The sequence below is a fragment of the Kitasatospora sp. NPDC094016 genome, assembly GCF_040304045.1.
In the GTDB taxonomy this organism is placed as follows: domain Bacteria; phylum Actinomycetota; class Actinomycetes; order Streptomycetales; family Streptomycetaceae; genus Kitasatospora.
Genome location: NZ_JBEOUK010000064.1, coordinates 1 through 41,021, shown reverse-complemented (window position 1 = coordinate 41,021; position 41,021 = coordinate 1). Strand labels below are relative to the sequence as shown.

The 41,021-nt window shown below is 73.4% G+C and carries 30 protein-coding genes and 1 pseudogene; 12 read left to right on the top strand and 19 right to left on the bottom strand.

All coding sequences use genetic code 11. From position 1 onward, the window contains the following. The 4 genes from ABT015_RS35410 to ABT015_RS35395 form a co-directional block, all read left to right on the top strand. The coding region (locus ABT015_RS35410; protein ID WP_350886698.1) for a thioesterase domain-containing protein at nucleotides 1–975 on the top strand (975 nt) is incomplete at its 5' end. A 6-nt stretch (nucleotides 976–981) separates the two neighbouring features. Beyond that, entirely contained in the window at nucleotides 982–2,304 is a 1,323-nt protein-coding gene (locus ABT015_RS35405; protein WP_350886695.1) for an MFS transporter, read from the top strand. Between the two features lie 63 nt (nucleotides 2,305–2,367). Beyond that, nucleotides 2,368–3,180 carry a dimethylargininase gene (gene ddaH, locus ABT015_RS35400; RefSeq protein WP_350886692.1) on the top strand — a complete coding sequence of 271 codons (813 nt, stop codon included), beginning with the start codon at nucleotides 2,368–2,370 and terminating at the stop codon, nucleotides 3,178–3,180. A 134-nt stretch (nucleotides 3,181–3,314) separates the two neighbouring features. Further along, complete coding sequence (locus ABT015_RS35395; RefSeq protein WP_350886689.1) at nucleotides 3,315–3,551, top strand: hypothetical protein; 237 nt, start codon at nucleotides 3,315–3,317, stop codon at nucleotides 3,549–3,551. 68 nt (nucleotides 3,552–3,619) lie between these two features. Here ABT015_RS35395 and ABT015_RS35390 read toward each other — a convergent pair whose 3' ends face one another. Beyond that, complete coding sequence (locus ABT015_RS35390; RefSeq protein WP_350886687.1) at nucleotides 3,620–6,787, bottom strand: AfsR/SARP family transcriptional regulator; 3,168 nt, start codon at nucleotides 6,785–6,787, stop codon at nucleotides 3,620–3,622. Nucleotides 6,788–7,044: 257 nt separating this feature from the next. Between ABT015_RS35390 and ABT015_RS35385 the strand changes: the two genes are divergently transcribed. Next, the gene (locus ABT015_RS35385) at nucleotides 7,045–8,118 is read left to right on the top strand and encodes a hypothetical protein (RefSeq protein ID WP_350886684.1); all 1,074 of its coding nucleotides are present in this window, start codon (nucleotides 7,045–7,047) and stop codon (nucleotides 8,116–8,118) included. 38 nt (nucleotides 8,119–8,156) lie between these two features. Here ABT015_RS35385 and ABT015_RS35380 read toward each other — a convergent pair whose 3' ends face one another. Next, a complete protein-coding gene (locus ABT015_RS35380) occupies nucleotides 8,157–9,152 on the bottom strand; it encodes a 2-hydroxyacid dehydrogenase (RefSeq protein ID WP_350886681.1) in 996 nt (331 codons plus the stop codon). 1,071 nt (nucleotides 9,153–10,223) lie between these two features. On the opposite strand from ABT015_RS35380, the gene ABT015_RS35375 reads away from it, so the two are divergent. Together ABT015_RS35375 and ABT015_RS35370 are read left to right on the top strand one after the other, a co-directional pair. After that, a complete protein-coding gene (locus ABT015_RS35375; protein ID WP_350886678.1) occupies nucleotides 10,224–15,776 on the top strand; it encodes a DUF6531 domain-containing protein in 5,553 nt (1,850 codons plus the stop codon). Nucleotides 15,777–15,778: 2 nt separating this feature from the next. Next, entirely contained in the window at nucleotides 15,779–16,195 is a 417-nt protein-coding gene (locus ABT015_RS35370; RefSeq protein WP_350886675.1) for a hypothetical protein, read from the top strand. A 188-nt stretch (nucleotides 16,196–16,383) separates the two neighbouring features. Here the strand turns inward: ABT015_RS35370 and ABT015_RS35365 are convergent, their stop codons facing one another. From ABT015_RS35365 to ABT015_RS35340, 6 genes and pseudogenes are all read right to left on the bottom strand, one after another. Further along, nucleotides 16,384–16,698, bottom strand: a complete 315-nt coding sequence (locus ABT015_RS35365; RefSeq protein ID WP_350886701.1) for an MmyB family transcriptional regulator — start codon at nucleotides 16,696–16,698, stop codon at nucleotides 16,384–16,386. A gap of 111 nt (nucleotides 16,699–16,809) precedes the next feature. After that, nucleotides 16,810–17,124: pseudogene (locus ABT015_RS35360) on the bottom strand (2-hydroxyacid dehydrogenase); the annotation flags it as partial. Between the two features lie 124 nt (nucleotides 17,125–17,248). Beyond that, on the bottom strand, nucleotides 17,249–18,274 hold the full coding sequence (locus ABT015_RS35355) for a 6-phosphofructokinase (RefSeq protein WP_350886672.1): 1,026 nt from the start codon (nucleotides 18,272–18,274) through the stop codon (nucleotides 17,249–17,251). A gap of 354 nt (nucleotides 18,275–18,628) precedes the next feature. Continuing rightward, nucleotides 18,629–19,357: a type 1 glutamine amidotransferase gene (locus tag ABT015_RS35350; protein WP_350886669.1), complete on the bottom strand. Its 729-nt coding sequence runs from the start codon at nucleotides 19,355–19,357 to the stop codon at nucleotides 18,629–18,631. A 46-nt stretch (nucleotides 19,358–19,403) separates the two neighbouring features. Next, on the bottom strand, nucleotides 19,404–20,666 hold the full coding sequence (locus ABT015_RS35345) for a MurT ligase domain-containing protein (RefSeq protein WP_350886666.1): 1,263 nt from the start codon (nucleotides 20,664–20,666) through the stop codon (nucleotides 19,404–19,406). A 262-nt stretch (nucleotides 20,667–20,928) separates the two neighbouring features. Further along, complete coding sequence (locus tag ABT015_RS35340) at nucleotides 20,929–21,633, bottom strand: GNAT family N-acetyltransferase (RefSeq protein WP_402451855.1); 705 nt, start codon at nucleotides 21,631–21,633, stop codon at nucleotides 20,929–20,931. A gap of 272 nt (nucleotides 21,634–21,905) precedes the next feature. Between ABT015_RS35340 and ABT015_RS35335 the strand changes: the two genes are divergently transcribed. Next, entirely contained in the window at nucleotides 21,906–22,148 is a 243-nt protein-coding gene (locus tag ABT015_RS35335) for a hypothetical protein (RefSeq protein WP_350886664.1), read from the top strand. 131 nt (nucleotides 22,149–22,279) lie between these two features. Here ABT015_RS35335 and ABT015_RS35330 read toward each other — a convergent pair whose 3' ends face one another. The 5 genes from ABT015_RS35330 to ABT015_RS35310 form a co-directional block, all read right to left on the bottom strand. Further along, the gene (locus ABT015_RS35330) at nucleotides 22,280–23,497 is read right to left on the bottom strand and encodes a sensor histidine kinase (protein WP_350886661.1); all 1,218 of its coding nucleotides are present in this window, start codon (nucleotides 23,495–23,497) and stop codon (nucleotides 22,280–22,282) included. Beyond that, nucleotides 23,494–24,285: a response regulator gene (locus ABT015_RS35325; protein WP_350886658.1), complete on the bottom strand. Its 792-nt coding sequence runs from the start codon at nucleotides 24,283–24,285 to the stop codon at nucleotides 23,494–23,496. The genes ABT015_RS35330 and ABT015_RS35325 overlap by 4 nt, the downstream gene beginning before the upstream one ends. After that, nucleotides 24,282–25,169 carry a hypothetical protein gene (locus ABT015_RS35320; RefSeq protein ID WP_350886655.1) on the bottom strand — a complete coding sequence of 296 codons (888 nt, stop codon included), beginning with the start codon at nucleotides 25,167–25,169 and terminating at the stop codon, nucleotides 24,282–24,284. The genes ABT015_RS35325 and ABT015_RS35320 overlap by 4 nt, the downstream gene beginning before the upstream one ends. Nucleotides 25,170–25,343: 174 nt before the next feature. Then, nucleotides 25,344–26,153 carry a class F sortase gene (locus ABT015_RS35315; RefSeq protein ID WP_350886652.1) on the bottom strand — a complete coding sequence of 270 codons (810 nt, stop codon included), beginning with the start codon at nucleotides 26,151–26,153 and terminating at the stop codon, nucleotides 25,344–25,346. 79 nt (nucleotides 26,154–26,232) lie between these two features. Beyond that, a complete protein-coding gene (locus ABT015_RS35310; protein WP_350886649.1) occupies nucleotides 26,233–26,682 on the bottom strand; it encodes a sortase-dependent protein in 450 nt (149 codons plus the stop codon). A 404-nt stretch (nucleotides 26,683–27,086) separates the two neighbouring features. On the opposite strand from ABT015_RS35310, the gene ABT015_RS35305 reads away from it, so the two are divergent. After that, on the top strand, nucleotides 27,087–27,827 hold the full coding sequence (locus ABT015_RS35305; RefSeq protein WP_350886646.1) for a DUF2306 domain-containing protein: 741 nt from the start codon (nucleotides 27,087–27,089) through the stop codon (nucleotides 27,825–27,827). A gap of 99 nt (nucleotides 27,828–27,926) precedes the next feature. Here ABT015_RS35305 and ABT015_RS35300 read toward each other — a convergent pair whose 3' ends face one another. From ABT015_RS35300 to asnB, 4 genes are all read right to left on the bottom strand, one after another. After that, on the bottom strand, nucleotides 27,927–28,448 hold the full coding sequence (locus tag ABT015_RS35300; protein WP_350886643.1) for a hypothetical protein: 522 nt from the start codon (nucleotides 28,446–28,448) through the stop codon (nucleotides 27,927–27,929). A gap of 76 nt (nucleotides 28,449–28,524) precedes the next feature. Further along, the gene (locus tag ABT015_RS35295; protein ID WP_350886640.1) at nucleotides 28,525–29,949 is read right to left on the bottom strand and encodes a pyridoxal phosphate-dependent decarboxylase family protein; all 1,425 of its coding nucleotides are present in this window, start codon (nucleotides 29,947–29,949) and stop codon (nucleotides 28,525–28,527) included. A 161-nt stretch (nucleotides 29,950–30,110) separates the two neighbouring features. Continuing rightward, on the bottom strand, nucleotides 30,111–31,229 hold the full coding sequence (locus ABT015_RS35290) for a hypothetical protein (RefSeq protein ID WP_350886638.1): 1,119 nt from the start codon (nucleotides 31,227–31,229) through the stop codon (nucleotides 30,111–30,113). A 238-nt stretch (nucleotides 31,230–31,467) separates the two neighbouring features. Continuing rightward, nucleotides 31,468–33,318, bottom strand: coding sequence for an asparagine synthase (glutamine-hydrolyzing) (gene asnB / locus ABT015_RS35285; protein WP_350886636.1), 1,851 nt, complete (start codon nucleotides 33,316–33,318; stop codon nucleotides 31,468–31,470). A 227-nt stretch (nucleotides 33,319–33,545) separates the two neighbouring features. On the opposite strand from asnB, the gene ABT015_RS35280 reads away from it, so the two are divergent. After that, the gene (locus ABT015_RS35280) at nucleotides 33,546–33,821 is read left to right on the top strand and encodes a hypothetical protein (protein ID WP_063350341.1); all 276 of its coding nucleotides are present in this window, start codon (nucleotides 33,546–33,548) and stop codon (nucleotides 33,819–33,821) included. A 91-nt stretch (nucleotides 33,822–33,912) separates the two neighbouring features. Then, entirely contained in the window at nucleotides 33,913–35,739 is a 1,827-nt protein-coding gene (gene glmS / locus ABT015_RS35275) for a glutamine--fructose-6-phosphate transaminase (isomerizing) (protein ID WP_350886632.1), read from the top strand. A gap of 83 nt (nucleotides 35,740–35,822) precedes the next feature. On the opposite strand, the gene ABT015_RS35270 is transcribed toward glmS, so the two are convergent. Together ABT015_RS35270 and ABT015_RS35265 are read right to left on the bottom strand one after the other, a co-directional pair. Beyond that, nucleotides 35,823–37,148 (bottom strand): lanthionine synthetase LanC family protein, encoded by a 1,326-nt coding sequence (locus tag ABT015_RS35270; protein WP_350886629.1) that lies wholly within the window; start codon nucleotides 37,146–37,148, stop codon nucleotides 35,823–35,825. Continuing rightward, entirely contained in the window at nucleotides 37,145–40,537 is a 3,393-nt protein-coding gene (locus tag ABT015_RS35265; RefSeq protein ID WP_350886626.1) for a lantibiotic dehydratase, read from the bottom strand. The genes ABT015_RS35270 and ABT015_RS35265 overlap by 4 nt, the downstream gene beginning before the upstream one ends. Nucleotides 40,538–40,798: 261 nt before the next feature. Here ABT015_RS35265 and ABT015_RS35260 point away from each other — a divergent pair, with 261 nt between their 5' ends. Continuing rightward, a complete protein-coding gene (locus tag ABT015_RS35260; RefSeq protein ID WP_350886623.1) occupies nucleotides 40,799–40,930 on the top strand; it encodes a hypothetical protein in 132 nt (43 codons plus the stop codon). The last annotated feature ends 91 nt before the right edge of the window (nucleotides 40,931–41,021 follow it).

Genomic DNA, 41,021 nt, shown 5'->3' with positions numbered 1-41,021 from the left:
ACGGCGGCGGAGGAGATCCTCTGCGGGCTGTTCGCCGAGGTCCTGGGGATCGCCGGGGTCGGCATCGACGACGACTTCTTCGCGCTCGGCGGTCACTCCCTGCTCGCGATGAAGCTGCTCGCCCGGATCCGCGCCGCCCTCGGCGCCGACCTCGGGATGCGCGCGCTGTTCGAGGCCCCGACCGTCGCCGGACTGGCCGCCCGGCTCGGTGCCGGGCCGGCCGCCGACGCCCTGGACGTGCTGCTGCCGCTGCGCACCGGTGGCGGCCTGGCCCCGCTGTTCTGCGTCCACCCGGCCGCCGGCATCAGCTGGGTCTACTCCGGCCTGCTGCCGCACCTCGGCGCCGACCGGCCGGTCTACGGTCTGCAGGCCCGCGGTCTGCGCGGGGAGGCACCGGCGAGCGTCGCCGAGATCGCCGAGGACTACGTGCGGCAGATCCGGGCGGTGTGGCCGTCCGGCCCGTACCACCTGCTCGGCTGGTCCTTCGGGGCGGTGGTCGCGCAGGAGATGGCCGTCCGGCTCCAGGCCGAGGGCGCACAGGTCGGTGTGCTCGCCCTGCTCGACGGCGCACCGGTCACCGACCACGGTCCGGCGGCCGCCGACGGGCCGGAGGAGGACGAACCCGTCGACACCCTGGCCGAGTTGCTGCTGTCACTGGGCTACGACCCGGAGGCCGGGCACGGCCAGGCCGAGCTGGCCACCGTCCTGGGGGAGGCCGCCGCCGAGCTGCCCGGAGTGTTCGAGCGGCACCGCAAACTCATGGCCGAGCACGTGCCCGGCCGCTACCGGGGCGACGCCGTCTTCTTCGGCGCGACCCTCGACAAGCCTGCCGACTGGCCCTACGAGCGGTCCTGGCGGCCGTACCTGGACGGCCGGATCGAGCCCCACCGCCTCGCCTGCGCGCACGGCGAGCTGACCCGTCCGGAACCCCTCGCACGGATCGCCTCCGTGCTCGCCGAGAAGCTTGGAGAGTGACCCGCGATGTCCGTCACCACCCCCGCCGTGGCTCCGCCGGAGCCGTCCCGCAGCCGCTGGGGGCTGTGGGCCCAGGCCGACTTCCGTCGGCTCTGGATCGGTGAGACCACCAGCGGTCTCGGTACGGCGGTCGGCAACGTGGCGCTGGCCCTGGTGGCCGTCGTCACCCTGCACGCCAGCCCGCTCGCGGTCGGCCTGCTGACCGCCTCGGCCTGGCTGCCCTGGCTCTTCCTCGGGCTGCCGGCCGGTGCCTGGGTGGACCGTTGGCGCAAGCTGCGGGTGATGCTGGTCTGCGACCTGCTGCTGCTCGTCCTGTTCGTCAGCGTGCCGGTGGCCGGCTGGCTCGGCGTGCTGACCATGGCCCAACTGGTGCTGGTGGCCCTGCTGACCGGCGGGGTGAAGGTGTTCTTCTCCACCGCGTACGGGGCGGTGCTCCCGTCGCTGGTGGCCAAGGAGGACGTGCTGGAGGCGAACGTCAAGCTGCGCTCCGGGGAGTCGGCGGTGGAGATCGCCGGGCCCGGTGCGGCCGGCCTGCTGTCGCAGGTCTTCGGTGCGACCAGCGGCCTGCTCGCCGACGCGGTGAGCTACCTCGTCTCGGCGGTCTGCGTGGCCCGGATCACCGTGGTGGAGCAGCCTCCGCCGCCGTCGCAGCGGCGGGGCATCCTGAAGGAGATCGGCGAGGGCGTGGGCTTCCTGGCCCGCGACCCGTACCTGCGGACGCTGGCCTGCTTCGGGGCGGTCGGCAACCTCGGGCTGAACGGCATCCAGGCCGTCCAGACGGTCTTCCTGGTGCGCAGCGTCGGCATCGGATCCGGCGAGGTGGGCCTGGTGTTCGCGGTGGTGAGCATCGGCGGGCTGGCCGGCGCGGCGGTGGCCGGGCGGCTGGCCGGGCGGCTGGGCAGCGCCCGCGGGCTGCTGCTGTGCGAGTTGGTGGTCGCGCCCTTCATCTTCCTGCTGCCGATGGCCGGCGACCAACTGCCGCTCGCGGTCAGCGCGCTCGCGTGGTCGGTGGCCGTCTGCGGCGTCGTGGCCGGGAACGTGCTGGCCGGCAGCTTCTACCAGTCCTACTGCCCGCCCGCGATGATCGGGCGGATCAGGGCCAGCGCCTCGACCGTCAACTACAGCGCGATCCCCCTCGGCGCCCTGCTCGGCGGCTGGCTCGGTGAGGTGCTGGGCCCGCGCACCACGATCTGGATCATGGCGGGCGTGCTGCTGTCCGCGGGCGCCGTGCTGCTGGCGAGCCCGTTGCGCGGAATGCGCGACTTCCCGTCGCGCCCCGAGCACGACGACCACCGCGCCCAGGACGCGCGGCCCGAGCCCGCCGCCTGATCCCGCCGCCTGACCCCGCACACCCCGCCCCGACCGCCCGAACCCTCACCCCGGAGCCCCCTGATGACCCGCACCGCCCGCCCGCGCCACTACCTGATGTGCCGTCCGACCCATTTCGAGGTCACCTATGCGATCAACCCGTGGATGGACCCGGCGAAGCCGGTCGACACCGGGCTCGCCGTGGCGCAGTGGGAGCGGCTGTACGCGCTCTACCAGGAGCTCGGCCACCGGGTCGACCTGATCGACCCGATCCAGGGCCTGCCCGACATGGTCTACGCCGCCAACGGCGCCACCGTGGTCGACGGCAAGGTGCTCGGCGCCCGCTTCCGCAACGCCGAACGGGCCGCCGAGGGCCCCGCCTACCTGGAGTGGTTCCGCGCCCGGGGCTTCGAGACGCGCGATCCGGAGCACGTCAACGAGGGCGAGGGGGACCTGCTGCTGACCGCGAGCTCCGTACTGGCCGGGCGGGGCTTCCGCAGCGTGGCCGACGGGCACGCGGAGGCTCAGGAGTTCTTCGGGCGCCCGGTGATCGGCCTGGAGCTGATCGACCCGCGCTACTACCACCTGGACACCGCGCTGGCCGTGCTGGACGGCGACGAGATCATGTACAACCCCGAGGCCTTCTCGGCCGGCAGCCGTGCCGTCCTGCGCCGGCTGTTCCCCGACGCCCTGCTGGTGGACGGCGCCGACGCGGCGGCGTTCGGCCTCAACGCGGTGAGCGACGGCCTGCACGTGGTGCTGCCGGAGGCGGCCGTCGGCCTGGCCGCGCGGCTGCGGGAGCGCGGCTTCCAGCCGATCGGGATGGACCTCAGCGAGCTGCTCAAGGGCGGTGGCAGCATCAAGTGCTGCACCCTGGAGATCCGCGCGGCGGCCTGAACGGCGGCCTCGACGGGTGGCAGTGATCACCGGTGCTCGGTTGTAGATCCGCCGTTGAACGCCCCCGGCCAGACTGGTGGCACACCACGACGGAAGCCCTTCCCCCGGGGAAGCGAGCCAAGGGAGCACCAGAGATGACGCAGCGTCCGGCCACCGCCCCTGTCCGCCTCCGCCTGTTCACGGTCGGTCTCGGGGTGGCCGTCGCCCTGGGTGCCGGTCTCTCCGCCACGACCGCCGTGGCGGAGACGGCCGGCACCGGGACGGCGACGGTGGTGAGCGGCGGCGCGACGCCGACGCCCACCCCCGCCCAGCCCAGCCCCACCGGCACCGTCCACGGCAGCACCGGCGACTGGAACAGCACCGGCTCCTGACCGCACGGGCTCCTGACCGCGACAAAAAAGCGGCAGGATCGATTCTTCAGCAGCTGGTCATCAGCTCGTCAGCGGCCCGGCCCGCAGCTCGTCACCGGAGCGCCCGATGCCCCCCGGCCACCGCCCCGACGCCCATCCGGGACGGACGCAGCCGTAGCAGCCGCAGCCGTCGAAGCAGCCGTAGCGGCCGAAGGGTTCGAACCCTCCCCCCGGGGCAGCAGCCCCGCCACCTCCTCCGCCTCCGGCAGCCCCAGCCGCACGAAGATCCGGTGCGCCTCCCGCAGCCGGCCCCACGCCTCGGCCTCCCGCCCGAGGTCCGCCAGCGTCCGGCCCAGCACCACCAGCGCCTGGCCCTGGTCCCGCTCGGCCCCCAGCTCCTCGCACAGCGTCAGCGCCTGCCCGGCGTGCTCCAGCGCCTCGTCCGTCCGGCCCAGCGAGCGCAGACTGTCCGCCATCCGGTAGCGGGCGTGCGCCGCCCGGGCCCGCAGCCCGGCCGCCGAGGCCACCGCCAGGCACTCGCCGAACCAGGTGACGGCCTCCTCGTGCCGCCCCAGCCCGTGCAGTGCCAGCCCCAGCACGTACAGCGTGTACGCCCGGCCGGGATCGTCGTGCCTGGTCCGCAGCTCGGCCAGCGCCTCGTGGCAGATCGGCACGGCCTCGGCGGCCCGCCCGCTGCGCACCCGGGCCAGCGCGGCGTTCACCGTCGTCACCAGCGCCCCGGAGCGGTGGCCGAGTTCGCGCGCCAGCAGCAGCGCCTCGTCGTAGTGCCCGACGGCCTCGTCGTAGCGGCTGAGGAACTGGCAGACCAGGCCCAGGTCGTTCAGCGCCTGGCGCAGGATCACCGTGTCGCCCGCCGAGCGGGAGGCGGCCACCGCCAGCCGGGAGGCCGCCTCGGCCTCCTCCAGCCGGGTGGCGGCCAGGGCGACGTTGCCGCGGAGGAAGTGCGCCCGACCAGCTGCCCGGTGGTCGGTGTGGTGGTCCGCGGCGGCGGCCAGGGCCTCCGCCGTACTGGCGAGCTGGCGGCTGGGCGGGGCGAGGACGAACGGCGTGAGCGCGATCAGCAGGTCGATCGCGGCGCGCAGCGGGTCCGGTGCCGCGCCGTCGGCCGGGGCCGGCGCGGTGTCGTCCGCGACGGTCCAGCCCGCCACCTGGGCGGCGAGCGCGATCGCCCCGGAACCCTCCGCCTCGGCCCAGGCCCGGGCGCCGTCCGGGCCGCCGAGGTCCACGCCCGCGCTGCGGGCCGGCCCGAGCGCACCGGCGGCCGGATCTCCCGGGACGGCGTGCTGGAAGGCCGCGCACGCGGTGGCCAACAGGTGGTCCAGCAGTCGGTCACGGGCCTCCACGGCCGCGCCCGGGTGGTCCGGGCGCCGCCGGGCGAAGGCGCGCAGCAGGTCGTGGTAGCGGTAGCGGCCGGGGAACGGCGACTCCATCATCGCCACGTCCACCAGGGACTCCAGCAGGTCCTCGGCGTCGTACTCGTCCAGGTCCAGCAGGGCGGCCGCGGCGGGCAGCCCGATGTCCGGGCCGTCCACCGAGGCGGCCAACCGGAACGCCCGGGCCTGGGCGGGCGTCAACTGGCGGTAGCTCAGTTCGAAGGCGGCCTCCACCGCCAGGTCGCCGATGCGCAGCTCGTCGATCCGCCGCCGTTCGACCGCCAGCCGGCGGCCCAGCGTCTGGACCGTCCAGCTCGGGCGGGCCGCCAGCCGGGCCGCCACGATCCGCACCGCGAGCGGCAGGTGGCCGCAGACGAGCAGCAGCTCCCGGGCCGCCTCCGGCTCGGCGGCCAGCCGCTCGGCGCCGATCGTGCGGCCCAGCAGTTCGAGCGCCTCCGCCGGCTCGAACACGCCGAGGTCGGCCTGGACGGACGCGGGCAGGCCCGAGAGCCGGGTACGGCTGGTGGTGAGCACGGCGCAGCCGACCGCGCCCGGCAGCAAGGGCCTGATCTGCGCGGTGTCGTGGACGTTGTCGAGCACCAGCAGCAGCCGCCGGCCGTCGACCACCGAGCGGAACAGCGCCGAGCGGGCGTCCAGCCCGTCGGGCACCCCGTCGGCCGGCACGCCGAGCGCCACCAGGAAGCTGCTGAGCACCGCCTCCGGGTCGGCCGGGGTGGTGTCGGCGCCCCGCAGGTCGACGTAGAGCTGCCCGTCGGGGTAGGCATCGCGGGCCCGGTGGGCGACGTGCAGGGCCAGCGCGGTCTTGCCGACCCCTCCCATGCCGACCACGGTCGCGATCACCAGCGCCTGCTGGTCCGGGGCGCCGAGGGCCGCGCCCAGCCGCTCGACCAGGACGGTTCGGCCGGTGAAGTCCGCCGCGTCGGGCGGCAGCTGGGCAGGTCGGGGCGACGCCGTGCCGGTGCCGGTGGGCGCGGCGGGCGCACCGGCCGCCGCGGGGCCGTCCGGCGGATCCTGCGCCTCGGGCCCGGGCCCGGCCGGCTTCACCGGGCCGGAGAGCGGCGCCGCGGCCGGCGCCGGGGCGGCGAGCGACAGGTCGCCCTCCAGGATCCGCCGGTGCAGCTGGTCCAGGTCGGCCCCGGGCTCCACCCCCAGCTCGTCCAGGAACAACTGACGCGCGTTCCGGTACACCGCCAGCGCGTCCGCCTGCCGCCCGGCCTGGTACAGCGCGCGCATCAGCAGCCCGTACGCCCGCTCGTGCAGCGGGTGCTCGGTGGTCAGCGCGGTCAGCTCCGGGATGCACCGGGAGAAGCGGCCCAGCGTCAGATCCAGGGCGATCCGTTCCTCCAACAGGGTCAGCCGGAGCTCCTGCAACCGCTGGCGCTGCCGCTGCGCGAACGGGCCGGGGATGCCGGCCAGCGGCTCGCCCTGCCACAGCTCCAGCGCCTGGTTCAGCAGGTCACGGGCCTGTTGCGGCTGTCCGGAGGCCGCCGTGCGCTCGGCCTGCGCCGCCAGTTCCTCGACCTGCGCCGCGTCCACCGAGTGCTTGGGCAGCACCAGTCGGTAGCCGTCCCCGACCGAGGTCAGCACGGTCGGCGCGTCCGGCTCGTCGCCGTGCAGGATCTTGCGCCACCGCCAGGCGTACGTCCGCACCGTCGTCACCGCGGTGCTCGGCGGCTCCTCACCCCACAGGGCGTCGATCAGGTCCGTGGCGCTCGCGCCGTGCCCCGGCCGGAGCAGCAGCACCGCCAGCATCGCCTGCTGCTGGGGACTGCCGACCTTCAGCACGGTCGTGCCGCGCTGCGCTCTCATCAACCCCAGCACCGAGAACCGGAAATCACTCATTCGTGCACCTGCCCGCTTCATGTGCCCGCCCCCGCCCACGCACGCGTCTGCCCCCCGATTGATGAGTCCCTATCAACCCACGCCAGCCGGTGGGCTGTCGAGAGATCATCGACCCCGTAGTGATCCGGTGTTGATCGCCCACCGTCACAATCACTGGTGTGGCCCCAGCCGTCGGCCCGGTACGACCCGCCGGGCCCGCCACACCCCCCGGGTGCCGCCGCCCGGGCGACCACCACGTTTCTCGGAGGCCGACGCCAGTGAACACCGACCTGCTCTACCGGTTGCTCGACGTCGACCCGGTCGCCGGACCGGTCGAACTGCTCCACCGCGCCCGCGGCGCCCGCGACCTCCCCTACCTGGTGCTCGCCGCGCTCGTCCGGGAGGACGTCCGGATGGGCGAGCACGCCCGCGCCGAACTCCAGCGCGCCCGCGACCGGGCCGACTGTTACGCCCGGCTCGCCCGCGACCTCGCCGACGCCACCGGGGTGCGCCCGATCCGCGACCTCCCGCTGGCCGGCTACTACCCGTCCGACCTGCCCCGGCCGCTGGGCGAGCTCACCCTCGTCAGCCCCACCGAGGCCGCGCTCTGGCAGGCCGTCAGCAGACTCGTCACCCAACACCCGGTGGAGTCCGTGGAGGTCACCCTGCTCGGCGAGCGTCCCCGGCACACCTCCGTCACCCTGCGCTGGCCGGCCGAGGACCCGCTGCTCGACCCGTGGTACCAGGTCCGGCTCGGAACCGCCGCGCTCACCGGCGACCTCGCCACCGTCCCGGTCCGGCCCTACCTGGCGGCCGACGACCACGTCGAGTGCCTGATCGCCCTCGCGGAGGAGGGGCTCGGCCGCCCCTTCCGGGTGGGTGACGTGATCGACGTGGCCCGCCTGGCCCGGCAGTCCTACGAACCCGTCGAGACCGCCGCCGTGGTCGCCGCCTACCGGCTCGCCCCGGAGGCCGTCGCACTGCTCGACCTCGCCGCCGAACACGTGCCGCTGGGCTCCCTGGAGGGCGTGCGCACCGTCCTGGAAGCCGAGGTCGCCCCCGAACTCCGCCGCCGCGAAGCCCTCGCCCGCCCGCTCCACCCGCGGCACGGCACCCTGCTGCGCCGCACCGTCATCCGGCACCAGTGGGACGAGGCCCGCCTCCTCCCGGCCGGACCCGCCACCCTGCTGCTCACCCCGGTCGCCGACTTCCTCCTCGCCCCGGAGGGCGTCCGCCCGACGGCCCCCGCCCGCGCCGCCGCCCTCACCGCCCTGCGAGCCTGGGACACCACCGCCCCCGACACCCCGGACGGCACCCCCCGCGCCCGCCTCCCGGAGTCCAGACACGGCTGAACACGACCGGTCCCCGGGCCGCCCCCTTCGACGACGGGTCAGCTTCTCGGGACGAGGGTGTTCTCGCTGCGCCGGCCGGCGGCGTAGTCGTCGATGTTGCGGGTGGTGGCGTCGATGATCTGGCCGACGGCGGTGTGGGTGAAGTAGGCCTGGTGGCTGGTGACGAGGACCTGGGGGAAGGTGACGAGGCGGGCGAGGACGTCGTCGGTGATGCCCTCGATCGAGCGGTCGGTGAAGAAGACGCCGGTTTCCTCCTCGTAGACGTCGAGGCCGACGCCGGAGAGGCGGCCGGCGCGGAGGGTCTCGACGAGGGCGGCGCTGTCGATGAGGCCGCCGCGGCTGGAGTTGACGAGGATGGCGTCGTCCTTCATGCGGGCCAGGGCGCCGCCGTTGATCAGGTGGTGGGTGGCGGGGAGCAGGGGGACGTGCAGGCTGACGAGGTCGGCGCGGGAGAGGAGTTCGGGCAGTTCGGTGTAGTGCATGCCGAGGTCGAGGCAGGCCGGGTTCTGGGCGATGTCCCAGCCGAGGAGTTCGGTGCCGAAGCCGGCGGCGATGCGGGTGAAGCATTCGCCGATCTTGCCGGTGCCGATGACGCCGATGGTCATGCCGTGGATGTCGCGGCCGAGGAGGCCGTCGAGGCGGAAGTCGAACTCGCGGGAGCGGCTGGCGGCGCGGGTGAGGCGGCGGTTGACGGCCAGGGCCAGGGCCCAAGCGTGTTCGGCTACCGAGTATGGGCTGTAGGAGGAGACCCGGGCGACGGTGAGGCCGAGGTCGGCGGCGGCGTCGAGGTCGATGTTGTTGAAGCCGGTGGAGCGTTGGGCGATGAGTTCGGTGCCGCCGGCGGCGAGGACGGTGAGGGTCTCGGCGTCGAGGACGGCGTTGACGCTGCTGCTGACGGCCGGGTAGCCGGCGGCGAGCGGGGCGGTGTCGCGGTTGAGGAACACGTCCAGGGTGCGGAGTCCGTGTCGGCCTGCGAAAGCCCGTTCCAGGAGCGGTTGTTCGTCTGCTTGGACGCCGTAGGCGAGGATCTCCATGCCGTCACGCTACCCAGAGGACTGCCGGGAAGCTGGGTATGGCTCGCGGAGGATGGTGCTGCTTAGACTACAGATGAACGATCTACGCGACGGCGCGTATCGCGGTGTCGCGTAGTCGCCGCTGGCCGAGGCTGCGGCGGTCGGTGCCGTGCTGAGGCCTGGCGTGCAGCAGGGCAAGCCGGTCAGGGCCGCTCCGGGCGTGAGGCGCGACTGCTTCTGCCTGTACGGGTTGCCTTTCGGGTGAAAACAGCGGGAATTGCGGCAGCAGGATCCGACCCGGCGCAACGCGCAGCCGTATTTCCTCGCCAGGAAACGGCGGACGTATGGAATATGCTTGTTTCTCCAGATAGGTGTCGCTAAGTCGAGTCCGGTGTGCTTCAGCGGCCTGATGAGAAGTTCCGGAAAAGTTATGTAATTCCGAAGCGCCTCTCCTTCGTCTCGAATCTCACCGCACGGACGGTCCGCCCGGCAGTGCGGGCTCCGAGGCGAGCGGGCCGGTCTGCGGGGGGGGGGGGGGGGGGTACGGGCTGGCCTGCGGTGCCCGTGCCGCCTACGGAACCCGCCTCCGCCCCGGGGCGTCGCAGGCGTGCTTCCTGGTGCGGGTCCGGTCCTGTGACCTCCGGTGCGGTCACGGCGATGCCAGGGGTGCGTGTGACTCGAATTCGCCGTCACACGGAGCGCTGTCGGTTCGTCGGGTCGCACCGGTGGCATCTGGCGTCCCACCGAAACCTCCGGTCACTTCCATTCCATGCCGACGTAGCATCGCCAGCCGCCTGGCGGCGCATCGGGGGTCGATTCGGCCATAGATTCGAAAGATTTGAGATTCTGCCGTGTGCAGGTCGCATCGCCGAGTAGAAATGGGCGCACACGCTCAAGGTGAGATTGGAATTGATCGTTCCATATTCTCTGGGGGATTCGATGTGGCGCGTCCACAAATCCGCGATCGTGACGATCGTGCTGTCTTTACTGTTAAGTCTGTTCGGGGCCGCTCCGAATTGGGCATCTGCCGCAAGTCATCCAAAACCAGCTGCTGAGGCAGGGACGCGGAAGCCGCCAGCACCACCGACGCCGATGAGTGGCGCGGAACGGGATGCTCTCACCAAGCAGGCCACGGAGGAGAACACCCACGATCAGGTGGCCGACGAGGGCGGCACCGTCGCCATCAGGTCGACCGCCGCGCCCACGCCGTCCTCGCCCCACGCTGCTGCGCCGGACGGCATCACGGGCCAGGGGGACGGGGTGTGGCCGCCATCCGGGTGGGTGGACGGCCGAGCGGGCTGGGGGTACTTCTACATGCCCTCTTACCAGACCGCCATCTGGACCATCCAGTCGCAGGACTACTACTGGCAAATCCCCTCCGTCCACTACACGGTGTACCGCGCCTCGGACAACGCCAAGATCGCGGAGAACTGCTTCGCTGCCGACCCCAGTCTCGGGGGTTCCACGAAGTTCTGGATCGAGCAGGTCAACCGCCAAGGCGGCAACGCTCTCCAGCCCGGTGTGGGCTACTACGCCAAGTTCGCGTACTCGACCAACTTCACGGCCGGCAAGGACATTCGGACGGAGGACTGGTCGTGCGCCTCGGGCTGGTCGTCCGAGGCGCAGACGCCGACCCTGCCGGCATTCAGCAACGGGCGCACTGTCCCAGCCGCCGAGACCACGGGCTGCGGTTGCGGGGACTCCTCGGGCCGCGACCAGTTCCAGGGGCACCGCGGCGACCCGGTGAACACGCTCACCCGGTCCGAGAACGAGCAGGCGACCGACGCCACCCTCGCGGCACCGGGCGTTCCGTTCGCGCTGACCCGCACCTACTCCAGTGACGCCGCCGCCCCCGCGAACTCCCCACTCGGAGCGCACTGGTCGTTCCCGTACTCAGCGTCCGTCCAGGACCAGGGCGGCTCCACCGTCCAGGTCACCCTGGAGACAGGGGCACAGGTCACGTTCAACCGCGACTCCTCGGGAAATCTCACTCCGACCAACGGGGTCCGCTCCGTCCTGACCGGGAGCCCGACCACCGGCTACCGGCTCACCACCCTGGACAAACGCACGCTGGGGTTCGACCCCTCCGGTCGCCTGACCAGCTGGGTCGACCTCAACGGAGCCGGTCTGACCCTCGCCTACAGTGGAATCCAGACCACGCCGTCGACGATCACGGACTCCGCCGGCCACGTCGTCACCCTGACCTACGCCGCGTCATCCCCACTGCTCACTACGGTGGCCCTGCCGGACGGCCGATCAGTGGGCTACGGATACACCAACAGACTGCTGACCTCGGTCACCGACCTGACCGGCGGCACCACCACCTACGCCTACGACACCGCAGGCCGGCTCACCGGCATCACCGACCCGGCCGGCCACCAGATCATGAGCACCAGCTACGACGCCAACGGACTGGTGGTCTCCCAGAAGGACGCCAACGGCCACACCACGGCATTCACCGGGAACGCGGCCGCCAACGGCTACTCCACCTACACCGATGCCAACGGCGGACAGTGGAGCGACTACTACACCGGTAGCCAGCTCTACCGGTCGGTCGACCCGTACGGCAAGAAGACCGCCTACGCCTATGACGGCAACCAGCGCCTGTCGCAGGTGCTAGACCCCGACGGGCACCTGACCCAGTTCAACTACGACGCGGCAGGCCACCTGACCACCCGTACGCTGGCGGACGGGTCGACCGAGTCCTGGACCTACGACAACGCAGGCAACCAGACCTCGCACACCACCCCCGGCGGCGCCAAGACAACAGCAACCTACGACTCCGCGAACCACCTGACCAGCCAGACCGACCCCGGCGGCGGGAAGACCGCCTACACCTACACCGCGAAGGGACAGCTCGCCTCGAAGACCACCCCGGCCGACCGCACCACCACCTACGCGTACGACACCGCCGGTAACCTCCTCTCGGTGACCGACCCGGCCGGGAACAGGACCAGCTACACCTACGACTCCGCGGGCCGACGCATGAGCGTCACGGATCCGCGCGGCAACACGGCTGGCGCCAACCCGGCCGGCTACACGACGTCCTACGCCTACGACAACGCCGACAGGGTGCTCTCGATCACCGACGCGAGCGGTGGAAAGACCCTCCACGGCTACGACTCCGTCGGCAACCGCACCTCCGTCACCGACCCCCTCGGCAACAAGACGGCCTACACCTACGACAACGCCCACCACCTACTGACCAGCACCGACGCCGCCGGAAACCAGACCAGCTACACGTACGACGCCAACGGGAACCCGCTCACCCGCACCGACCCCACCGGGGCGAAGAGCGGTTACACCTACGACTCCGCCAACCGGCAGCTCACCACCACCACGCCGCGAGGCAACGCCGCCGGCGCGACCCCCGCGACCTTCACCACCACGTTCGGGTACGACGCGAAGGGAAACTGGACCAGCACCACGGACCCCACCGGAGCCGTCACCAGAACCGCCTACGACGCGCTCGACCGCCCGGTCACCGCGACCGACCCACTCGGCAACACCACCACCACGGGCTACGACGCGGACGGCCGCATCACCTCCACCACCGACCCGACCGGAGCCAAGACCACCAGCACCTATGACCCCCGCGGCCTGCTCGCCTCGGTGACCGACGCACTGGGCAACACCCAGGCCTACGGCTACGACGCGGACGGACTCCGCACCTCGGCCGTCACCCCGACCGGCGACCGGACGACCTACGCCTACGGGCCCAACGGCGAGGTGTCCGCCTCCACCGACCCCCGAGGGAACGTTCAGGGCGCCGACCCCGCAGGCTTCACAACGAGCTACAGCTACGACGCCGCAGGCAACCTGACGGCCGCCAAGAATCCCCTGGGGAACACCTTCTCGACCGCCTACGACGCGCTCAACCGGATCACGGCCCTGACCGACCCCCTCGGCGGCAGCACGGCACGCGGCTACGACCAAGCCGGCCACCTCACCACCGTCACCGACCCGACCGGGGCGACCACCAGCTACACCTTCGACGCGGCCGACAACCGGACCTCGCGCAGCGACGGCAACGGCCACACCACCCGCTACGCCTACGACGCCGCCAAGCGGGTGCTCTCCGTCACGGACCCACTCAACCGCAAGACCACCTACGGCTACGACGCGGACGGGAACCGCACAACCGTCACGGGTGCCCGCGGCATCACCGCCACGACCGGCTACGACACCCGCGGGCTCGCAACCGGGACCACCTACTCCGACAACACCCCGGCACTCGCCTACACCTACGACGCCGCCGGACGGCGCACGGGCATCAAGGACGCGACAGGATCGCGCACCCTCACCTACGACGCCGTCGGCAGACTCCTCACCACCTCCTCACCGACCACACCGTCCGGGTTCACGTACACCTACGACGCCGCCGGCCACGTGACCAGCCGCCAGTACCCCAGCGGCTGGAAAACGACCTCCACCTACGACGCCGCCGGCCGGCCCGCCTCCCTCACCGCAGGAGGAGCCACCACCACCTTCGGCTACGACCAGGCCGGACACCTCACGACCACCGCGCTGCCCAGCAACAACGGCTACACCGAGACCCGGGCGTACGACCAGGCCGGCCAGCTCTCCGCCATCGCCAGCACCAAGGGCGGTGCCACCCTGTCCTCGTGGGGCCTCACCCGCAACCCCGCAGGACTGCCAGTCAAGGTCGACACCGCCAGGTCCGGACTGCCCAACGGCGCCCTGGCCTACAGCTATGACCCGGCCGGACGCCTGCTCAGCGGCTGCTCCGCCCCCTCCACCGGCGCCGGATGCCTGCCAGGCTCCGAACTCGCCTACACCTACGACAAGGTCGGCAACCGGCTGACACAGACCAGCGGACAGGCCGTCACGACGTACGCCTACGATGACGCCGATCAGCTCACCCAGGCCGCCACCGGAACGACCACGACGGCCTACGGCTACGACCCCGACGGCGACACGACCTCGTCGAAGACCTTCCCCAGCAGCACGGTCCTGCCCAGTGGCGGCACGATCGCCTCGGGGGCCTCGCTCTCGTCGGCGAGTGTGCGGCTGACGATGCAGGCCGACGGCAACCTCGTCCTGTTCTCGATCCTGTCGGGCCAGGTGTTGTGGTCCTCGCAGACCGGCGGCCACCTTGGCGCGACGGCCGCGCTGCAGAACGACGGGAACCTCACCGTCCGCGACACGGCAGGCGCGGTGCTCTGGAGCACCCAGACCAGTTCGGGCCCCGGCACGTACGTCAAGGTCCAGGCCGACGCGAATGTCGTGGTCTACGACGCCAACGGCAAGGTGCAGTGGTCCACCAACACCTGGAACGCCGTGAACGCGGCCGGGGCCAGCACCTACACCTACGATGCTGCCGGCCGCCTCTCCGGGGAGACCATAGGCGCGAACACCTTCACGTACACCTACGACAACGCTGGGAACCGCACCGCCACCCGCCAGAACGGTGCAGCCGCCCGCACTACCCAGTGGGACGTCAACACCCCCCTGCCGCGCATCGCCACCGAGACGAGCGGTGACGGGTCGCTCCTCGGGGACTACAGCTACGGACCGCAGGGCCAGCTGCTCTCACAGCACAACGGCACGGACACCTACTACAGCCACCACGACTGGCTCGGGTCCGTCACCGACGTCACGGACAGCCATGGCGTCCAACAGACCCGCTACGGCTATGACACCTTCGGCGCACGCAGCGCCACCAACACGGCGCCCAACCCCCCGGTCAACTCCTTCGGCTTCACCGGAGAGCACACCGACCCGGCCGACAACCTGCTGAACCTGCGCGCCCGCCGCTACGACAGCAGCACCGGTCGCCTCACCACCCGCGACCCCATCCAACTGCGCCCCGACCGTCCCTACACCGCCGACTACGTCTACACCCACAACGGGCCGTCCTACCGGACCGACCCCAGCGGGTTGTGCGACGGCTTCCTCGACTGCCTCAGCGACGTCGGCGGCGCCCTCACCCACATCGACGTGACCGTCGGAGTCGCCGAGACCCTGTTCGGGGCAGCCGTCACCGAACTGGGCGCCGATCTCACCGGACTCGGGATGGTCAGCTGCCCGTTCACCCTCGGCCTCGGCTGCGCGGTTGCCGGAGTAGGTGTGGCCGTTGCCTCGACCGGCCTTGCCATCACCGTGGACGGCATCGATCGGTTCGCCAACTCCTTCAACCAAGCATTCCGAGAGGAAGACCAGAAGAGCCAGGGGGCGACTGGCGGCCGGAACGACGGTTCGGGCAACGGAGGTTCACGGACGAACGCGGAGGACACGAGCGGAGGTTTCGAAGACCCCACCTGCCCGAACACAGGGAGCGGGCCCATTGTGGACCCGAACGCCGAGTTGCCGCCTCAACGCCAGGCGTACATCTCCGAGGTGGAGGCTCTGAAGGGCAAAGTCGGGCAGATGCGGGCGGCCGGTAAGTCGGACGAGGAGATCGCGCGCACCCTGCACCAGGCGCGCCGCGACCTCGGGGTGAAGTACAAGGACGCGACCGAGGAGGGGAAGCGCGAGGCGATCTATGCCCGCAACCTGACAGTATATGGCGACAAGCTGGGACCGAGTATCGACTGGCTGCGAGCTCGCGGCAAGTCGTGGCAGGACATCATCGACAGCGCGGCACGGACCGGTGGCAAGGACCTCGGTCTGGGAAAGAGGTAGTGGTGCTTCTCGCCTCCTTCGATCTCTTCGGGCGGGTCGCCGACTTCGAGCCGGCGACCGGGGAGCTGAGCCCTGAGCGCGCGATCGAACCCGGACAGGAAACCCACGGTCACTACGGTGCACTTGCCGGAACCGTCGTGGTGTTCTACCGGGACAGCGACGGACTCCACCTGCGGGTGGGAGTCGGTGAGTGCCGGATCGAGTCCTCGGCACAGGTTCGGCACCGGATCCAAGAGCCCGAATGTGTCCTGGACATCGACCAGGTCGCTGAACTGCGCTATCCGGTGCCATCGGAATGGTACGGATTGGAGAACGACCTGACCCCGTTCGTCGAAGCCGAAGACTTCGACTTCGGCCTCTTCATCGCCAACGTGGTGGGAGACCAACGTCGGGTCGAGGGGATCTATCGCCGACAGTAGTCACGGCCCGTCCGTTCGTCTCTCCAACCGTCGGACCAGGGACGCCCAGCCGAGAACGCCGCCGCGAGCTGCCGTGCGACCCCCGGCTCGATCGGCTCGGACAAGGTTGTGCATGTGGGCTGTGGCCTGCACCGCACGGTGCAGGCCACAGCCTTTCCGGTGGCGGTCCCGGAGGGTCGCGTCGTTCCTCATGTACGCGAAGGTGCCGCTGAACCGCTGGGCGCGCCGCAGCCGAACAACCGGTCCAATGCCGATTGGCTCTCATCGTCTTGGGGGCGGAAGACCAGCAGCCGCTGATCGGGATCGCGGGGCGGCATGAGTACGTCGAAGAGCACGGCGATCACACCGGCGTCGGGATGCCGCATCACCTTTTGGCCACGCCTGCCAACCGTAATGTCCGGCTCAGCCCACAACCGCGCGAATTCCTCGTCGCCGGTGAGGAATTCGGCACTGGGGTCGCTCAACGCAGGGTCCTTCGAATGCATGGCCCAGGCGGCGTGCAGATGAGCGATCCTCTCTCATACGACGCGTTCCCGGTCGACGTAGAACTCGCGTATCTACGGATGCTGGCTCACGGGGGGGATGGACTGCTCAGCCTACAGATGAACGATCTACGCGACGGCGTAGGGGCTGTACTGGGAGACCCGGGCGACGGTGAGGCCGAGGTCGGCGGCGGCGTCGAGGTCGATGTTGTTGAAGCCGGTGGAGCGTTGGGCGATGAGTTCGGTGCCGCCGGCGGCGAGGACGGTGAGGGTCTCGGCGTCGAGGACGGCGTTGACGCTGCTGCTGACGGCCGGGTAGCCGGCGGCGAGCGGGGCGGTGTCGCGGTTGAGGAACATGCTCAGGCAGCGCAGCCCGTGCCGGCCGGCGAAGGCCTGTTCCAGCAGCGGCCGTTCGTCGGCCTGCACCCCGTACGCGAGGATCTCCATCGGTTGCCCTTCCGTCAGTGGTCCGCTCCACCGGCCACGCTAGCGGGGCCGTCGCGGGGGCGCCCGTCGGACGCGCGAGGGCCCGGACCGGTAGCGGTCCGGGCCCTCGGCGGGGCGGGAGAGGTCAGATGACCGTCTCCGCCTCCAGGTAGCGCTCCTGCGGGACGGTCTTCAGCTCGGCGACCGCCTCGGCGATCGGCACCAGGTTGATGTCGGTGCCTTGCAGCGCGGTGATGTGTCCGAACGCGCCCTTGTGGACGGCCTCGACGGCGTGCCAGCCGAAGCGGGTGGCGAGCACCCGGTCGTACGCGGTCGGGGTGCCGCCGCGCTGGGTGTGGCCGAGGATCACCGGGCGGGCCTCCTTGCCGAGCCGGTGCTCCAGCTCGCGGGAGAGCTGGGTGGCGATGCCGGTGAACCGCTCGTGGCCGTAGATGTCCTTGGTGCCCTCTTCCCAGTGCATGGTGCCGGGCTCGGGCTTGGCGCCCTCGGCGCAGACCACGATGGCGAACTTCTTCTGCCGGTCGAAGCGTTCGCGGACGACGGCGGTCAGCTTGTCGATGTGGAACGGCCGCTCCGGGACGACGATGGCGTGCGCGCCGGCCGCCATGCCCGCGTTGAGCGCGATCCAGCCGGTGTGCCGGCCCATGACCTCGACGACCATGACCCGCTGGTGGGATTCGGCGGTGGTCTTCAGCCGGTCCAGCGCCTCGGTGGCGACCGAGACGGCGGTGTCGAAGCCGAAGGTGACGTCGGTGGAGGCGATGTCGTTGTCGATGGTCTTCGGGACCCCGACCACCGGCAGTCCGGCGTCGCTCATCAGCTTGGCGGCCTTGAGGGTGCCCTCGCCGCCGATCGGGATCACCGCGTCGATGCCGAGGTCGGCGCACAGTCGCTTGGCGCGCTCGACGCCGTCGCGCAGGTGGCTGGGCTGGACCCGGGACGAGCCGAGGATCGTGCCGCCCTGGGCCAGGATGCCGCTCACCGAGTCGAGGGTGAGCGGCCGGTGGACGCCCTCCAGGAGACCGCGCCAGCCGTCCTGGAAACCGATGATCTCGTCGCCGTGGTCGACCACCCCCCGGTGGACCACGGAACGGATCACCGCGTTCAGGCCGGGGCAGTCACCGCCGCTGGTCAGCACTCCGATACGCATTAGCTTTGCAACTCCCGAGCAGAACCGAGGAACGGCCGGACTACAGGCTGGGACGACGAGCCGTCACCGTAGCGGGGCGCTCCCACGCCGGAGTGGCGGGGAGGTGGCCGCGGGGTGAAGGACCGGCCGATCCGGACAGAACGCCCGAAAACGGCCGCGAAGTCGAGCATACGGCCCCTGGTCCGGCCGGGCAGGAGCCGACGCGGGAGCGGCGCCGTCGGCGCCCCCGCGCGGAAGTGCAGCCTGCTGCCGAGGAGGGTGTGCAGTAGGCAGCCCCATTGTGGTACGTCCGGGGCCGCCCCTGAACCGGGTGACCGCATCGCGGGCACCCGGGCTTCGGGGCGGGCGGACGTACTACGCGGGGCGCGTCGTGGCGGCGATGCGCTCGGCGCGCAGCGCGTCGTACCAGGTGGTGTCCGCCGGCGGCAGGGCGTTGACGTCCAGTGCCAGCTTGATCAGCATGTCGGCCACGGCGGGGTTGCGGGCCAGCACCGGGCCGTGCAGGTAGGTGCCGAACACGGTGTCCCGCCAGGCGCCCTCGGTGCCGTCGCCGGTGCCGTTGCCCCGGCCCGCGACCACGGTGGCCAGCGGCTGGACGCCCTGGCCGAGGTGGGTGACGCCCTGGTGGTTCTCGAAGCCGGTCAGCTGCGGCAGGCCGAGGCGCGGGTCGACGTCGGCGAGGACGTCGCCGACGCAGCGGGCGCCGTCGCCGCGGGTGGTCCAGACGTCGAGCAGGCCGAGGCCCGGCTCGCGCTCGCCGAGGTCGTTGACGAACTCGTGGCCCATGATCTGGAAGCCCGCGCAGACGCCGAAGATGATCGCGCCGTTCTCGGAGGCCCGGATCAGGCCGGTGTCGTTGCGCAGCCGCTCGGCGGCGAGCCGCTGCGGACGGTCCTCGCCGCCGCCGATCAGGTAGATGTCGCCGCTGGTGGGGACCGCCTGGTCGGAGCGGACGTCGATCCGGGTCACGTTGAGATGGCGCTGGCGGGCCCGGCGCTCCACGACCAGGGCGTTGCCCCGGTCGCCGTAGGTGCTGAGCAGGTCCGGGTAGACCCAGACCACGCGCAGGCTGCTCTCACTCATCCTCGAAGGCCTTCCGTCACGATCAGATGGGGCTGCAGGCGCGGCATCAGCCGGCCACGACCTTCCGCAGCTGCTGGAAGGCGGTGTAGTTGGCGATGGCCTCGATCCGGCCGGGCGGGGCCATCCGGACGGCCTGCTCCAGCGTGTCCACCACGTGGAACTGCAGTCCGGCGACCTCCAGGCGGACGGCCAGGTCCAGCTTGCGCTGCCCCATCACGAACACCGGGTGCCCGGCGAGGCGCTCGTAGTCGACGTCCCACAGCCAGGAGGTGTCCGTGCCGTCGGCGTCGAGCGCGTTGACGGAGAGGATCACCGGCGCGGGCGGGCCGTCGATCAGCGAGAAGGTCTCCAGCCAGCCGGCCGGGTTCTTGGCCAGCAGCAGCCGGATGTCCCGGCCCTGGTACTGGACCACGTCGTAGCGGCCGGCGACGGCCGTGACCGAGCGCATCCGCTCCAGCGCGACCTGCGGGGAGACGCCGAACACGGCGGCGACGGCGGCCGAGCTGGTGGCGTTGGCCAGGTTGGCCCGGCCGGGCAGCTGCAGCTGGATCGGCCAGGCGCCGCGCTGCGGGTCGATCACGTGGGTGCCCTGGAGCGCCCAGTGCGGGTTGGGGCGCCGGAAGCCGCACTCCTGGCAGAACCAGTCGTCGCCGGGGCGCTGCATCACACCGCCGCAGGCGGGGCAGGACCAGGCGTCCTCCTTCCAGGCCTGCCCGGCGGCCACCCAGACCACCTTCTTGCAGGACGAGGCGGCCCAGGTCACCAGCGGGTCGTCCGCGTTGGCGATGACCACGGCCTCGGTGTCCTGGAGGCCCTCGCGCCACTTCTCGGCCATCATCCGGGTCTCGGCGGCGCGGTCGAGCTGGTCGCGGGAGAGGTTGAGCAGGGCGATCGCCTTGGGGCGGGTGTCGCGGGCGACGCCCGCCAGGTACTTCTCGTCGACCTCGATCACGCCGAAGCGGGCGTCCGAGCCGCCGGCCAGGGCGGAGGTGATGCCGGCCGGCATGTTGGCGCCCAGGGCGTTGGAGACCACCGGGCCGGCGGCGCGCAGCGCCTCGGCGATCAGGCGGGTCGTGGTGGTCTTGCCGTTGGTGGCGCTGACCAGGACGACGTCGAGGTGGTCGGCGAGGGTGGCGAGCAGGTCGGGGTCGAGCCTCAGGGCGACCTTGCCGCCGATCACCGAGCCGCTTCCGCGTCCGGCCTTGCGGGACACGGCGGCAGCGACCCGACCGGCCGTGACCGCGATCTTGGCGCGGGCCGGCAGCGAGGCGTCGCGTGCGCCTGTGGGCTCCGATTCGGTGCCTGCCATGCTCAGTGGTTCCTCCTTGCTGCGGCACCACCCGGGTCCGGATTAACGGGCCGTCGGGCGGCGGGGACGGGGCCAGCCTACCGACTCCGCCGCCCGGCTCGACGATCCGGACCCCGGACAGCCTGCTGTGACGCGGCCGGAGGCGCCGCCCGGGGCGCCCTGACGGCTCGTCGGGGAAGACGGTGTACGGAGGGGGCCTTCGCCGCTTGGGACGCTCTCCGGGCTCTCGGGGTTCCCGGGTGAGGATGTGGTGAAGAAAAGATCAGCGGCCCGGGCGGGCGCAGGAGACCGGCTCGTCCGCGGCCAGCGTGGCGGTGATCACCAGGGTGCCGTCCTCGGCCCGGAAGTCCAGCGGCGCGGCCAGCCGGCGCATCGCGGCGATCAGCCCGGTGTTGGCGGCGTGGGTCACCGCGTACACCGTCGTGACACCGGCAGCCCTGGCCGCCGCCGACAGCTGCCGCAGCAGGGCCGGACCGAGTCCGCGCCGCTGCCAGGCGTCCTCGACCAGCACCGCCAGCTCCGCCTCGTCGTCGTCCCACATCAGGTGCCCGAGGGCGACGATCCGCCCGTCGGCGGCCGTCGCGGCGAGGCTGTGGCCGTGCCGGGCGTCCAGCAGGTGGTCCAGGTAGCGGCCGGCGTCGCGGACGGGCCCGTGGTAGCGCAGCCGCAGCGAGGCGGGGGAGCAGCGGAGGTGCATCGCCAGGGCCGCGGCCCGGTCGGCCGGTCCGGCGGGGCGCAGCGTCAGTGCCGTCCCGTCCGCCAGCGTCAACCGGGACGGCGCCTCCCGGTCCGGCTCCGTCACGGCTCGCGGCCGGTCGACCGGGGGGTGCGGACGGGCGGGCCGCAACGGGCCCCCGGTGAGCGCGGGCAGCCGGGCGGCCTGGCCCTCGGGCGCCGCGCACCTGCGGTCGGACCTGCGGAATGGCCGGTGCCAGAGCCGTTCGGGGCGAGTGCGTGATGCCGTCATGCCGCCGACGCTACCGACGCCGCGCTTCCGGCCGGTTACGTGATCGTGAACGCAGGAATGACCTGGACGGTTCCGGAGCGTGACCGTGTTCGGGGGGCTCGGCCGGGCTCGGGCACCTGGGCGGCCGACCGGTCCGGGGCGATCGCCCGGCCCTGGCCGGAGAGTTGACCTGGACACGCTCACGGATGGCGCAGAATCCGGGAACGGGCGAGCCCCTTCGGATAGGGATGGCTCGGCTTTTCGCCGATCCCACCTCCCCCGAAGGGGCTCACATGTCCTTCCCGTCGTCCTTCCCGAAGAAGTCCGCCCTCGTGCGGCGGTCCGTACTGGGCGCGGCGTGCTGCGCACTGCTGCTGGCCGCGCCGATCGCCCTCGCCCAGCCGGCGGCCGCCGCCGACGGTCCCAAGACGCCCCAGGAGGCCGCCGCCTGCAAGGCTGTCGTCTCCACGCTGCTCGGCGGCTTCGGGTCGATGCTCGCGAACTCGGCGTGCGTCGTCCAGCCGGGCGACAGCTGAGCAACGGCCGGGCGACGACGGCCGAGTGACGGCTGAGCGACCCGGCGGGCCGGGGCCGCCCGAGGGACCGCCTCAGGCCCCGGCCACCGCTGCCACCTGGTCGGCCGGGTCGCACGGCTGCGGTCGGGGGGTCAGGGGTGCGACGGGTCGTCGGGGAGGGTGAGGGTGGCGAGGGCGCCGCCGTCGGGGTGGTTGGTGAAGGTGAGGGCGGCGCCGATGACCCGGGCGTGGCCGGTGGCGATGGTGAGGCCGAGGCCGTGGCCGCGCCCGCGTTCGGGGGCGTTGGTGCGGAAGCGTTGGGGGCCGCGGGCGAGGAGGTCGTCGGGGTAGCCGGGGCCGTGGTCGCGGACGGTGATCCGGTGGCCGTCGACGTGCAGCCGGATCGGCGCGGTGCCGTGCCGGTGGGCGTTGATCAGCAGGTTGCCGAGGATGCGGTCGAGGCGGCGCAGGTCGGTGCGGACCTGGCGGTCGGCGGCGACGTCCACGTCCACGTCGACCTCCAGGCCGGTGAGCGTGACGGTGCGGCGCACCGCTCGCTCCAGCGGTACGGGGGCGAAGTCCGGGATCTCGGCGTCGGCGTCGAGGCGGGAGACCTCCAGCAGGTCCTCGACCAGCGAGCGCAGGGCCTGCACCCGGTTCTGGACGAGCTGGGTGGGGCGGCCGGGCGGGAGCAGTTCGGCCGCGGTGACCAGGCCGGTGAGCGGGGTGCGCAGTTCGTGGGCGACGTCCGCCGTGAAGCGCTGCTCGTCCTCCAGCCGCTGGTGCAGGGTGCGGGACATCAGGTCGACGGCGGCGGCGAGGTCGGCGACCTCGTCCTTCCCGTCGACGAGCTCGCCGATCCGGGTGTCCGTCCGGCCGGCGGCGATGCCCCGGGCGGCCGTCGCCGCGGTGCGCAGCCGGCGGCTGATCCGGTCGGCGACCAGGACGCCGGCCAGCACGGTGGTGAAGACGGCGGCGACGACGGTGATCAGGATGATCCGGTCGAGGTCGGCGATCGCCTGCCGGTCCTGGGTGAAGTCCACCCGGACGGAGAGCACCCCGGTCTGGACCGGTCGGGCCGCCCACATCGACTCGCCCTGCGGACCGCCGGCGAGCAGCGAGCCCTCGCGGCCGTCGGCCGCGAGCGTCCGCAGCCCCTCGGGCAGCGCCGGGTCGTCCAGGGCGAACCGGTCGGTGACCTCGCCGCGCTTGTAGGTGTCCACGGCCGAGCCGAGCGCGGCGAGCGCGGCGGCGCGGGCCTGGTCCACGTGCTGACGGATCATCGCCTGGTGGACGAGCAGGCCGACGGCCACCGCCACCAGGACGGCGATGGCGGCGACGGCGGTGGCGATCTGACGGCGCAGGGTCATGCCGGACGCCGCAGCTTGTAGCCGAACCCGCGGACGGTCTCGATCCGGCCGGAGCCGATCTTGGCGCGCAGCCGCTGCACGTGGACGTCCACCACCCGGGTGTCGGCGCCCCAGTCGTAGTCCCAGACGCGTTCCAGCAGGGTGGAGCGCTCCAGCACGATGCCGGGCGCGGCGGTGAACTCCAGCAGCAGCCGCAGCTCGGTGGGGGTGAGCGGGACGAGGCGGCCGTCGACGCGCACCTCCATGCTGTCGGTGTCCACCTGCATGCCGTCGAAGCTGCGCAGCGCGGGGGAGGGGGCGTCCGCGGGCACGGCGGTGGCGGTGGCGGTAGCGGCGGTTGGCGCTGCGACGGGGACGGCGGGGTCCACCGGCTCCCCGGGCGGCGCGGGTTCGACCGGGACCACCCGAACCCGGCGCAGCACGGTGCGGATCCGGGCGACCAGCACGGCGCTCTCGAAGGGCTTGACGACGTAGTCGTCCGCCCCGGCCTCCAGGCCGGACACCACGTCGACCGGGTCGGTGCGGGCCGACATCATCAGGATCGGCAGCTGGCTCTCCTCCCGGATCCGGCGGCAGAGGCCGACCCCGTCGAGGAGCGGCAGCATGACGTCCAGCAGGAGGAGGTCGGGGCGCACGGCGTGGAAGGCCTCCAGGCCCTCCAGGCCGTCGGCGGCCGTGGTGACCGGGAAGCCGTAACGCTCCAGGGCCATCCGGGTGGCCTCCCGGATCACCTCGTCGTCCTCGACGAGCAGGATGTGCGGGTGGGCGGGCGCGGCTGCGGGGTTCATGGCTTCGCTTCCGAGGGAGCCGAGGGCGGGCGGATGGGGACCGGGACGGCCGTCCTCGGGGAGGAGACGCCCGCGCCGGCGCCCGGGCTGGGCGCGGAGGGCTTCGGCTGGAAGGGTGAGCCGCCGACACCGTTCGGGGCGACGGCGGGGCCGGCGGAGGGCGTGCTGGTGGGCGTCTGGGTGTTGCCGTTCGCGGCTCCGCCGGCCGGGCCGGCGATCGGGCCGGTGTCCTCGACCTTCCGCTCCAGCAGGCCGAGCCGGACGCCGTCCCACTGGTAGTGGCTGCTGGTCCGGACGAACGCGCCGGTCGGCTCGTAGAGCCACAGGTCGGATCCGACGGTCGCGGCGCTGAACCCCTTCAGCACCTCGACCTGGAGGATGGGCAGCAGCCGGTCGTCGGCCAGCAGGTAGACGTGCAGGACGACGGGCCCGGGGGTGGCGACGGCGACGACCAGTTCGTCCCGCCCGTCCCCGGTGAGGTCACGGAACTCGGGGCTGCGGACGTCGCAGGCGGGGCAGGAGTCCAGGGCGCGCCGCTCCTCCGGGCCCACCGTGGAGTCCTTGGCGAGGACGGTGCGGACGTCGACCGTCCTGATGTCGTGCCCGGGGACGGTCACGTCCGGGACGGGTTGCGGCGCGGCCTGCGTGGCGGCCCCGGCGCCGGTGGCCGGAGGGCGCGGTGGCGGAGAGGCCGCCAGGCCGGGCCAGAGCGGCTGGGCCACCAGCGGCGGTGCCACCGGCTGGGTGGAGCCGTGGTCCTGGAGCCCGCCGGGGGTGGCACGGCCGAGGGCCAGGGCCGCGAGCGTCACGAGGACGGCCAGGGCGGCGAAGGCCGCCACCGGCACGGCGACGGGCCGGCGGCGGGGTGGGGATGCTGCTGCCACGGTCGGTGCTCGTCCTCCTGGTCTGCGGCGATGCGCCGGTTCGTCCCCGCACCGGCCTCGGTGGTAGGTCGCGTGGACGGCGGTCGGTGGTTCCCGTCCCGCCGTCCCGGCCGTCGGATCGTTTCGGCTGTCGAACCGGCGCGGCGGCCGGGACGGCGGGACAGCGCGGCGGCTTCAGCCGGTCGCGCCGCCCGGACCGGCCAGGTCCGCCAGGACGATGATGTTGTCCGTCCAGTGCCCGTCCGAGCCGATCCGCCCGCCGCAGGTGATGAGCCTGAGAGCGGGTTCGGGAGTGTCACCGTAGACCGCTTCGGTCGGGAAGCGGTCCTTGGCGGCCTGGAGCAGCGAGCGGACCTTGAAGTCCACGGTGCTGCCGTCCGCGCGCCGCACCTGGATCAGGTCGCCCGGCCGCAGCTTCGGCACGCCGTGGAAGACCGCCGGGCCGTGCGCGGTGTCGTAGTGCCCGATGAGGACGGCGGGGCCGGCCTCCCCGGGCGTCGGCCCGTTGCGGTACCAGCCGACCTCGCCGGCGCGGTCGGCGGCCGGCACCTCGACCGTCCCGTCGGGGTTCAGCCCGAGGTCGGTCACCGGGGCGTCCACCCCGGCGGCCGGGACCAGCAGCCGGGTCGGCGCCGAAGCGGCGAACGGCTTCGGCGCACCGGCCGGGCTCCCGGTGCTCCCGGCCGTCCCGGTGGTTCCGGGGCCTCCCGAGGGCGCGGCCGCCGGGGTGTCGGTACTGCCGTGCACCGAGGGCTCGACCCGCACCACCGGGGTCTGCTGGCCGGACAACGCCACGGTGGTGCCCAGTACCAGGCAGGCCAGGCCCGCCGCACCGAACGCCGTCCGGCGCAGTGTGCCCGGGCCGGGGGAGGCCTTGCGGTGCCGCCGGCTGCGGCCACCGCGCGGGAGGCCGTGGCGGACCGGCCCGTCGGCGCCGGGCGTGCTGTCGGGCTGCCCGCCGCCCGCCGGGGCCCCGGTACCCACCGGGCCCCCGGCGCCGCCTCCCCGCCCGGTCAAGGGCGGGGGAACGGCGCCGGGGTGCCCGGCGGACTCGGGGCCGGTGTCAGCCGCGCGCACCGGAGCGGCGGCGCAGCATCGCGAAGCCCAGCGCACCGGCGCCGACGGCCGCGACGGCCCCGCCACCGGCCAGCATCAGGCCGTTGCTGTCGGTCTCGCCGGATCCGTCGCCGGCCTGGGCCGCGCCCTTGGGCACCTCACGGACCTGGGCCGTGCCGTCACTGGAGACCGCGGCGCCACCGGCGGAGGGCTTCGCGCTGGGCGTGGCAGTGGCGGTCTTGGCCGCGACCGACGGGGCGGCCGGGGCGGGCTGGCCCTGGCTGGGCGTCGCGGTGGGGGCGGCCGACACGCCGGCACCCGCAGCAGGCGCGGCGGACGGGGTCCCGTCGGCGAAGGCCTGACCGCCGGTGACGACGGTCAGCAGCGCGCCGCCGGTCAGGGCGCAGACGGCCAGCACGCGGCGGGCGGGGGAGCGGTGGGTACGGCTCCTGCTCATACGGTGTTCTCCTTCGTCGTGGACGCCTCCCGGCCGGGGTGGCCGGTGCGTCGTCCATGACGGTAGGAGGGCCGTGTCGCGGTCCCCGGCCGGTCGTGTCACGGCCGCCCATCGGCTGCGTAACGAACCCCGGGGCCCGTTGCGGCCGGGTGGCGGCGCCGCCGGAGGTTTGGGGGCGCGCCGGCTGACGCCGCGTCGGGTCGTGGGGGTAACCCCCTCCCGGCCCGGGGGACCGCTCCATGGCCCGGGGCCGGGGGCCCGGCCACACTGGCTGCGGTTCGAACAGCGTGGCGGTAGGCCCCGGTTCAAGGGGTGGTGGGCGCCGGGAGCAGAGCGCCGGCCGACCGCGCGCCGCCGCACCGTGCACGTGATGCCGTCCCACCTCCAGCCGATCGGGGTCACCGATGACCAGTACCTCCGCCCGCGCCGCGACCGCCCCAGCCCCCGCCCCGACGAGCAGGAGGGGAGGGCGCGTCCGCTGGACCGTCGTCCTGCTGACCTCGCTCGCGATCGTCGGGTACGCCGTGGGGACGTACGCCCAGGCCGGCCTGCCCATCACCGCGTCGAAGGGCGGCGTGTCCGCCACCTACGCCGAGCGCCCGATGGCCGTCCAAGTCACCTTCTACGTCCACATCGTGACGGCCGCGCTCGCGCTGCTGGTCGGCCCGTTCCAGTTCTCCACCGCGCTGCGCCGGCGATCCCCCGCCGTCCACCGCTGGACCGGCCGCGTCTACGTCGTCGGGGTCGCGGTGGGGTCCCTGGCCGCGTTCGTCATGGCGTTCTTCAACTCCGCCGCCTTCAACGGCTTCTTCGGCTTCGGCGGGCTCGCCCTGCTCTGGGCCTGGACCACCTGGCGCGGCTACCGCGCCGCCCGCGACCGCGACCTGCCGGGCCACCGCGCCTGGATGATCCGCAGCTTCGCCCTCACCTACGCCGCCGTCACCCTCCGGTCCTGGCTCGGCGTCCTCATCCTCCTCCAGACGCTCACCGCCCAGGGGGCCGTCGACGGCGAGCGCTTCTTCGACAACGCCTACGCCGCCCTCCCGTTCCTCAGCTGGCTGCCCAACCTGATAGTCGCCGAATTCCTCATCTGCCGCCGGGGCCTGCCCGCCTACCGTCTCATTCCGGCCGGCCCGCGGTCCTGAGCCGGACGCGGCGGGCGGGCTCGCGGGAGGGGCGTCAAACCCCCTCCTGCGGACCGGTGTCGGGGAGCCCGCCGCGTCGCGTGGTCGCGCCGGCCGCAGTCAGCCGATGCGGGTGGGGGTGTCGAGGAGGGGGTGGCCGGTGGTGGCGAGGAGGGTGGTGAGGTCGGTGGGGGTGAGGGTGTGGGGGGCGCGGAGGTAGAGCTCGTCGACGGTGGTGCCGGGGAGGGGGTGGGGCTGGCGGGAGAGGACGGCGACGTGCTGGTCGGCCAGGGCGGTGTGGACACGGGCCAGGCCGTCGGGGGTGCTGCGGGCGGCGGTGCGGACGCGCCACAGGGCGGTCGGGGGCGCGGGGGAGTGGGGGTGGTGGCGCTGGGACCACCAGGTGTGGAAGAGGGCGGTGGCGAGGAGGGCGAGGGCGGCGGCGGCGAGGACCACCGGGCCGTCGGGGCCGCGGACGACGATCTTGGCGACCAGGTCGGCCGCGGTGACCGAGACGAAGACGGCGGCGAGTTCGACGCTGTCGCGGCGCCAGCGGTGGGTGCCGGCGCCGCGTCGTCGGGCCCGGGGGAGGGTGGGCGTCGGCTGCATGGTCGGGTGCTCCGTGTGCTCCGTCTGCTCCATGACAGCACCCTGCCCGACGGGTGTTTCCTGTCCACGAACCCGCCGTGACCTGGTGGTTAAGGCCGCCGGGCCCGCGTTACGGTCGCAGGTCCGCGGCCGCCGCCTTGACCTCGGCGAGCAGGAGCTCCAGGTCGGCCTCGGTGGTGGCGGCGTTGAGCAGGCAGGCCCGGAGCATCTCGCGGTCGCCGAGACGGGCCCCGGTGACGAAGACCCGGCCGCGCCGCTGGACGGCGGCGGGGAGTTCGCGGTTGAGGGCGTCGACGGCGGCCTCGTCGTGCCCGGGGGTGCGGTGGCGGAACGCGACGATGGAGGTCTGGACCTCGGCCAGCAGCTCCAACTCCCCGTCGGCCTCGATCAGTTCGCCGAGGCAGCGGGCGAGGGTGGTGCAGCGGGCGATGTCCCGGGCGATGCCGTCGCGGCCCTTGTGGGCGATGGTGGCCCAGACCTTGAGCGCGCGGAACGGGCGGGTCTGCTCGGTGCCGTACTCGGAGAACCAGCCGAGCGCGCCGGCCGCCTCGTCGCGCAGGTAGGAGGGGACGAGGCTGAAGGTGGCGCGCAGTTCCTCGGTGTCGCGCACCAGCGCGCAGCCGCAGTCCACGGGCACGCCCAGCCACTTGTGCGGGTCGAGGGCGAGGGAGTCGGCGCGCTCCAGGCCGGCGTAGCGGTTGGCGATGGCCGGGTCGAGCCGGCCGAAGGCCCCGTACGCGCCGTCGACGTGCAGCCACAGGCGCTGCTCGGCGCAGAGGTCGGCGATCGGGCCGAAGTCGTCGACGGCGCCGGTGCCGACGGTGCCGGCGGAGGCGACGACCAGGAAGGGCAGCAGCCCGGCGGCCCGGTCGCGTTCGACGGCGGCCCGCAGTTCGGCGGGGTCGAGGCGGCCGTCCGGCCCGGTGGCGACGGTGCGTAGGTGCCGGCTGCCGAGGCCGAGGAGTTCGGCGGCCTTGCGGACGCAGGAGTGGGTCTCGCCGGTGACGTAGCCGACCAGCGGCGGCAGGCCGGCCAGACCGTCCTCGCGGACGTCCCAGCCGGCCCGGCGGGCGGCGCGGTTGCGGGCGGCGGCCAGGCACACGATGGTGGCCATCGAGGTGCCGGAGGTGAGCAGGCCGCCGCCGGCCGGGTGCGGGAAGCCGACGAGTTCGGCGATCCAGCGGACCACGGCGCGTTCCAGGTGGACGTCGGCGTGGTCGCCGCCGGCCGAGCTGGGGTTCATGGCGGAGGCTGCGAGGGTGGCGAGGACTCCGGCGGGGGCGGGGGCGGAGTTGACCCAGCCGAAGAAGCGGGGGTGGCCGTTGCCCATCGGGTGGGGGAGGACGTCCTGCCCGATGGCGGCGAGGAGGTCGGCGAGCGGGCGGCCGTCGGCGGGCAGCGGGGCGTCGAGCAGGGCCCGGCGGGCGGTGTCGTCCATCGGCTGCCAGACCGGTCGCCCGGGCAGTTCGGCGAGGTAGTCGCAGACGAGGTCGGCGGCGGTGTGCGCGGCGGCGCGGAAGTCCTCGGTGGTCATGGTGGCGGCTCTCCAGGGGCGGGGGAGGCGCGGCGTCCTCGGCGCACCCTGATCGTCCGGTCCGGTGGACCGGTCGGCCGATCCTACGGAAAGGGCCCGCGCCGTGCGGCGCGGGCCCTCCAGGTGAGACGGGGCGGTCGGTCCCGGCGGGGCGGGCGAGGTCAGTCGAGCGAGCCGGACAGGCCGCTGGCGGAGCGGCAGTAGCCCTGCATCTCCCTGTCGGTGATCTTGGCGCAGAGCCGGCCGGCCGCGCCGTCGTCGGTGTAGTTCACCGTGTAGTAGCTGACCAGGCCCTCGGCGCAGGCCTTGCGCTGCCAGCCGTCGGCGGCGGTGCCGCACTGCTGGGCGGCCCAGTCCTCGCGGTCGAGGTTGTACTTCATCGTCCGCGAGCCGACGCCGCGGCTGCAGTCGGTCGCCCCGCCGCTGGACTTGCCGTTGAGGCACCACTTGAGGGCGTCGGCGTAGACCTCGGGGTGGTTCGGGTAGTCGTGCGAGGAGAGGTAGAAGGTCGGGGCGTAGAAGAAGCACGCGGACTGGAACAGGGCCGGCTGGTCCTTGCACGGGTACAGCGGGTCCTGGGCGAGCTTGTCGGCGGGCAGGTTCGCCTTGGCCTTCTCGTCCTCCTCGTCCGGGCCGAAGAGCTGCATGAACAGCCCTTCGGAACAGCGGATCTTGTTCTGGTCGCTGGGGAACTTGCTGCACAGCTCGCGCGCCTTGGGGACGTCCTGCTTGGCGACGAACATGGTGCCGTGGCCGACGCCGTGGATGCACGGGCCGGTGTTCTTGGGCGCGCAGAGCTTGAGCAGGTCCACCTCGGGCTGGGCGGAGGCGTTGAGCATCTCCTCGACCGCGCCGTGCAGGTAGCCGGCCGCGCAGGTCTCGTGCGGGAAGGAGATGACCTTCTGGAAGTCGGCGTTGAAGCGCTTGACCGCCGCGTGGCCGAGCTCGTGCGCGATCGGGTGGCAGAAGCGCACGGTGTACGGCTTCTCCTTGGTGATCTTGTCGAGGTCGGCGAGCGCGACGCCGGGGTCGGTGGCGTCCATCTCGGCCATCAGCTTGTTGCGCAGTGTCGAGCGGGTCCACACCGCCGGGTCGCCGGTCGGGGTGGCGCTCGCGGCCGCCGGTGCGACGCCGGGCGCGGCGGCGCCGGTGCCCGTGGTGGGGGCCGGGGCCGCCGCCGCGGTGGCGGTCGCGGGCGACCAGTCGGTGACGGCCACCGACCCGAGGCCCAGGACGCCCAGGAGCAGGGCGGTGAGAATCGCGAATACCCGCGGTTGCATGAGGTGATCCCCCGGCGGATCGAGGTGGACGGTTCGCTCCCATCCTGACGGCACGCCGGCGGGAATCCGCGTTATCGCCCGCCATTCGGGAGGTGTCGGCGACGCTACCGCACCGTCCGACGCCCGGGCGCGGCGGGTTGGTTCCGGATGATCACCGGGATTCGTCACCCGGATCAATCACCCGAACGGCGCAACGGCCCGCCGTCACGGCCGCCGCGCCGCCCGGGGCGGCCCGCCGTCAGATGTCCAGCGTCACCTGGTAGTCCGTCAGCCAGGTGTGCAGTTCGAGCGCGAAGTCGACGGCCAGCCGGACGGACTGCGGGTCGGTGCCCGGATCGAGCGCGTCGGCGAGGCGCCGCCGGTCGAGCAGGGCGAGCGCCGGGGACTTCTGCTCGGCGGCGAGCCGGGCGAGCTCGGCCCGCAGCAGCGCCGGGTAGTGCGGGTCCTCGGTGACCGGGTACGGGCTCTTCACCCGGTCGGCGACGGCGTCCGGCAGCACGTCCCGGACGGCGGCGCGCAGCAGGCTCTTCTCCCGGCCGTCGAAGTGCTTCATCGCCCACGGCGTGTTGAAGACGTACTGGACCAGCCGGTGGTCGCAGAACGGCACCCGCACCTCCAGGCCGTTGGCCATGCTCATCCGGTCCTTGCGGTCGAGCAGGATGCAGACGAAGCGGGTCAGGTGGAGGTACGAGATCTCGCGCATCCGCCGTTCCAGCGGATCGGCGTCCGGCAGGTGCGGGACTTCGGCGAGTGCCTCGTGGTAGCGGGCCCGCCGGTAGCCGGCCAGGTCGAGCTCGGCGAGCAGGCCGGCGTCGAGCAGGTGTTCGCGCGGGCCTGTGCCCTGGCCGCCGAGGCCGGTCAGCGAGACCGCCCAGGGGAAGTCGTCGGCGGCGACGGCCTTCGGGTCGTGGAACCAGCGGTAGCCGCCGAACAGCTCGTCCGCGGACTCGCCCGACAGGGCGACGGTGGACTGGCGGCGCACGCCCCGGAAGAGCAGCAGCAGCGAGATGTCCATGTCGCCGAAGCCGCCGGGCAGGTCGCGGGCGCGCAGGACGGCGTCCCGCTGGGCGAGGTCGGTGAGCGCGGCGGCGTCCAGCTCGATCACGTTGTGGTCGGCGCCGACGTGTTCGGCCAGCATCCGGGCGTACGGGCCGTCCAGGGTCGGCCGGACCTCGCTGGCGTGGAAGTTCTCGCTCTGGCCGGCGAAGTCGACGGCGAAGGAGCGCACCGGTCCGGCGCCCTCGGCCCGTAGGACCCGGGCGGCGAGGGCGGTGACGGCGCTGGAGTCCAGGCCGCCGGAGAGCAGCGAGCAGAGCGGGACGTCCGAATCGAGCTGGCGGTGGACGATGTCGTCCAGCAGGGCCCGGACGGTGGCGACGGTGGCCTCCAGGGTGTCGGTGTGCTCGCGCGCCTCCAGGGCCCAGTACCGGCGCACCGACACGCCCTCGCGGCGGACCCGGACGACGTGCCCGGGCCGGACCTCGACGATGCCCCGGTAGGGGGTGATGCCCGGGGTGCGGGTGAAGGCGAGCAGTTCGCGCAGCCCGTCCAGGTCGACCACCGGGCGGACGGCGGGGTGGGCCAGGATGGCCTTCACCTCGGAGCCGAAGAGCACGCCGTCGGGGGTGAGGTGGTAGTGCAGCGGCTTGACGCCCATCCGGTCGCGGACCAGCAGCAGTTCCTCGCTGAGGGCGTCCCAGATCGCGAAGGCGAACATCCCGTTGAGGCGTTCGGCCAGGCCCTCGCCCCACTCCAGGTAGGCGTGCAGCACGACCTCGGTGTCGCTGCGGGTGCGGAAGCGGTGTCCGGCCGCCTTCAGTTCCGCGCGCAGCTCGCGGTGGTTGTAGACCTCGCCGCTGTAGGTGAGCGCCGCCAGCAGCCGGCCGTCGTGCTCGACGGTCATCGGCTGGACGCCGCCCTCCACGTCGATCACCGCGAGGCGGCGGTGGCCGAGGGCGGCGTGTCGCTCCAGGTGGACGCCGCCGGCGTCCGGGCCGCGGCAGATCTGGGTGGCCGTCATGGCGTCGACGACGGCCCGTTCGGCGGTGAGGTCACGGTTGAAGGCGACCCATCCGGTGATCCCGCACATCAGCAAGCCTCCGGTCTTCCGCTACGTATGCGGAAAATGACGCTACGTGTCGGAGGGGTGCGGCTACAAGGGTGCGTCGCCAAGGAGTCGGGAGGGGGTCGGGAAGGGGGCGGGAGGGGCTCGGGAGGGTGATGTGACTGGTTGTTTGAGCTGAAAGTCGTAAAGTCTGCCCGAATTCGGGCAGGATTCTTGGCCCCGGCGGGCGGTGCGGCCTAGGCTCCTCACTCGTGCCGAGCTCACCCCACCCTCACGACGACCTCCTCGCCCACCTCACCCGGACCAGCCCGCTCGGGCCCCGGGAGGCGGCGCGGGTCGTGGCGGAGGTGCTGGCGTACTTCTCCGAGAGCACCGAGGAGTACGTCCGCCGCCGCCACGGCGAGCTCCAGGCGCGCGGACTGACCAACGAACGGATCTTCACCCGGCTCGCCGAGGAACTCCCCGCCCGCCGGGTCGCGGCACCCGAGCTCTCGGCCCGCCAGCTGCGCCGGATCGTCTACGGCTGAGCGCTGCCGGGGCGGGGGGTACGGCACCGGCGCGTTCACAGCACTTGCGGCATTCACGGCATTCACGGCATTCAAGAAGAGGAGACCACGCATGTGCGGAATCGTGGCCTACATCGGCCCCAAGGACGCGACCCCCTTCCTGCTGGAGGGCCTGGCCCGGCTGGAGTACCGCGGCTACGACTCGGCCGGCGTGGCGGTCACCGGGCGCACCGGCGGGCTCAAGGTCCGCAAGGTGAAGGGCAGGGTCGCCGACTTGGCCGCCGCCGTCCCGGCCCGGTTCAAGGGCAGCACCGGCATCGGCCACACCCGTTGGGCGACCCACGGCGTGCCCAGTGACGCCAACGCCCACCCGCACCTGGACGGCGCCGAGCGGATCGCCGTCGTGCACAACGGCATCATCGAGAACGCCGACGAACTGCGCGCCAAGCTCACCGCCGACGGCGTCGTGTTCCGCTCCGAGACCGACACCGAGGTGCTCTCCCACCTGATCGCCGCGCACGTCGGCGAGGGCGTCGAGCTGGAGGACGCGGTGCGCGCCGCGCTCGGCCGGGTGGTCGGCACCTACGGCATCGCGGTGCTCGACGCCGAGCAGCCGGACCGGATCGTGGCCGCCCGCAACGGCAGCCCGATAGTGCTCGGCCTCGGTGAGAAGGAGATGTTCGTCGCCTCCGACGTCTCCGCGCTCGTCCGCTACACCCGCCAGGTCGTCCACCTGGAGGACGGCGAGCTGGCCACCGTCCGCGCCGACGGCTTCCGCACCTTCACCACCGACGCCCGCACCACCCACCACCAGCCGTCCACCGTGGACTGGGAGATCGACTCCTACGACACCGGCGGCTACGAGCACTTCCTGCTCAAGGAGATCCACGAGCAGCCCGGCTCGGTCGAGCGCACGCTCAGCGGCCGGCTCGACGAGCGCTTCTCCACCGCGCACCTCGGCGGCCTCAACCTGGACGCCCGCGAGCTGCGCGAGATCCGCCGGGTGAAGATCCTCGGCTGCGGATCCGCCTACTACGCCGGCGAGATGGGCGCCCAGCTGATCGAGGAGCTCTCCCGCATCCCCGCGCACAGCGAGCCCGCCTCCGAGTTCCGCTACCGCAACCCGGTGATCGAGGCGGACACGCTCTACATCGCGGTCAGCCAGTCCGGCGAGACCTACGACACGCTGGCCGCCGTCCAGGAGATCAAGCGCAAGGGCGGCCGGGTGCTCGGCGTCGTCAACACCGTGGGCAGCGCCATCGCCCGCGAGTGCGACGGCGGCATGTACCTGCACGCCGGGCCGGAGATCTCGGTCGCCTCCACCAAGGCCTTCACCTCCACGGTGGTCGCCTTCGCGCTGCTCGCCCTGCACTTCGGCCGCATCCACGACCTGTCGCCCGCCGACGGCCGCCGGATCGTCGCGGCCCTGAAGGCGCTGCCGGACCAGATCCGCGAGGTGCTCGCGCAGACCGAGGCCATCGCCGAACTCGCCGCCGAGTACGCCGGATCGGCGGGAATGATGTTCATCGGCCGGGTCCGCGGCTACCCGGTCGCCCGGGAGGGCGCGCAGAAGCTCAAGGAGATCTCCTACGTGCACGCCGAGGCCTACCCGGCGAGCGAGCTGAAGCACGGTCCGCTGGCGCTGATCAGCCCCGAACTGCCCACCATCGCACTCGTCCCGGACGACGAACTGCTCGACAAGAACCTCACCACCCTCGGTGAGATCAAGGCCCGCTCCGGCCGCGTGATCGCCATCGCGCACCGCCGCCCCGAGGACAAGCTCGCCGACCACTGCGTCCTCGTCCCCAAGAGCGAGCCCGAGCTCGACCCGCTGCTGCTCAACATCCCGCTCCAACTCCTCGCGTACCACGCCGCCGTGGCCCTCGACCGTGACGTCGACAAGCCGCGCAACCTGGCGAAGAGCGTGACGGTGGAGTAGGGCGCTCCCGGAGGAGTGATGCCCCGGCGGGTGGGGCGGCCTTCCTGCGGCTCAGCTGCCCAGCAGCTCAACAGATCGGCAGCTCAGCAGATCAGGAGGAAGGCGTCCCACTCCTCGGCGAGGTCGCCGGTGCCCGCCGAGGACGCCTGCGCAGCGGTACGGGCATGGGCACTGGCGTGGGCGTGCAGGGCGAGGGCCGCGCCTGCCGTCCCCTCCAGGAGGCCGGGCGGGTCGCCGGCGCCGAGTGCCGTGTCGAGCCGGCCCGCGACGGTGGCGGCGAGGGCGGGCAGACGGGCGGTCAGTTCGGCGGAACCGGAGTCCTCGGCCATCCGTTGGGCGATCCGCAACAGGCCGCCGGTGCCGTGGCAGAGTCCGGGGCCCTGGAGGTTCCAACCGTCGGGGTCGCGCAGCGTGTCGGCCAGCGCCGCGACGGCGGTGGTCCGCCAGTCGGAGCGGCCGCGGGCCGCACCCGCCAGGAAGAGCGCGCGGGCCGTACCGGGGGTTCCGTAGCACCAGGCCGCCAGTGTCGGCTGGTCCGTCGGCAGCCGGCCGGCCTCCTCGTCCTCGACGCGCACGGTCAGCGGCCAGGAGCCGCCCGCGCCGAGCCGACCCCCGGCCGGGTCGACCGGGCCGGGGATCCGCCGGGCGGCGAGCCAGCTCGCCAGCGCCTCGATCGCCTCGTCCTGGCCGGGCACCTGCACACCGCGCAGCCGGGCCAGCGCCAGGAGGGCCAGCGGGCCCGGGACCCCGTGGGCCAGGCCCAGGTTGAGGTGCCCCCGGGGGAACCCGGGATCCGCGCCGGGCAGTCCCGGTCCACCGGCGGTCCACCAGCGCGGCAGCACGCCGCCGGTCGGCTCGGCCAGCGCGACCAGCGCGCTGAGCAGGTCGGCCAGCGCCGGTCCGGCCGGCTCCAGCGCGAGCAGCAGCCGGCCCAGGCCCGCCGCGCCCGAGACGGCGTCGAAGGTGTGCGCGCGCAGGCCCGTGCCGGCGGCCAGGTCGGCGCGCAGGTCGGCGACGCGCCCGGCCGCCGCCTGCCGGATCCGGGGCGCCAGCCCGTCGAGCAGCGTGCGGTACTCGCCGGGGCGCCGCGCCATGGTGCGGGCGGCGAAGGCGATCGCGGCGGCGCCGGAGAAGAGTCCGCCGCCCCGCATCGCCCCGGGGGCTTTCACGGCGGCCGCGAGGTGCCCGTGCGCGGCGCGGCGCAGCGCGGCGTCGTTCTCGCGGTCGGCCAGCACGGCGAGCGCGAGCGCGGCGCCGCTGCGGCCGGCCCCGAGCGAGTGCGCCGCTGCGCGCGGCGTGGCCGGTGACGTCGTGGCGGACGCGCCGCCGCCCTCGGCGGCCGGTTCTTCGAGCGCACCGGGCCTGCTGAGCAGGTCGGCCACCGCGCGGATCGGATCCGTCGTGTTCATCGCCCCTCCCGCGGGTTGGAGCGGCGGGCCCGGTGGGCCTCGACGGCGCCTCTGGCCAGTGCGTGGGCCCGGCGTTCGGCCTCGCGGTCGATCCCGATCAGCCGGTTGTGGCCCATGTGCAGCAGCGAGGCCAGCGCCGGGTCGGCCGACGACGGCTCCACCCGGGACGCGTACCGCGCGAGTGCGACGGCCCGCTGCTGCCAGGCGTCGGCCAGTGCGGGGTCGGCGGGCAGCAGGCCGCCCGCCGGGACGGTCGGCCCGTCGGGGCCGATCGCCCGCAACGCGGCCGCGCGCTGGGCCCGGAACGCCTGGTGGTGGCGTTCCGATTTCGGATACACCCCCGCCAGCCAGGCCCCGACCGAGGGCCCGCCGTCAGGAACGCGGTCTTCCGCCGGCTGCCCCGCCGGCTGCCCCGTGCGGCCGGCCAGGAAGCCCTGCGCGGTGCCGGCGAGGTTCACGGCGGCGAGCAGGTCCCGGGAGAGCGAGCGCTCCGACCGGGCCAGTCGCAGCGCCGTCAGCGCGACCAGGCTGTCGGCCTGGAAGACCCGCTCGGCGTCGGCGAGCACCTCGGCGCCGCCGTAACGGTCGGTCTCCGGCGCGTACCCCTCCAGGCGCAGGTCGGCGGAGAGCCCGGCCCGGTGCAGCTCCCGTACCCAGTCGTGCACGGTGGGCAGCAGTTGGGCGGCGAGGACCGGCGGTGCACCGTGGAAACGCAGTCGCAGATGCGGCGCGGAGTCCTGGTAGCGGATGAAGAACCAGCGGTCCACATCGGCGGGTAGGGCGTCGAGCAGCCGGGGCAGGTGTTCGACCAGGATCTCCTCCTGGCGCGCCTCGGTGGCCGCCAGCCGGGCGAACAGCCAGGATCCGCCGGGGAGTTCGACGGTCCGGTCGCGCCGGGCGGGCAGCGGGCGGCGCGGCCCGGCCGCGGTCGGGCCGGTCGTGCTGCGGCGCAGCGGGACCACCAGTTCGACGGTCCGCGCACCATCCGGTCCGCACAGCCAGCCGCCGTCGCCGAACGGGTTGGGGTCCTCCTGGAGCACGGTGGGCTCGGCGGACCGCCGCGCCTGGCTGTGCAACAGCCGCCGGTGCCACGGGAGGTCGAGGTCCAGGCTGATCCGCTGGTCGCCGCTGATCAGACGGACGGCGGCCGGCACTCCCCACCGTCGGCGCCAGCGGGCCAGGCCCTCGTTCCACTGCTCGAACGGGGCGGTGGCCGCCGGGACGGGCGCGGTCAGCCGCCAGGTGGCCGGGGCCAGCACCACCCGGCCCCGGCGGACCCGCGGCAGCACGGGCGCGCTGCTCGCCGCCCCCCAGTCCCAGGGCTGCCAGGGCCGTTGCCCGGTCAGCGTCACCTCCTGGAGGAAACGGGCCGCGTTGGGCGCACCGCTGCGCAGGTTGAGCACGTGATGGGTGGCGACGCGGACCTCCCGGCCGAGACGGCGGGAGTACACCGCGAGCCGGTCGGGGTCGGCCAGCACGACCAGGTCGTCCAGCGGCAGTACGGAGGGGCCGCCCGGGTCGGCGAAGGCGCTGACCACCACCCGGTGGTCGAGCCAGCGCGGGGTCAGGGCGATGTTGGCATGGCGTGCGCGGTACGGGGTGAACTCCAGGTGCGCTTCGAGTGCGCCGTCGTCGCCGGACCCGGTGGGCTCGGCGGATCGCACGGATCCGGCGGCCTCGGCCAGCAGGGCCCCGCCGGCCGCTGCGGGGTCACCCGTCGACCGGCCCGGCTCTGCGCCCGGTTCGGTATCCGGGCCGGGGTCGCCGCCCGCGCCCGCGAGCAGGGTGGCGAAGCGGCCGAAGGTGGCTCCGGCGCGGTCACTGCCGGCGACAGGGGAGAGCACGAGCCGGAAGTCCCCGGCGTCCAGCGCCTCCAGGGAGTCCGCCGCCAGTTCGGCGTACAGCTCCAGGGAGGCGGGCGGGGTGTCGACGGCGCCGCCCGCCCCGTCGCGCGGCGGGGTCAGCCGGGCCAGCAGGTCGTCGTCCAGGAGTACTTCGGGCAGCGTGCCGTCCGGCTCCCGGTCGGCGAGGGCGCCCGCCGCCAGTTCGGCCAGCAACCGGTCGCGGGCCGCGTCGGCGTCGGTGCGGGCCCGGGCGGGCTGGGGGTTGGCCGTGCCGCGGGGGCCGGCCGGGCGCCGGTAGCCGGCCGGCGGGCCCAGACCGGTGTCGGGGTCGAGCAGTTCGGCCAGCGGGACGGGGCTGTCCGTGCCGTACCTCTCGACGAACTCCGCGTGGTACGAGCGCAGGTGCTCGGGCGCGTGGGTCTGCGGCGACAGGCGCCAGAGGAGCGCGGCGGTCCGCTCCAGCTCGGTGCGGACCTGGTCCGGCAGGACCACCTCGGTGTCCAGGGCGAGGTCCGCGTGGAGCGGGCGGTCGGCCGGGGCGAGCCGGGTCATCCGGGTCCGGAGCTCGCGCAGCAGGTCGGTGGCCTGCCCGCCGGGCAGGGCGGCCGCCTGCGCCAACGCGCTCCGGACGGCCGTCAGCTCGGGGTGCACGGGGTGGTCGGCGGGTATCCGGTCGAGGACGTGGCCGAGCAGGTCGGTGCTGTCCGGCGGAGGCGTCAGGTCGGTGAGCAGGAAGCCCTGGCCGACCAGGGAGCGGATCAGGGCCGAGACGGCCTCGGCCGGGGCCGTGGGGAAGCCGGCGGTCAGCGCGGCCAGCAGGTCGCCGTGCCGGACCGGTTCGGCGGCGGTCCGGACCGCCGCCCGGACGACGGCGGTGGCGCGTACGGTCCGTTCGGCGACCGGCTCCGGCTCGGCACCGACGCCGGCACCCGTACCCGTACCCGTACCCGTACCCGTACCCGCACCGGGACCGGCGGCGGGCCGACGCTCGGGCACGTACGGCAGCACCAGGCGGCCGCCGCGCAGCCGGGCCTGCTGGTCCACGGCCAGCCGCAGGCCGGGCAGCACCGCGGGGTCGGTCCGTAGCCGGTCGAGCAGCGGGAGCAGCCAGCCCAGGTCGGGCCGCAGGGCGCGGCGGTCGGCCCCGCCCCAGCGGACCTTGGCCGCCGGGCCGAAGCGCGCCGGCACGACCGCGGCCATCAGTCCGAACGGCGTCGGCCGGGTGGTCATCCGCAGCCGGTAGCGGCTGACCGCCTCGGCCGCGCGGCGCAGCACGGCCGGGCGGGGCACGGTGCCTGCGGCGACCTGGTCGAGCAGGTCGGCGAGGGAGGGGCTGGAGAGCTCGATCGCCTCGCGCAGGGCCGGGTCGGCGGCGGCCTCGGCGAGGTGCGCCAGGAACGCGGTGTCGGCGGACCCGGGCTCGGGGTGCGCGGGGTCGGCCGGGACGGTGTGACGGCGTGAGCGCGGCAGTGCGGGTGTCCGCAGCAGGACCGGGCCGGTCGCGGTGAAGAGTCCGTCCTGGGGCGCTCCGTGCGTCTCGACCACTGTGCTCCTCGTGCCTCGTGCCTCGTGCCGGGTGGCTCATGCCCCGTACCGATGCCGTCACGTGGCCGGCACTCCTGACGGCGGGTCGGGTCGTGTCTATCTCGGCGATCGAAAACTGTCCACCATCGATCGAACTATTTCGATTTTTGGCTGAGTTAATCCATTCATCCGTGCAGAACCATTGCTGGGCCCATGCAGGAGTGCCTAACGTCCGCTGCAGTCCGCCGCGGTCAACCGTGGCACTGACGAAGGGAGGCCTTCATGGCCGACGACATGCTGGAGCTGTTCGACCTTGACGTGCAGGACCTGGTCTCGACCGAGCTCGGCGAGCACGAGGAGTCCGCGATCAGCATCTCCTGTGAGGGGTCCTGCACCCGTCCGTGGTGCATCTAGGGCGGGTATTGGGTTGTGATCAATGGCTGTTCCGGGTGAGCTCTTTGATCCAGATCATCGAGGCCCGGAGATGGAGGCCGGCGAGGTAGCT

What these genes read in the sequence shown, in the direction of transcription:
- ABT015_RS35405 (WP_350886695.1), top strand. Translation starts at nt 982, where the DNA reads ATGTCCGTCACCACCCCCGCCGTGGCTCCGCCGGAGCCGTCCCGCAGC.
- ddaH (WP_350886692.1), top strand. Translation starts at nt 2,368, where the DNA reads ATGACCCGCACCGCCCGCCCGCGCCACTACCTGATGTGCCGTCCGACC.
- ABT015_RS35395 (WP_350886689.1), top strand. Translation starts at nt 3,315, where the DNA reads ATGACGCAGCGTCCGGCCACCGCCCCTGTCCGCCTCCGCCTGTTCACG.
- ABT015_RS35390 (WP_350886687.1), bottom strand. Translation starts at nt 6,787, where the DNA reads ATGAGTGATTTCCGGTTCTCGGTGCTGGGGTTGATGAGAGCGCAGCGC.
- ABT015_RS35380 (WP_350886681.1), bottom strand. Translation starts at nt 9,152, where the DNA reads ATGGAGATCCTCGCCTACGGCGTCCAAGCAGACGAACAACCGCTCCTG.
- ABT015_RS35375 (WP_350886678.1), top strand. Translation starts at nt 10,224, where the DNA reads ATGAGTGGCGCGGAACGGGATGCTCTCACCAAGCAGGCCACGGAGGAG.
- ABT015_RS35355 (WP_350886672.1), bottom strand. Translation starts at nt 18,274, where the DNA reads ATGCGTATCGGAGTGCTGACCAGCGGCGGTGACTGCCCCGGCCTGAAC.
- ABT015_RS35350 (WP_350886669.1), bottom strand. Translation starts at nt 19,357, where the DNA reads ATGAGTGAGAGCAGCCTGCGCGTGGTCTGGGTCTACCCGGACCTGCTC.
- ABT015_RS35345 (WP_350886666.1), bottom strand. Translation starts at nt 20,666, where the DNA reads ATGGCAGGCACCGAATCGGAGCCCACAGGCGCACGCGACGCCTCGCTG.
- ABT015_RS35340 (WP_402451855.1), bottom strand. Translation starts at nt 21,633, where the DNA reads ATGACGGCATCACGCACTCGCCCCGAACGGCTCTGGCACCGGCCATTC.
- ABT015_RS35335 (WP_350886664.1), top strand. Translation starts at nt 21,906, where the DNA reads ATGTCCTTCCCGTCGTCCTTCCCGAAGAAGTCCGCCCTCGTGCGGCGG.
- ABT015_RS35330 (WP_350886661.1), bottom strand. Translation starts at nt 23,497, where the DNA reads ATGACCCTGCGCCGTCAGATCGCCACCGCCGTCGCCGCCATCGCCGTC.
- ABT015_RS35325 (WP_350886658.1), bottom strand. Translation starts at nt 24,285, where the DNA reads ATGAACCCCGCAGCCGCGCCCGCCCACCCGCACATCCTGCTCGTCGAG.
- ABT015_RS35310 (WP_350886649.1), bottom strand. Translation starts at nt 26,682, where the DNA reads ATGAGCAGGAGCCGTACCCACCGCTCCCCCGCCCGCCGCGTGCTGGCC.
- ABT015_RS35305 (WP_350886646.1), top strand. Translation starts at nt 27,087, where the DNA reads ATGACCAGTACCTCCGCCCGCGCCGCGACCGCCCCAGCCCCCGCCCCG.
- ABT015_RS35300 (WP_350886643.1), bottom strand. Translation starts at nt 28,448, where the DNA reads ATGGAGCAGACGGAGCACACGGAGCACCCGACCATGCAGCCGACGCCC.
- ABT015_RS35295 (WP_350886640.1), bottom strand. Translation starts at nt 29,949, where the DNA reads ATGACCACCGAGGACTTCCGCGCCGCCGCGCACACCGCCGCCGACCTC.
- ABT015_RS35290 (WP_350886638.1), bottom strand. Translation starts at nt 31,229, where the DNA reads ATGCAACCGCGGGTATTCGCGATTCTCACCGCCCTGCTCCTGGGCGTC.
- asnB (WP_350886636.1), bottom strand. Translation starts at nt 33,318, where the DNA reads ATGTGCGGGATCACCGGATGGGTCGCCTTCAACCGTGACCTCACCGCC.
- glmS (WP_350886632.1), top strand. Translation starts at nt 33,913, where the DNA reads ATGTGCGGAATCGTGGCCTACATCGGCCCCAAGGACGCGACCCCCTTC.
- ABT015_RS35270 (WP_350886629.1), bottom strand. Translation starts at nt 37,148, where the DNA reads ATGAACACGACGGATCCGATCCGCGCGGTGGCCGACCTGCTCAGCAGG.
- ABT015_RS35260 (WP_350886623.1), top strand. Translation starts at nt 40,799, where the DNA reads ATGGCCGACGACATGCTGGAGCTGTTCGACCTTGACGTGCAGGACCTG.